This window comes from Streptomyces triticagri, from assembly GCF_003429565.1.
Classification (GTDB): Bacteria; Actinomycetota; Actinomycetes; order Streptomycetales; family Streptomycetaceae; genus Streptomyces; species Streptomyces triticagri.
This window is the reverse complement of the sequence record NZ_QUAK01000042.1, coordinates 1-49,698: the sequence shown is the minus strand read 5'-3', so window position 1 is coordinate 49,698 and position 49,698 is coordinate 1. Positions and strand designations below refer to the sequence as shown.

General features: G+C 71.3%; 35 protein-coding genes and 2 pseudogenes. 16 read left to right on the top strand and 21 right to left on the bottom strand.

The annotated features are described in order from the left end of the window. Window positions 1-13 precede the first annotated feature (13 nt). From DY218_RS08585 to DY218_RS08555, 7 genes are all read right to left on the bottom strand, one after another. A complete protein-coding gene (locus DY218_RS08585; protein WP_128555320.1) occupies window positions 14-910 on the bottom strand; it encodes an HpcH/HpaI aldolase/citrate lyase family protein in 897 nt (298 codons plus the stop codon). Next, window positions 907-2,133, bottom strand: a complete 1,227-nt coding sequence (locus DY218_RS08580; protein WP_128555319.1) for a CaiB/BaiF CoA transferase family protein — start codon at window positions 2,131-2,133, stop codon at window positions 907-909. Before DY218_RS08580 ends, DY218_RS08585 begins: the two co-directional genes overlap by 4 nt. Next, on the bottom strand, window positions 2,130-3,560 hold the full coding sequence (locus DY218_RS08575; RefSeq protein WP_128555318.1) for an ADP-ribosylglycohydrolase family protein: 1,431 nt from the start codon (window positions 3,558-3,560) through the stop codon (window positions 2,130-2,132). Before DY218_RS08575 ends, DY218_RS08580 begins: the two co-directional genes overlap by 4 nt. Continuing rightward, window positions 3,557-4,702 (bottom strand): ADP-ribosylglycohydrolase family protein, encoded by a 1,146-nt coding sequence (locus DY218_RS08570; RefSeq protein ID WP_128555317.1) that lies wholly within the window; start codon window positions 4,700-4,702, stop codon window positions 3,557-3,559. The genes DY218_RS08575 and DY218_RS08570 overlap by 4 nt, the downstream gene beginning before the upstream one ends. Window positions 4,703-4,727: 25 nt before the next feature. Then, window positions 4,728-6,071 carry an ADP-ribosylglycohydrolase family protein gene (locus DY218_RS08565; RefSeq protein ID WP_233521439.1) on the bottom strand — a complete coding sequence of 448 codons (1,344 nt, stop codon included), beginning with the start codon at window positions 6,069-6,071 and terminating at the stop codon, window positions 4,728-4,730. Between the two features lie 262 nt (window positions 6,072-6,333). Further along, window positions 6,334-6,564 (bottom strand): hypothetical protein, encoded by a 231-nt coding sequence (locus DY218_RS08560; RefSeq protein ID WP_128555316.1) that lies wholly within the window; start codon window positions 6,562-6,564, stop codon window positions 6,334-6,336. Window positions 6,565-6,765: 201 nt separating this feature from the next. Then, on the bottom strand, window positions 6,766-7,800 hold the full coding sequence (locus tag DY218_RS08555) for an ADP-ribosylglycohydrolase family protein (RefSeq protein WP_128555315.1): 1,035 nt from the start codon (window positions 7,798-7,800) through the stop codon (window positions 6,766-6,768). A gap of 335 nt (window positions 7,801-8,135) precedes the next feature. Between DY218_RS08555 and DY218_RS08550 the strand changes: the two genes are divergently transcribed. From DY218_RS08550 to DY218_RS08525, 7 genes and pseudogenes are all read left to right on the top strand, one after another. Beyond that, window positions 8,136-8,867, top strand: a complete 732-nt coding sequence (locus DY218_RS08550) for a VIT1/CCC1 transporter family protein (protein ID WP_128555314.1) — start codon at window positions 8,136-8,138, stop codon at window positions 8,865-8,867. 331 nt (window positions 8,868-9,198) lie between these two features. Continuing rightward, window positions 9,199-10,645: pseudogene (locus DY218_RS34950) on the top strand (glutamate synthase subunit alpha); the annotation flags it as partial. Window position 10,646: 1 nt separating this feature from the next. Beyond that, window positions 10,647-13,826: glutamate synthase large subunit (gltB, locus tag DY218_RS08545; RefSeq protein WP_233521438.1), on the top strand; the 3,180-nt coding region annotated here is incomplete at its 5' end. Beyond that, window positions 13,819-15,279, top strand: coding sequence for a glutamate synthase subunit beta (locus tag DY218_RS08540; protein WP_128555313.1), 1,461 nt, complete (start codon window positions 13,819-13,821; stop codon window positions 15,277-15,279). The genes gltB and DY218_RS08540, both read left to right, overlap by 8 nt. A gap of 343 nt (window positions 15,280-15,622) precedes the next feature. Further along, on the top strand, window positions 15,623-16,930 hold the full coding sequence (locus tag DY218_RS08535; RefSeq protein WP_128555312.1) for a sugar ABC transporter substrate-binding protein: 1,308 nt from the start codon (window positions 15,623-15,625) through the stop codon (window positions 16,928-16,930). A gap of 77 nt (window positions 16,931-17,007) precedes the next feature. Further along, window positions 17,008-17,943 carry a carbohydrate ABC transporter permease gene (locus tag DY218_RS08530; RefSeq protein WP_128555311.1) on the top strand — a complete coding sequence of 312 codons (936 nt, stop codon included), beginning with the start codon at window positions 17,008-17,010 and terminating at the stop codon, window positions 17,941-17,943. 11 nt (window positions 17,944-17,954) lie between these two features. After that, window positions 17,955-18,809, top strand: coding sequence for a carbohydrate ABC transporter permease (locus DY218_RS08525; protein WP_128555325.1), 855 nt, complete (start codon window positions 17,955-17,957; stop codon window positions 18,807-18,809). 38 nt (window positions 18,810-18,847) lie between these two features. Here DY218_RS08525 and DY218_RS08520 read toward each other — a convergent pair whose 3' ends face one another. After that, complete coding sequence (locus DY218_RS08520; protein WP_128555310.1) at window positions 18,848-19,756, bottom strand: chitosanase; 909 nt, start codon at window positions 19,754-19,756, stop codon at window positions 18,848-18,850. A 128-nt stretch (window positions 19,757-19,884) separates the two neighbouring features. Between DY218_RS08520 and DY218_RS08515 the strand changes: the two genes are divergently transcribed. The 3 genes from DY218_RS08515 (at window position 19,885) to DY218_RS08505 (ending at window position 22,680) form a co-directional block, all read left to right on the top strand. Further along, the gene (locus tag DY218_RS08515; protein WP_128555309.1) at window positions 19,885-20,499 is read left to right on the top strand and encodes a TetR/AcrR family transcriptional regulator; all 615 of its coding nucleotides are present in this window, start codon (window positions 19,885-19,887) and stop codon (window positions 20,497-20,499) included. Between the two features lie 195 nt (window positions 20,500-20,694). Beyond that, window positions 20,695-20,898, top strand: a complete 204-nt coding sequence (locus DY218_RS08510; protein ID WP_005318814.1) for a cold-shock protein — start codon at window positions 20,695-20,697, stop codon at window positions 20,896-20,898. A gap of 144 nt (window positions 20,899-21,042) precedes the next feature. Further along, on the top strand, window positions 21,043-22,680 hold the full coding sequence (locus DY218_RS08505; RefSeq protein ID WP_128555308.1) for a DEAD/DEAH box helicase: 1,638 nt from the start codon (window positions 21,043-21,045) through the stop codon (window positions 22,678-22,680). A gap of 510 nt (window positions 22,681-23,190) precedes the next feature. Here the strand turns inward: DY218_RS08505 and DY218_RS08500 are convergent. The 4 genes from DY218_RS08500 to DY218_RS08485 all read right to left on the bottom strand — a co-directional run bounded on the left by DY218_RS08500 (window position 23,191) and on the right by DY218_RS08485 (window position 28,429). Beyond that, window positions 23,191-24,174 (bottom strand): LacI family DNA-binding transcriptional regulator, encoded by a 984-nt coding sequence (locus DY218_RS08500; RefSeq protein WP_128555307.1) that lies wholly within the window; start codon window positions 24,172-24,174, stop codon window positions 23,191-23,193. A gap of 105 nt (window positions 24,175-24,279) precedes the next feature. Then, on the bottom strand, window positions 24,280-25,230 hold the full coding sequence (locus DY218_RS08495; RefSeq protein ID WP_233521436.1) for an ROK family protein: 951 nt from the start codon (window positions 25,228-25,230) through the stop codon (window positions 24,280-24,282). Then, the gene (locus DY218_RS08490) at window positions 25,230-26,945 is read right to left on the bottom strand and encodes a class I mannose-6-phosphate isomerase (protein ID WP_128555306.1); all 1,716 of its coding nucleotides are present in this window, start codon (window positions 26,943-26,945) and stop codon (window positions 25,230-25,232) included. The genes DY218_RS08495 and DY218_RS08490 overlap by 1 nt, the downstream gene beginning before the upstream one ends. 104 nt (window positions 26,946-27,049) lie before the next feature. Then, window positions 27,050-28,429 (bottom strand): sugar porter family MFS transporter, encoded by a 1,380-nt coding sequence (locus DY218_RS08485; RefSeq protein WP_128555305.1) that lies wholly within the window; start codon window positions 28,427-28,429, stop codon window positions 27,050-27,052. 430 nt (window positions 28,430-28,859) lie between these two features. Between DY218_RS08485 and DY218_RS08480 the strand changes: the two genes are divergently transcribed. The 3 genes from DY218_RS08480 to DY218_RS08470 all read left to right on the top strand — a co-directional run bounded on the left by DY218_RS08480 (window position 28,860) and on the right by DY218_RS08470 (window position 36,139). Continuing rightward, window positions 28,860-32,708 (top strand): glycoside hydrolase domain-containing protein, encoded by a 3,849-nt coding sequence (locus DY218_RS08480; protein ID WP_128555304.1) that lies wholly within the window; start codon window positions 28,860-28,862, stop codon window positions 32,706-32,708. A gap of 212 nt (window positions 32,709-32,920) precedes the next feature. Then, window positions 32,921-35,359 carry a polysaccharide lyase 8 family protein gene (locus tag DY218_RS08475; RefSeq protein ID WP_128555303.1) on the top strand — a complete coding sequence of 813 codons (2,439 nt, stop codon included), beginning with the start codon at window positions 32,921-32,923 and terminating at the stop codon, window positions 35,357-35,359. Window positions 35,360-35,431: 72 nt separating this feature from the next. Further along, a complete protein-coding gene (locus DY218_RS08470; protein WP_128555302.1) occupies window positions 35,432-36,139 on the top strand; it encodes a heparin lyase I family protein in 708 nt (235 codons plus the stop codon). A 54-nt stretch (window positions 36,140-36,193) separates the two neighbouring features. Here the strand turns inward: DY218_RS08470 and proP are convergent, their stop codons facing one another. After that, on the bottom strand, window positions 36,194-37,696 hold the full coding sequence (gene proP, locus DY218_RS08465) for a glycine betaine/L-proline transporter ProP (RefSeq protein ID WP_128555323.1): 1,503 nt from the start codon (window positions 37,694-37,696) through the stop codon (window positions 36,194-36,196). 292 nt (window positions 37,697-37,988) lie between these two features. On the opposite strand from proP, the gene DY218_RS08460 reads away from it, so the two are divergent. Then, the gene (locus DY218_RS08460; protein ID WP_128555301.1) at window positions 37,989-39,017 is read left to right on the top strand and encodes an aldo/keto reductase; all 1,029 of its coding nucleotides are present in this window, start codon (window positions 37,989-37,991) and stop codon (window positions 39,015-39,017) included. Window positions 39,018-39,041: 24 nt separating this feature from the next. Further along, window positions 39,042-39,638, top strand: coding sequence for a TetR family transcriptional regulator (locus DY218_RS08455; protein WP_128555300.1), 597 nt, complete (start codon window positions 39,042-39,044; stop codon window positions 39,636-39,638). An 81-nt stretch (window positions 39,639-39,719) separates the two neighbouring features. Here DY218_RS08455 and DY218_RS08450 read toward each other — a convergent pair. The 7 genes and pseudogenes from DY218_RS08450 to DY218_RS08420 form a co-directional block, all read right to left on the bottom strand. Then, window positions 39,720-40,577: pseudogene (locus tag DY218_RS08450) on the bottom strand (alkaline phosphatase family protein); the annotation flags it as partial. 19 nt (window positions 40,578-40,596) lie between these two features. Beyond that, a complete protein-coding gene (locus tag DY218_RS08445) occupies window positions 40,597-41,583 on the bottom strand; it encodes a hydroxyacid dehydrogenase (RefSeq protein ID WP_128555322.1) in 987 nt (328 codons plus the stop codon). Between the two features lie 47 nt (window positions 41,584-41,630). Beyond that, the gene (locus tag DY218_RS08440; RefSeq protein WP_128555298.1) at window positions 41,631-42,569 is read right to left on the bottom strand and encodes a carbohydrate ABC transporter permease; all 939 of its coding nucleotides are present in this window, start codon (window positions 42,567-42,569) and stop codon (window positions 41,631-41,633) included. Then, on the bottom strand, window positions 42,566-43,414 hold the full coding sequence (locus DY218_RS08435) for a carbohydrate ABC transporter permease (RefSeq protein WP_128555321.1): 849 nt from the start codon (window positions 43,412-43,414) through the stop codon (window positions 42,566-42,568). Before DY218_RS08435 ends, DY218_RS08440 begins: the two co-directional genes overlap by 4 nt. Before the next feature lie 196 nt (window positions 43,415-43,610). Continuing rightward, window positions 43,611-44,945 carry an ABC transporter substrate-binding protein gene (locus DY218_RS08430; protein WP_128555297.1) on the bottom strand — a complete coding sequence of 445 codons (1,335 nt, stop codon included), beginning with the start codon at window positions 44,943-44,945 and terminating at the stop codon, window positions 43,611-43,613. 212 nt (window positions 44,946-45,157) lie between these two features. Further along, window positions 45,158-46,264, bottom strand: coding sequence for a LacI family DNA-binding transcriptional regulator (locus DY218_RS08425; protein WP_128555296.1), 1,107 nt, complete (start codon window positions 46,262-46,264; stop codon window positions 45,158-45,160). 125 nt (window positions 46,265-46,389) lie between these two features. Further along, entirely contained in the window at window positions 46,390-46,890 is a 501-nt protein-coding gene (locus DY218_RS08420) for a MarR family winged helix-turn-helix transcriptional regulator (protein WP_128555295.1), read from the bottom strand. 169 nt (window positions 46,891-47,059) lie between these two features. Between DY218_RS08420 and DY218_RS08415 the strand changes: the two genes are divergently transcribed. Continuing rightward, on the top strand, window positions 47,060-48,508 hold the full coding sequence (locus DY218_RS08415) for an MFS transporter (protein ID WP_128555294.1): 1,449 nt from the start codon (window positions 47,060-47,062) through the stop codon (window positions 48,506-48,508). A 23-nt stretch (window positions 48,509-48,531) separates the two neighbouring features. On the opposite strand, the gene DY218_RS08410 is transcribed toward DY218_RS08415, so the two are convergent. Continuing rightward, window positions 48,532-49,698 (bottom strand): HEAT repeat domain-containing protein (locus tag DY218_RS08410; protein ID WP_128555293.1); only part of this gene is annotated, 1,167 nt, incomplete at its 5' end.

Below are 49,698 nucleotides of genomic sequence, written 5' to 3'. Positions count from 1 at the left end.
CGAACCCGTCTTCTCACTCCCGCGCCCGCCCCAGGACCCGCCGTGCCGCCGCGACCACCGCCGCGTCCACGAAGCGGCCGTCCGGCAGGGCCACCGCTCCGTGCCCCTCCGCCGCGAGGATCTCGCGGGCCGCGGCGAGCTGTGCGGGCGTCGGCCGGTAGGCGGCCTCGATCACCGGCAGCTGGCGCGGATGGATCGCGGCCCGGCCGAGGAAGCCGAGTGCCCGCCCCCGGGCGCAGGACGCGGCGAGCCCGTCGAGATCGCTGACATCCGGGTGCACGGACTGGGCAGGCGGCGCCAGGCCCGCCGCGCGTGCCGCACACACGGCCCGGCCCCGCGCCCAGTCCAGGCCCGTGTCGGCGGTGCCGGCGGGATCCGCTGCCGGATCGAGGCCGAGTTCGGCCCGTAGATCCGTCTCGCCGAGGGCGATGCCGCGCAGTGCCGGATGGGCGCTCGCGATCCGGTACGCCCGCTCGATGCCGAGCGCGGACTCGAGCAGGGCGAACAGCGGTGTGGCATCGGACAGTTCGGCGCCCCGCACCACCGTTGCCGCGGAGTCGACCTTGGGCAGGCGGAGACCACCGAGGCCGGGCAGACCCGCCAGCGCCCGGATGTCGGGTGCCGCGAGCGGTCCGTCCAGGGCGTTGACGCGGACGTGCACCGGGACCGGCGGGCGTTCGGTGAGCAGTTCGGCGGTGGCGGCGCGGGCGTACTCCTTGCGGTCAGGGCGTACCGCGTCCTCCAGGTCGACGATCACCACATCGGCCCCGGAGGCCAGGGCCTTGGCCACCGTGTCGGGGCGGTCGCCGGGAGCGTACAACCAGGTGAGCGGGGCGGGGGCGGACGGCGGCTCGGGCGGACGCGGGGCGGCCGGCGGCTCGGGGGCGGCGGGCGCGGGTGGTGTCGTCATACCGCGCCCTCCTCACGCAGGGCGGCGATCTGGTGTTCCGTCAGGCCGAGTTCGGTGAGGACGGTGTCGGTGTCGGCGCCGTGCGGGCGGCCGGACCAGCGGATGGATCCCGGGGTGGCGGACAGCCGGAAGAGGACGTTCTGCATGTGCAGCGGCCCGAGTTCGGGGTCGTCGACGGTGGTGAGGGTGTCCAGGGCCGCGTACTGCGGGTCGTGCATGACATCCCGTACGTCGTTGATCGGGGCGACCGCCGCCTCGGCGCGTTCGAAGGCGGTGACGACCTCGTCGCGGGAGCGGGCCGCGATCCAGGAGCCGACGGCCTGATCGAGCACGTCCGCGTGCGCGGCCCGCTCGGTGCCGGTGGCGAACCACGGCTCGGCGATCAGATCGGCGCGGCCGACCAGGCGCATCACCCGCTCCGCGACGGACTGGGCCGAGGTGGAGACGGCCACCCAACGGTCGTCGGCGGTCCGGTAGGTGTTGCGGGGCGCGTTGTTGGTGGAGCGGTTGCCGGTGCGCGGCTGTACGTAGCCGAGTTGGTCGTACCAGAGGGGCTGCGGGCCGAGGACCGTGAGGATGGGCTCGATGATCGCCAGGTCGACGATCTGGCCGTGGCCGGTGCGCTCGCGTCCGGCCAGCGCGGTCATCACGGCGTACGCGGTGGCGAGACCGGCGATCGAGTCGGCGAGCCCGAAGGGCGGCAGCGTGGGCGGCCCGTCCGGCTCCCCGGTGATCGCCGCGAATCCGCTCATCGCCTCGGCGAGCGTGCCGAATCCGGGCCGGCGCGCGTACGGGCCGAACTGGCCGAAACCGGTGACCCGGGCCAGCACCAGACGCGGGTTGGCGGCGCCGAGCTCCTCCCAGCCGAGGCCCCATTTCTCCAGGGTGCCGGGCCGGAAGTTCTCCACGACGACGTCGGCGGTGGCGGCCAGGGTGAGCAGCGTGGCGCGGCCGCCGGGGGTGGACAGATCGAGGGTCACGGTGCGCTTGTTGCGGCCGAGCAGCTTCCACCACAGGCCGATGCCGTCCTTGGCGGGGCCGTGGCCGCGGGACGGATCGGGGCGGTGCGGATGCTCGACCTTGATCACCTCGGCGCCGAAATCGCCGAGCATGGTGGCGGCCAGAGGGCCGGCGAAGAGGGTCGCGAGGTCCAGGACGCGCAGTCCCTGCAGGGGCGGTGCGGGCAGTGCGGGCGGTACGGGCGCCTGTGGTGCGGGGGTCATCGGGCGGTGGCTCTCCCTGGTCGGGTCCCCGGGCCGGGGCGGTGGGTCTGCTGGAACGTGAGGTGGGCGAGCCGGTCGAAGCCGATGCCGTCGAGGCCGCCCACCGAGGTGGCGAGGCGTCCGTGCAGCGGGTCGGTCCAGGCGGCACCGAGTGCGTCCGGGTGGCCGGCGAGCAGGCCCGCGATCGAGCCGGCGGTCGCCCCGTTCGAGTCGGTGTCGAGTCCGCAGGACACCGCGAGGCAGATCGTCGCGCCGAAGTCGCCGTCGCCGCGGGTGAGGGCGGCGGCCAGGAGTGCGCAGTTGGGGACTGCGTGCACCCAGTGGTAGTGGCCGTAGGTGTCGTGCAGCGTGTCGACGGCGGTGTCGAAGTCCGGTTCGTCGAGGGCGAGTTGGATGCCGTGGCGGATCGCCGTCGCAAGACGTGACTGCGGGGGTACGACACGGAGGCCGGACTGAAGGGCCGCGTGCACGTCCGAGGAGCCGTCGGCGGCACGTGCGACGGCGGCCGCGGCGAACATCGCTGCGTAGAGGCCGTTCCCGGTATGGGTCAACGCGGCGTCCCGCGCGGCCTGTTCGGCCGCCGCGCCGGGGGCGCCCGGGTGGGTCCAGCCGTGCAGATCGGCGCGGATCAGGGCGCCGATCCACTCCCGGAACGGATTGTGGTGGCGGGCGGTGTCCGGGGGTTCGAGCCCGCCGAGGAGATTGCGGTACGCGATGCGCTCCGCGGTGAAGGTGCGGCCCGCGGGCAGCTCGTCGAGCCAGACCCGTGCCACGTCCTGCGTGCTGAAGCCCGGCCCGTGACGCTGCATCAGGAGCAGGTTCAGGAGCGGGTAGTTGAGGTCGTCGTCCTCCGGCATTCCGGCGATGTTCTCGGCGAGCGAGGTGGCGGCGCTGCGGGTGTTCCAGGGGTACGCGGCGAGCAGCTCGGCGGGAACGCCGCGGGCGGTGAACCAGCCCTTCAGCGGCCAGTTGCCGGCGGCGCGGGCGAGCTGCCGGATCCCGGTCAGGGGCAGCTTCTCGACCGGCTTGCCGAGCAGACAGCCGGCGGCCCGGCCGAGCCAGGCGGCGTGCAGCCGGTCGAGGAGGTCCACGTCCGAGCCGGCCACGGGCCCGGGCGCCGGCCAGGCCGGGCAGGCGGCGCGGATCGCGTCCGGGCCGTCCGGCTCGAGGTCGGCGTCCTGACGGGGCAACAGGGCCAGTTCGTCGAGGAGTTGGACGGCGAGACGGCGCAGTCCGGGGGGCGCGGGAGGTGACGAGGCGCCGGCCCGTGCGGGCGCGGGCAGACCGCCCGCCGCCAGCCACCGTGCCTCGACGTCCCGGGCGTCCCGCCCGTCCTCGGCCGCCTGCCGCAGCTCGTGACCGACCAGGTCCTCGGGCTGCACCCAGGTCAGCCGCAGCGGAGCGTCCGGGCTGCCGGACGCGGTCATGTCCGGTCCGTGAGCGCCGCGAACGCCGCCGCGTGGTCGAGATGGCGCTCCCGGTCGCGTACGAAGACCTCCTCGGCGACGGCGGTGAGGCCACGGGCCGGCGCCGTCAGATCGAGCCGGCTCGCCTCGCCGACCCGCTTGGCCCAGTCGTCCGGCGCCGCCGAGCCGAGCGCCCCCGCCAGAGCGCCGCCCATCGTGGCGATGGAGTCGCAGTCCCGGCCGTAGTTGACGCTGCCGAGCACGGTGCGGCGGTAGTCGCCCGCGCCGGTCAGGAGCATGCCGAGAGCGATCGGCAGCTCCTCGATGGAGTGCAGCCGTGAGGGCCGGCGCGCGCCGAGCGAGGGCGCGCGGTAGTCGGGTCCGACGGTGTCGAAGGGGGCCACCGCCTCCCGCAACGGTCGCAGCGCAGGCTCGAAGTCCTCGTACCGTACGGCGACTTCGGTGACCGCCTCGATGGCCGAGCGGGTGCCGTCCTTGGCGAGCGCGAGGGCGGCGTCCACCACCGACGAGGCACTCGCGCCGGGCGTGCAGGCGGCCGCCACCGCCGCCGCGAACACCCCGGCCGCCTCCCGCCCGTACGACGACTGGTGGGCGCCCGCGATGTCGAGGGCCTCCGCGTACGCCGCCCGCGGGTTGCCGGCGTTCACCAGGCCGACCGGCGCCATGTACATCGCCGCACCGCAGTTGACGATGTTGCCGTTGCCCGCCTCGCGCGGGTCGACATGGCCGTAGTGCAGCCGGGCCACGATCCACTTCTCGGCGAGGAAGACCCGCTGCAGGGGGAGTGCCTCGGCCTCGAGTTCGGGGATCCAGCGCGGGGCGCCGATCAGTTCGGGCACCAGATGGTCGGCGACCGCGTATGCGTCCAGGTGGTCGCGGACCTTCTCGTACACCCGGATCAGGGCGTGCGTCATCAAGGTGTCGTCGGTGACGTGCCCGTCGCCCTTGTGGTACGGCGCGATGGGGCGTGCCGTGCGCCAGTCCTGGTGCCAGGGACCGACGATGCCGGTGATCCGGCCGCCGTGGCGTTCGGCGATCTGCTCGGGGGGCCGGCCCTCCACCGGGCCGCCGAGTGCGTCGCCGACGGCCGCTCCGACCAGGCTGCGGGTGATCCGGTCCTCGAGTGCGAGCGTCGCTGTCATGCCGGAATTGTCCACCTGTGGGCGGTCAGTTGGCAGTGCGCGCGCCCAGTTCGGCGAGTTCTTCGGCCAGTTCCGCGGCGATTCCGCACAGGTCGGTGCCCGCCAGGCGGGGCAGCGCGCAGCCGCAGAGGGTGCGGCAGGCGTCCCGCCAGGACTGCGGCAGCGTCGAGCCGAGAGCACCGGTGAGCGCCCCCGCCAGGGCGGGCGCGGAGTCCGCGACCCGGGACAGGCAGGCCGCTGCCGGCACCGCGCGGGCGAGATCGCCGCGCGCCGCGACGGCGAGGGCGAGGGCCACGGGTACGGTCTCGGCGGCCGCGATGCCGTAGCTGTAGACATGGTCGACGATGCGGTGCTCGAGCAGCGGCACCAGGCCGAACACATCGTCCGCGGCCTGTGCGAGCCGCACCGCGTGCCGGGCGTTGCGGCCGATCTCGGTGTCCTCGGGCAGCATGCCCAGCGCGGCCGCGACGGCGGTGTCCACGTCCGCGCCCGCGAGCGCCTCCGCGACGGCCGCCGCCATCGCGCGGGCGCCGTGCACCCCGTCGCCGTCCTGTGTGTAGCGGGCGTCGAACTCGGCGAGCCGGGCGGCCGCCGCCGGGTCGCCCGGGTGCACGGCGGCGAGCACACAGCTCCGTACGCAGGCGGCGTCGTCGAAGTAGTGCGGATTGTCGTGACCGGTGGCTGGCGGGCGCAGACCGGTCGCCAGATTGCCCAGGCCCGCCCGCACCGAGATCCGGGCCCGCAGCGGGATCACCGCGGACTCCACCTCCGGCGCGGCCTGCGAGGCGGCGGCGATCCGGGCGGCGAGGGCCTGCCAGGAACGGGCGACCGCGGACCGTACGGCCTGGTCCGCCGTCCCGCCGCCGTCCGCGGCGGCTGCGGCCCCCGCGATGACGGCGAGCGCGGTGTGCGCGGCCCATTCGGCGTCGTCCGAGGGGCCGAGGCGCAGCGGCTCGGGCGGTTGGTTGAGCGCGATCGGCACGGGCAGTGTGGTCGTCGCGTTCTGCTCGGCGAAGGTGTCGAGCTCCCGCGTGAGCCGCCGCGTCCACTCCGGCATCCGCGCGGCCCGGTGCCGCGCGGCGGGCCATCCGGCCGCGTCGCCGGCGGCGATGCCGAGCAGGAGCCCTTCGATGCGGGTGGGGGAGACGTCCGCGGGAGTGGACGGCGAGGTGCCGGTCCCGGGGGCCGGCCGCCCGCGACGCTCGCGGCCGTCGACGGTCGCACCGGACGACAGGGGTGGACCGACGGTCCCCGGTCCGGCGGCCTGCGCGAGCGCCGCCGGTGCGGCGGGCCCCGCGTCAGGCGCGGGCCCGACCCGGACGGCACCCACAGCGTCGGCACCGGTCGTGGAAGTGGCTCGGTCGTTCACGGCGTGACCTCCTTGCCCGCGGCGCGCGGGACGCGCCGGTCGGTCGTGGCTGCGACTCGATGGCTCACGGGGTGGCCTCCCGGTCCGGGGCGAGCGAGGACTCCTCGCCGGGTGTGAGCGGGCCGGCGATGCCCAGTACCTGGTGGCCTGCCCTGCTTCGCGGACCGGCACCTGGCCGGTCGCCCCTGCCCGCTCCGGCGGGGTCGTGTCCGCTGTGGGTGCAGGGGCGTCGTGCGGGTCGTCGCGGGGTCGGTTCGGTGTTTCACGGAGTGGCCCCCCGGTCCGCGGCGAGCATGGGCTCCTCGTCCGAGGTGAGGAGGTCTGCGACGTCCGGTACGTGGCCCTGCGGCGCGGGCCGGCCGGTGCCTCGTACTCGGGTGGTCTCCTGCGCCCGGTCCGGTGGGGTTGTGCCCGCTCGGTGCACCGTCCCGGCGCTGGATCTCGGGTCGCCCGTGCTGGGTGCGTCGAGCGTGGCGGAGGTGTGCTGGTTCACGGCGTGGCCCTCCGATCCGTGGCAGGTATGGGCTCCTCGTCGGGTGTGAGGAGGTGCGCGATGTCCGGTGCGTGGTGGCCCTGCGGTGCGGGCCGGCCGGTGCCCCGTATCCGGGTGGTCTCCTGCGCCCGCTCCGGCGGGGTCGTGCCCGCTGTGGGTGCAGGGGCGTCGTGCGGGTCGTCGCGGGGTCGGTTCGGTGTTTCACGGGGTCGTCTCCCGGTCCGAGCCGTGCGTGGTGTCCTCGTCCGGGGTGAGGAGGTCTGCGATGTCCAGGACGTGGTAGCCCTGCATCGCGGGCAGGCAGCTGCCCCGTACCTGGCCGATCGCCTCCGCCCAGTCCGGCGGGATCGCGCCCGCCCCGTGCACCGCCCCGGCCAGCGCGCCCGCCACGGCCGCGGTGGTGTCCGCGTCACGCCCCATGTTCACGGCCGTCAGTACGGAGTCACGGAAGTCGCCGCGCGCCGCGGCGAACGCGCCGAAGGCGAGCCCCACCGCCTCCGGGGCCAGATCGGACCAGGGATAGCCCGCGACCACCACCGCGGACCGCACCGCCCGCTCCCCGTCCGGCGCCGCCACCACCGCCCGCCGCATCGACCGCGCGGTCCAGGAGTCCATCGGTACGACGGAGAGCGCGGCACCGATCACCGACGCGGGGCCCGCCCCGGCCATCGCCGCCGCCACCCCCGCGGCCACCGCGCGACCGCCGTAGATGCCCTCGCCCTCATGGCTGACCGTGCCGTCGATCGCGACCAGGCGCGCCGCCTCCGTGGGCCGGCCCGCGGCGAACACCCCGAACGGCGCCGCCCGCATCGCGAGACCGTCGCTCCAGGCGTGCCGGTGCTGCGCCGTGACGGGCGCGGCGAGGCCCCGGCGCAGATTCTCCAGGGTGCCCCGTTCGCTGAACCCGGCGCCGCGGAACGGCCCTTCGTCCAGGTCGGCGATCCACCGATGCCAGGCCGTCTCGGCGCGGGCCACCGTGAGCGCCGACCCGTACCGGGCGAGCAGCAGCCCCGAGAAGATCGCGTACTCGGTGTCGTCGGTGCCGGCCGGATCGTCCGCCACGAAGCCCTCGATCCGGCCCCAGCGGCGGCGGATCTCGGACGGCCTGAGGTTCTCCGCGGGCGCGCCGAGCGCGTCACCGACGGCCAGGCCGAGCAGCGCACCGCGCGCCCGGTCGCGCAGCTCTTCGGCTCCACCCGGCACGGGCACCTGGTGATTGCATGCGATCGACGCCATGGCGGCCTCCTGCGCTCGCGCGACTCCGGCTCGGGCCCGACGGCTGCACCGCGCGCCCCTCGCCTTCCTCGATCTGTGCCACGCGAGCGCCCCCGCGGAGCGGTCCGGACGCCGACGTCACTCGTTGGACCGCATGCCTGCCACCGCCCGGACACCCGGCACTGCGACCCAGGTGAGCCTGCCCTTCCCGGTGGCGCTCCAACTCCGGTAAGTACGGCCTTCCTTGCTGGCGAGAGCCGTTTTTCGTGCGTACTTTCGAGGTGAAGGGGAGGGGCGCGCGGACCGATCGGGACCGCCGCCGCACGAAGGCACGAGGGAACGGAGACGCGCGAGCGATGTCCATCATCGACACCGAAGCGGCACTGCACGAGGGCCACCGCGACAACCACACGCACCGCGATGTGAACGGCGGCTGGCTGCGCCCCGCGGTCTTCGGAGCGATGGACGGCCTGGTCTCCAATCTGGCCCTGATGACCGGTGTCGCCGGCGGTTCGGTCGGCCAGCAGACGATCGTGATCACCGGGCTCGCCGGTCTCGCGGCCGGCGCCTTCTCGATGGCCGCCGGCGAGTACACCTCGGTCGCCTCGCAGCGCGAACTGGTCCAGGCCGAGCTGGCGGTCGAGCGCCGGGAACTGCGCAAGCACCCGAAGGACGAGGAGGCGGAGCTGGCGACCCTGTACGAGGCACGCGGCGTCGATCCCGCACTCGCCCGCGAGGTGGCCGGTCAGCTGTCGAAGGACCCGGAGCAGGCGCTCGAGATACATGCCCGCGAGGAGCTGGGCATCGACCCCGGCGATCTGCCCTCGCCGACCGTGGCGGCCGTCTCGTCGTTCGGATCCTTCGCCCTCGGCGCGCTGCTCCCGGTGCTGCCGTATCTGCTCGGGGCGGACGATCTGTGGCCCGCGGTGGCGCTCGCGCTGCTCGGCCTCTTCGGCTGCGGCGCGGTGGTGGCCAGGGTGACGGCCAGGACCTGGTGGTACAGCGGATTGCGGCAACTGGCACTCGGTGGCGCCGCGGCGGGTGTGACGTACGCCCTGGGCACGCTGTTCGGAACGGCCGTAGGATGAGCGACTGCCGAGTTATGCAATGGGACGCATACCTTGGTGACCTTGGCTGTTACTGAACGGTTTCGACTGTCAAACGGCAGGGCATGAGCCGTAAGCGCTGCGGGCAATGAGGCCCCCGGCCGCTCCGGGCCAGGATCGTCGAAAGCGCCGATCCGTCCGCTTTGGCCCACCTTCCACCGCCACCCGCGGTGTCCGCATGATGGAACGGCGTATCCGGTTCCCGAGATTCGAGCCATCATGTAATCTGCACGAAATTTTTTGCCAGACCTGAGGGCCAACGTCGTCCCTTGAAGTACCGCGCACCATTGCCTCGACGACGACGGGAGAGCCCATGCGTTCCGACGCCTGGTCGCCCATGGACGGTCGCCCTGCAGCGCAGGGAATGTACGACCCCCGTAACGAGCACGACGCCTGCGGCGTCGGCTTTGTGGCCACCTTGACCGGTAGGGCCAGCCATGAGCTGGTCGAGCAGGCGCTGACCGTACTGCGCAATCTCGAACACCGCGGCGCCACCGGATCCGAGCCGGATTCGGGTGACGGCGCGGGCATCCTGCTGCAGGTCCCGCACGCCTTCCTCAGCGAGGTCACCGACTTCCCGCTGCCGGAGGCCGGCGGATACGCGGTCGGCATCGCCTTCCTGCCCGAGGCGACCGCCGCCGACTCGGCCGCCCGGATCGAGGCCATCGCCGCCGAGGAGGGCCTCACCGTCCTCGGCTGGCGCGACGTGCCGGTCGCACCGCAGCTGCTCGGCGCCTCCGCCCGCTCCACGATGCCCCACTTCCGCCAGCTGTTCGTCGGCGACGCCGCCGAGACGCCCGCCACCGGCATCGCGCTGGACCGCAAGGCCTTCGTCCTGCGCAAGCGCGCCGAGCGCGAGGCCGCGACGTACTTCCCGTCGCTGTCGGCGCGGACGATCGTCTACAAGGGCATGCTGACCACCGGCCAGCTCGAGCCGTTCTTCCCGGACCTCTCGGACCGCCGCTTCGCGTCCGCGATCGCCCTGGTCCACTCGCGGTTCTCCACCAACACCTTCCCGAGCTGGCCGCTCGCCCACCCGTACCGGTTCGTCGCGCACAACGGCGAGATCAACACCGTCAAGGGCAACCGGAACTGGATGCGGGCCCGTGAGTCGCAGCTCGCCTCCAGCCTCTTCGGCGAGCAGCAGATCGAGCGGATCTTCCCCGTCTGCACCCCCGACGCCTCCGACTCGGCGTCCTTCGACGAGGTGCTCGAACTCCTGCACCTGGGCGGCCGTTCGCTGCCGCACTCGGTCCTGATGATGATCCCGGAGGCCTGGGAGAACCACGCCTCCATGGACCCGGCCCGGCGCGCCTTCTACCAGTACCACTCCACGATGATGGAGCCCTGGGACGGCCCGGCCTGCGTCACCTTCACCGACGGCACCCAGGTCGGCGCGGTCCTCGACCGCAACGGCCTGCGCCCGGGGCGCTACTGGGTCACCGACGACGGCCTCGTCGTGCTCGGCTCCGAGGTCGGCGTGCTCGACATCGACCCGGCCAAGGTGGTCCGCAAGGGCCGCCTGCAGCCCGGCCGGATGTTCCTGGTGGACACCGCCGAGCACCGCATCATCGAGGACGACGAGATCAAGTCCGCGCTCGCCGCCGAGCAGCCCTACGAGGAATGGCTCGAGGCCGGCGAGATCGAGCTCGAGGACCTGCCCGAGCGCGAGCACATCGTGCACACCCACGCCTCGGTCACCCGCCGCCAGCAGACCTTCGGCTACACCGAGGAGGAGCTGCGGGTCCTGCTCACGCCGANCGCCGCCAGCAGACCTTCGGCTACACCGAGGAGGAGCTGCGGGTCCTGCTCACGCCGATGGCCAAGGCCGGTGCGGAGCCGATCGGTTCGATGGGCACCGACAGCCCGATCGCGGCCCTGTCGGCCCGCCCGCGGCTGATCTTCGACTACTTCACCCAGCTGTTCGCGCAGGTCACCAACCCGCCGCTGGACGCGATCCGCGAGGAGCTCGTCACCTCGCTGCACTCCTCGCTCGGACCGCAGGGCAATCTGCTCGAGCCGACCGCCGCGTCCTGCCGCAGCGTCACGCTGCCGTTCCCGGTGATCGACAACGACGAGCTGGCCAAGCTCATCCACATCAACGCCGATGGCGACATGCCCGGCATGACGTCCGTGACGCTGTCCGGCCTCTACCGGGTCTCCGGCGGCGGTGACGCGCTCGGTGCCCGTATCGAGGAGATCTGCGCCGAGGCCGACGCCGCCATCGAGGCCGGCGCCCGCCTGATCGTGCTCTCCGACCGGCACTCCGACGCCGAGCACGCGCCGATCCCGTCGCTGCTGCTCACCGCGGCCGTGCACCACCATCTGATCCGCACCAAGCAGCGCACCCAGGTGGGCCTGCTCGTCGAGGCCGGCGATGTCCGCGAGGTCCACCACGTGGCCCTGCTCATCGGCTACGGCGCCGCGGCCGTCAACCCGTACCTGGCGATGGAGTCCGTGGAGGACCTGGTCAGGGCCGGAACGTTCCTGCCCGGCATCGAGGCCGAACAGGCCATCCGGAACCTGATCTACGCCCTCGGCAAGGGCGTCCTCAAGGTCATGTCCAAGATGGGCATCTCGACCGTCGCCTCCTACCGCGGCGCCCAGGTCTTCGAGGCCGTCGGGCTCGACGAGGCCTTCGTCGAGAGGTACTTCAACGGCACCACCACCAAGATCGGCGGCGTCGGCATCGACGTGATCGCCGAGGAGGTCGCCGCCCGGCACGCCAAGGCCTACCCGGCCTCCGGCGTCCCCTCCGCGCACCGCGCGCTCGAGATCGGCGGCGAGTACCAGTGGCGCCGCGAGGGCGAGCCGCACCTCTTCGACCCGGACACCGTCTTCCGTCTGCAGCACGCCACCCGCAACCGGCGCTACGACATCTTCAAGAAGTACACGGACCGGGTGAACGAGCAGTCCGAGCGCCTGATGACGCTGCGCGGACTCTTCGGCTTCAACAGCGGCCGCGAGCCGATCTCCATCGACGAGGTCGAGCCCGCGTCCGAGATCGTCAAGCGCTTCTCCACCGGCGCCATGTCGTACGGCTCGATCTCCCGCGAGGCGCACGAGACGCTCGCCATCGCCATGAACCAGCTGGGCGGCAAGTCCAACACCGGTGAGGGCGGCGAGGACCCGGAGCGCCTCTACGACCCGGCTCGCCGCTCGTCCATCAAGCAGGTCGCCTCCGGCCGCTTCGGCGTCACCAGCGAGTACCTGGTCAACTCCGACGACATCCAGATCAAGATGGCCCAGGGCGCCAAGCCCGGCGAGGGCGGCCAGCTGCCCGGCCACAAGGTGTACCCGTGGGTGGCCAAGACCCGGCACTCGACGCCGGGCGTGGGCCTCATCTCGCCGCCGCCGCACCACGACATCTACTCCATCGAGGATCTGGCCCAGCTGATCCACGACCTGAAGAACGCCAACCCGAAGGCCCGCATCCACGTGAAGCTGGTCTCCGAGGTCGGCGTCGGCACGGTCGCCGCCGGCGTCTCCAAGGCGCACGCGGACGTCGTCCTGATCTCCGGCCACGACGGCGGTACGGGCGCCTCCCCGCTGACCTCCCTCAAGCACGCGGGCGGTCCCTGGGAGTTGGGCCTCGCCGAGACCCAGCAGACGCTGCTGCTCAACGGCCTGCGCGACCGGATCGTGGTGCAGACCGACGGCCAGCTCAAGACCGGCCGCGACGTGGTCATCGCAGCCCTCCTCGGCGCCGAGGAGTTCGGCTTCGCCACCGCGCCGCTCGTGGTCTCCGGCTGCGTCATGATGCGCGTCTGCCACCTGGACACCTGCCCGGTCGGCATCGCCACCCAGAACCCGACGCTGCGCGAGCGGTTCTCCGGCAAGGCCGAATACGTGGTGAACTTCTTCGAGTTCATCGCCGAAGAGGTCCGCGAGCTGCTCGCCGAGCTCGGCTTCCGCTCCATCGAGGAGGCCGTCGGCCACGCCGAACTCCTCGACACCGAGCGGGCGGTGAACCACTGGAAGGCCCAGGGCCTCGACCTCGAGCCGCTCTTCCACGTGCCGGACCTGCCCGAGGGCGCCGTCCGCCACCAGCTCGTCGAGCAGGACCACGGCCTGGCCAAGGCGCTGGACAACGAGCTGATCAAGCTGGCGTCCGACGCGCTCGCCGCCGACACCGCCGAGGACGCACGCCCGGTCCGCGCGCAGATCGCGATCCGCAACATCAACCGGACCGTCGGCACCATGCTCGGCCACGAGGTGACCCGGAAGTTCGGCGGCGCGGGCCTGCCCGACGACACCGTCGACATCACCTTCACCGGCTCCGCGGGCCAGTCCTTCGGCGCCTTCGTGCCGCGCGGTGTCACGCTCCGCCTGGAGGGCGACGCCAACGACTACGTCGGCAAGGGCCTCTCCGGCGGCCGCGTCATCGTCCGCCCGGACCGGGGCGCCGACCACCTCGCCGAGTACTCGACGATCGCCGGCAACACCATCGCGTACGGCGCGACCGGCGGCGAGCTGTTCCTGCGCGGCCGTACCGGCGAACGCTTCTGCGTCCGCAACTCCGGTGCCACCGTGGTCTCCGAGGGCGTCGGCGACCACGGCTGCGAGTACATGACCGGCGGACACGCGGTCGTCCTCGGTGAGACCGGCCGGAACTTCGCGGCCGGCATGTCCGGCGGTATCGCGTACGTCATCGACCTCGATCAGGACAACGTCAACGCCGGCAACGCCGGTGCGGTCGAGCCCCTCGACGACACCGACAAGCAGTGGCTGCACGACGTGGTGCGCCGCCACCAGGAGGAGACCGGTTCGACGGTCGCCGCGAAGCTGCTCGCCGAGTGGGACACCGCGGTGACCCGCTTCAGCAGGATCATCCCCAGCACGTACAAGGCAGTGCTCGCCGCCAAGGACGCCGCCGAGCGAGCCGGACTCCCCGAGTCCGAGATCACCGAGAAGATGATGGAGGCGGCGACCCATGGCTGACCCGAAGGGCTTCTTGAACCACGGCCGCGAGGTCGCCACGTCGCGTCCCGTCGGCGAGCGGGTGCGGGACTGGAACGAGGTCTACGTCCCCGGCTCGCTGCTGCCGATCATCTCCAAGCAGGCCTCGCGCTGCATGGACTGCGGCATCCCGTTCTGCCACAACGGCTGCCCGCTCGGGAACCTGATCCCCGAGTGGAACGACTACGCCTACCGGGAGGACTGGGAGGCGGCCTCGGAGCGGCTGCACGCCACCAACAACTTCCCGGAGTTCACCGGGCGGCTGTGCCCGGCCCCGTGCGAGTCGGCGTGCGTGCTCGGAATCAACCAGCCGGCCGTCACCATCAAGAACGTCGAGGTCTCGATCATCGACAAGGCCTGGGACAACGGCGATGTCGCGCCGCAGGCCCCCGAGCGCCTCTCCGGCAAGACCGTCGCCGTCATCGGCTCGGGCCCGGCGGGTCTCGCCGCCGCCCAGCAGCTGACCCGGGCGGGACACACGGTCGCCGTGTACGAGCGCGCCGACCGCATCGGCGGCCTGCTCCGGTACGGCATCCCCGAGTTCAAGATGGAGAAGCGGCACATCAACCGCCGTATCGAGCAGATGCGCGCGGAGGGCACCAAGTTCCGTACCGAGGTCGAGATCGGCCGCGACATCACCGCCCGCGACCTGCGCAAGCGCTACGACGCAGTGGTGGTCGCCGCGGGCGCCACGGTCTCCCGCGACCTGCCGGTGCCGGGCCGCGAACTGAACGGCATCCACTTCGCGATGGAGTACCTGCCGCTCGCCAACAAGGTGCAGGAGGGCGACTACGTGCAGCCGCCCATCACCGCCGAGGGCAAGCACGTCGTCGTCATCGGCGGCGGCGACACCGGCGCCGACTGCGTCGGGACCGCGCACCGCCAGGGCGCGGCCTCCGTCACCCAGCTGGAGATCATGCCGAAGCCGGGCGACGAGCGGAGCCCGGGCCAGCCCTGGCCGACCTTCCCGATGCTCTACAAGGTCACCTCCGCGCACGAGGAGGGCGGCGAGCGGATCTACTCCGTCTCCACCACCCACTTCGAGGGCGACGAGGACGGGAACGTGCAGTCCCTGCACCTCATCGAGGTCGAGTTCGTGGACGGCAAGCTGACCCAGAAGCCCGGCACCGAGCGGGTCATCCCGGCCCAGCTGGTCACCCTCGCCATGGGCTTCACCGGCACCGACCAGGAGAACGGCCTCGTCGCCCAGTTCGGCCTCGACCTCGACGAGCGCGGCAACATCGCCCGCGACGCGGACTACCGGACCAATGTGCCCGGCGTGTACGTCGCCGGTGACGCCGGCCGCGGCCAGTCCCTGATCGTGTGGGCGATCGCGGAGGGCCGCTCGGCCGCCCGCGGCGTCGACCGCTTCCTGACCGGGGCCAGCGAGCTGCCCGCCCCGATACGGCCCACCGACCGTGCCCTGACGGTCTGAACCGACCGGCGTGCGCCGGGCGGCAGTTGCCGCCCGCGCGTCCGCCCGAAGACGTCCCGTACAACGGCGTACGGAACTGACCGCGGCGCCTGCCCCGACTGTCCCCGACCGGACGACCGGGCAGGCGCCGCGGTGCGTCCGGACCCGGGTGGCGCCGGAGGATCGCCCGCTTCCCCGGACAAGATCCGTGGCCTGTTGCGTCCAGCGCAGTACCGTCTGCACATGTTGCGGCTACCGCAATGCTGATTACGGTTCGGCCGCGTATGCAGAAGGGTCTAGACCTCGCCCGTTCGCGGTGACCACAATCGCGCAAGGAACGGATCGCCACTCAGGAGGCGCTGGTATGAAGCGACGTGTCATTGCGGCGGGAATCGCCATGACGCTCGGACTGACCGCAACCGCATGCGGCGGCGACGACGGGGGCGACAGCGCGAGCGACGGGTCCGCCACCGACGGCAAGGGCAAGACCCTCACCGTCTGGATCATGGAGGGCACCAACCCGGACGCGCGGCCGTTCTTCAAGGCGGCCGGCAAGGCCTTCGAGAAGAAGACCGGCGCCAAGATCAAGGTCGAGTACCAGCAGTGGGCCACCGCCCAGAAGAAGTTCACCACCGCCATCGAGGGCGGCGAGGACCAGGTGCCCGACGTCGCCGAGGTCGGCACCACCTGGGTGCCCCAGTTCGCCGACGCGGGCGCGCTCGTCGACGTCACGGACAAGGTCAAGGAGTCCGGGCTCAGCGACGACCTCGTCGAGGGCCTCAAGGACGCGGGCACGCTCGACGGCAAGCAGTACGGCATGCCGTGGTACGCGGGCGTCCGCTCGATCGTCTACCGCAAGGACGTCTTCGAGAAGCACAAGATCAAGGCTCCGACCAACTGGAAGGAGCTGCGCCAGGCCGCCCTGACACTCAAGGACAAGGAACCGGACATGATCCCGTTCCCGGTCGCGGGCGGCGCGGAGATGTTCGCCACCGCCTTCGTCTGGGGCTCCGGCGGTGAACTCGCCGTCCAGAAGGGCGACAAGTGGAAGTCCGAGATCAACTCCAAGAAGTCGGTCGAGGGCATTCAGTACTACACGGACCTGGCGAAGAAGGACAAGATCTCCCCGGCCAAGGTGAACACCTGGACCGAGAAGGAGGTCGGCGACGCCTGGAACAAGGGCCAGGTCGCCATGTCCGTCGGCGGCAACTGGACCCCCAAGGCCATCGTCGACGCCAACCCGGACCTCGAGGGCAAGCTCGCCGCGATCCCGATCCCCGGCCAGGACGGCGGCATGGGCCGCTCGTTCCTCGGCGGCTCCTACCTGTCCACCTTCAAGACGGACAAGCAGGACCTGGCCTGGGAGTTCGTCAAGATGATCACCACCGGCAAGTTCGCCACCCAGTGGGCCGAGGAGACCAACTACTTCCCCGGTCAGAACTCCGAGCTGGAGAAGATCGCGGCGAAGAAGGACCCGCTGGTCGAGCCGTTCGCCAAGCAGATGATCGAGGCCGGCGCCACCGTCCCGAAGTCCAAGGCGTACGCCGAGATCCAGGCCTCGCAGGTGGTCACCGGAATGATCCAGTCGATCCTGAACGGTAAGGCGAGCGTGCAGGAGGCCGCCGACAAGGCCGCCAAGGACATGGACGCCATCTTCGCCAAGGACGAGTAACTGCAGTGAAGGAAACGCTCGTTGACGGTGGATCCGAGGCTTCCGAGTCCCGGGTCCACCGCCCCCCGGACGCACCTGTGCCCTCCCCGGAGAACCAGGCGGCCCTGCGCCGCAAGCGCCTCGTCGGCCTCACCCGGCCGTGGCTGCTCCTCGCCCCCGCGCTGATCGTCCTGGCCGGCCTGCTGCTCTGGCCGCTGATCCAGGTCGGCAAGCTGTCGATGGAGGACTACGAGGTCAAGTTCGGCGGCGGCGTCGGCACGTTCACCGGGCTCGACCACTACACCGACCTCCTCAGCAGTTCGCTGCTGTGGAAGACGGTGCTGCCCAACACCCTGTTCTTCGCGGTGGCCTGCGTCGGTCTCACGGTCGCACTCGGCACGGCCGTCGCCCTGCTCCTGCAGCGGCTCGGCCCCGTCTGGCGGCTGATCTGCTCCATCTCGATCCTTTCCGCCTGGGCGATGCCGGCCGTCACCGGCACCTATGTCTGGATCTGGCTCTTCCAGCCGCAGGACGGCATGTTCAGCCAGCTCGCCGGCGCGCTCGGAATGATCGATCCGGCGACCACCAACTGGTTCACCGAGCGCATTCCGTTCTATGCGATCGCCACGCTCAACGTGGTCCACCACGGCTTCCCGTTCGTCGCCATCACCGTCTTCGCCGGACTCCTCACCATCCCCAAGGAGCTCTACGAGGCGGGCATGCTGGACGGCGCCAACGCCTGGCAGCGGTTCTGGAAGATCACCGTCCCGACCATCAAGCCGGTCTTCCTGGTCGTCACGATCCTTTCGACCATCTGGGACTTCAAGGTCTTCACCCAGATCTTCCTGATGCCGGGCGGCAGCGGCTCCAACCCGGACGTCTACAACCTGGGCGTCTACTCGTACATCCAGGCCTTCGCCAAGAACGACTACGGCACGGGCGCGGCCTCCGCGGTCCTGCTCACCCTGCTGCTGCTCGCGATCACCGTCGTATACATCCGCACGCTGTTCAAGCAGGGGGAGGAAGACCTGTGACCACCCCCGACATCACGGCACCCGCCGCCCGGGCGAAGGACCGCGGGCGCGGCACCCGAGGTCGCATCGGGATCGGCATCGCGGTCGCCGCGCTGCTCGTCTTCACCCTCTTCCCGGTGTACTGGATGGTGTCGACCGCCCTCGACCCGAAGGCCGTCACCCGGGGCTCCGACCTGCTGCCCAGCGGGCTCAGCCTCCAGCACTTCTCCACCGTCTTCGACAAGGGCAACTTCGGTACGTATCTGCTGAATTCGGTGATCGTCGGCTTCGGCACCATCCTCGCGGCCGCGGTGCTCTCGCTGTTCGCCGCGATCGCGGTGGCCCGCTTCAAGTTCCGCTTCCGCACCTCGGTGCTGATCATGGTCCTGATTGTGCAGATGGTCCCGCTGGAGGCCCTGGTCATCCCGCTGTTCCTGCAGATGCGGGACTACGAGCTGCTCAACTCGCTGCTCGGGCTCACCGTCGTCTACATCGCGCTGTCGCTGCCGTTCGCGATCTGGACCCTGCGCGGATTCGTGCAGACGGTGCCCAAGGAGGTCGAGGAGGCCGCCTACATCGACGGCGCCTCCTGGCCGCGGATGTTCTGGTCCGTACTGCTGCCCCTGGTGGCGCCCGGCCTGGTGGCCACCAGCATCTTCGCCTTCATCACCGCGTGGAACGAGTTCGTCTTCGCGTACACCTTCATGAAGGGCAGCGACAAGTACACGGCCGCGGTGGGCATCTACCAGTTCTTCGGGGAGAACTCGACGAGCTGGGGCCCGGTGATGGCCAGCTCCACCCTCATCACGGTGCCCGTGATGATCTTCTTCATCGTCGTCCACCGCCGCCTCGGCTCCGGCCTCGCCGCGGGAGCGGTCAAGGGCTGACGGAAGGGGGCGGTCGCGCGCGACCGCCCCCTTCCTGTTCAGCGCTGCGGCACCTTGAACGTCTCGCCGTACATCTTCCAGACCAGCGGCGGCTTCAGGGACAGGTTCCCCTCGCGCAGGAACACCCGCTGCGCGGTGTCGATGCGGCTGGTGTCGCGGTGCGCCTTCCTGGACTTCATCGCCGCGCGCCGGGCGTCCAGGAAGGCGTCCAGATACGCGGCCTCCTTGCCGCCCTCCGCCTTGGTCCTCGCCTGCTTCATGGCCGCCTCGCGAATGCCGTAGAAGGCCCGCTCACCCGTGCCGGGGCCGTGCAGCACCATCGCGTCGTAGTAGATGAACTGGCCGAGCGTGCCGAGGCCGTCCATCTTCGCCATCCGTACCGCGGGGTCGAAGTAGACGCGGTCGCGCTGGGTGATCTGCGCCTTGCGGAAGGCCGGCTGCTCGGCCTCCTTCGCCCACGCCGTGGTGAACGCCTCGCCGAGGCCCTCGTGCGAGTCGGTGCCGTCGACCTCGCGCAGGGCGGGCAGGAACTTCGCGAGGCCGTTGTCCGGGTGGTCCTTCGTGTAGCGCTCCACGAGCGTCAGCATGTCGTGGGTGCCGGAGCAGAAGCCGATGATGCCGGCCGTGTAGCCGTTCCCGTCGCCGATGTCCTCGATGTAGTCGTACTGGCCGCGCCAGTCGAGCGTGGAGTTCTCCGCGCTCGCGACGATCTGCTGGGCCAGCTCCTTCTGCCTGGGCGCGGCGAGCCCCGCCGGCATCTTGGCGATCCGCTCGTCGAGCTCGCGCTCCTCCTCGTCCGAGAGGTCGGCGGGGTGACTGCTCGAGGGCTTCCCGCCCAGCGCGTCCTGCGCCCCGGAACCGGCGTCGTCCTTGTCGGGACCGAGCAGGAAGACAAGGAGGGTGGCCACCGGGGCCACGGCGAAGAACAGACAACCGGCACGTTTCATGCGGCATAGCGTAAACGGCGGATGGCGGACGCCCGTCCTCCGTTCGGATACAGGTTCGTATCCGTGCCCCGTCGGTGACAGTGGCGGGCCGCGTACCCGGCGGGCCGGCGACGGCAGACAATGGTGCCGTGCCGAACAACAAGAAGACGCCCGCCACTCCCGCCCCCGAGCGCCGCCGCCAACTCCTGGCCACCGCGGCCGAGGTGTTCGCCGCCGAGGGGTACAACGCGACGACCGTGCGCCGCATCGCGGACGCGGCCGGGATGCTCGCGGGCAGCCTCTACTACCACTTCGACTCCAAGGAATCGATGCTCGACGAGATCCTCTCCGGGTTCCTCGACGAGCTGTGGGAGGGCTACGACGCCGTGCTCGCCGCCGCTCTCGGGCCGCGCGAGACCATCGAGGCGCTCGTCACCGAGTCCTTCCGGGAGATCGACCGGCACCGCGCCGCGGTCGCCATCTACCAGAAGGAGTCCAAGCACCTCGTCGCGCACGAGCGCTTCCGCTATCTCGCCGACTCCCAGGTCAAGTTCGAGAAGGCCTGGCTCGGCACCCTGGAACGCGGCGTCGCCGACGGGGTGTTCAGGGACGACCTGGACATCCGCCTCACCTACCGCTTCGTACGCGACACGGTGTGGGTGGCCGCCTCCTGGTACCGGCCCGGCGGACTGCACAGCCCCGAGGAGATCGCCCGCCAGTACCTGTCGATGGTCCTGGAGGGCATCGCGGTACGGGGCCGGTGACGCGGGGAACGAGCGTGCGGGAGGCCGGGACGATCGCCGGGGCGGGCGGCCGGCGATCGTTCGTGTTAGGGTTGCCGACGTTGCAGTTTTGGTACCCATGAACTTTATGTGCGCCTGACGGGAATGCTCCTCAGGCGCTTTTATTGTTTTTCCGGCGTTTCTCCGGGTGGGACCCTTACCTATCAGGAGAGAACAATGGCTACTGGAACCGTGAAGTGGTTCAACTCGGAAAAGGGCTTCGGCTTCATCGAGCAGGACGGCGGCGGCGCCGACGTCTTCGCCCACTACTCCAACATCGCCACCTCGGGCTTCCGTGAGCTCCAGGAGGGCCAGAAGGTGACGTTCGACGTCACGCAGGGCCAGAAGGGCCCGCAGGCGGAGAACATCCTCCCGGCCTGAATGCCCTTGGACGCGTAGGCCGCAGCCGGGGTCCGCACCGTGTGGTGCGGGCCCCGGCTGCTGCTGTCCCCAGATCGCTCCCCGTGCCACCCGGGCAGGGGATTTTTCCCTGGAATCCCCTCAGGGTCAGGAAGGCAATTCCGCATGACAAGGTCCGCACGTCCCGTCCGCTCCGGAAACTCCGCCAAGAATTCCGGCCGGAGGCAGGTCGGCGGTCAGGGCCGCCGTGCGCCGGGCGGTGGCCAGGCGGCCGGCCGCCGGGCGCCTGCCCGCCGGTCTGCGGCACCGCAGGCCGAATTCGCCGTGCCGGAGACCGTCACCCCGGCGCTGCCCGCCGTCGCCGCCTTCGCCGACCTCGACATGCCCGCGGAGCTCCTGACCACCCTGGGGGCGCAGGGCGTCACCGAGCCCTTCCCCATCCAGGCCGCGACCCTGCCCAACTCCCTTGCGGGACGCGACATCCTGGGCCGCGGACGCACCGGTTCCGGGAAGACTCTCGCCTTCGGCCTCGCCCTGCTCGCCCGTACCGCCGGACGCCGCGCGGCGCCCCGTGCCCCGCTGGCCCTCGTGCTGGTCCCCACCCGCGAGCTCGCCCAGCAGGTCACCGACGCCCTCACGCCGTACGCCGACGCTCTGCGGCTGCGCCTGACCACGGTCGTCGGCGGACTGTCCATCGGCCGGCAGGCAGGCGCGCTGCGCCGCGGCGCGGAGGTCGTCGTGGCGACCCCGGGACGCCTCAAGGACCTGATCGAACGCGGTGACTGCGAGCTCGGCCAGGTCGGCATCACCGTCCTCGACGAGGCCGACCAGATGGCCGACATGGGCTTCATGCCGCAGGTCACCGCGCTGCTCGAGCAGGTCGACGCGGACGGGCAGCGGATGCTGTTCTCGGCCACGCTCGACCGGAACATCGACCGGCTGGTGCGGATGTTCCTCGACGACCCGGTGGTGCACTCCGTCGACCCCTCGGCCGGCGCGGTCGTGACCATGGACCATCACATCCTGCACGTGGCCGACGACACCGACAAGAAGGCCGTCGCCACCCGGATCGCCGCCCGCGACGGCCGGGTGATCCTCTTCGTCGACACCAAGCGCGCCGCCGACCGCTTCGCCAAGAAGCTGCTCGCCCAGGGCGTGCGCGCGGCCGCCCTGCACGGCGGACGCTCCCAGCCGCAGCGCAACCGCACCCTCGACCAGTTCAAGAACGGCCAGGTCACCGCCCTCGTCGCGACGAACGTCGCGGCCCGCGGCATCCATGTCGACGACCTCGACCTGGTGGTGAACGTCGACCCGCCCGTCGACCACAAGGACTATCTGCACCGCGGCGGGCGCACGGCCCGTGCGGGCGAGTCCGGCAGCGTCGTGACCCTCGTCCTGCCCGAGCAGAAGCGCGAGATGAGCCGGCTGATGTCGCACGCCGGCATCAAGCCGCAGACGGCACAGGTCCGTTCGTCCGACGAGGAACTGAGCCGCATCACCGGCGCCCGCGAGCCCTCCGGCGTACCGGTGGTCCTCGAGGTGCCGGCTCAGTCGACCGGGCCCACCGGTTCGCCGGCGCGGCGCTCCGGATCGGGCCGGCGCGGTGGGGGCCGCAGCGGTGCCGCGCGAACGGGCGGCTCCCGCACGGGCGGCTCCCGCACGGGGACGTCGCGCTCCGGCGCCTCCCGCTCCGGCTCCCCGAACCCGTCCCGCTCGGGTCACACCGCCGAGACCCGCTCCGGCGCCTCACGCCGCGGCCGACGCGGCGACCGCGGTCAGGGCTCGGGGGCGGCAGCGGCCTGAGCCTCGCCCACGACCATCCCTGAGCTGGCGGCGCGCCGCCGCCGAGCAGGGCCCGGATCCCCGGACGCCCGTCCGGCGCCGGCTGCCGCAGGCGCACCACCGGACGCGGCGATCCTGACAGGACGTCCTCCCGCGGCGTGCTCCGCGTACCGCCAGGGATGCGCCAGGTACGCGTGTACGGAGCCACCCCGCTCCCGGCAGGCGGAGGCCTCCAACCCTGCTGAAGCGCGCGGATCGCCCCGCCACCGATCGTCCGGTGCGGCGAGCCGACCGGACGATGTCTCCGGTCACGCGGCGCCTGCGGTCAGCGAGGAGGCCCTCCGCCTGAGGGTCACGCCTGCACCCGGGGTTCACGGCGTAGCAGCAGGGGGCGCCGCGTAAGCGTGCGCGATGCCCCGCGCTCCGGATGAGCGAGGATCGCCTGCCTCCGTCTGTCCGTCCGTCCGGGCTGGGCGCCGCCGATCGGGTAGGACGCGGGTCGGCAGCCGACCCGCGCGGCGGCGGCCGCTGCTACGCCGTGAACTCCGCGAGGGACGTGGGGATGATCGTGCGTCGCGGCGGGCCCGTGGGACGCGCGCCAGGGTCGTCCGATACCCGGTCCATCAGGAGTCGGGCCGCGCGGCGGCCGATCTCCGCGGGGTCGTAGGACGCCAGGGTGAGCGGGACACCGAGCAGGTCGGCGGACTCCACCGCGTCGAAACCCCCCAGCGCCGCGGCGCTGCCGAGCCCGCGCACCGCGCGGCAAGCGCCCAGCGTCAGACGGTTGTTGGCGCAGAACACCGCGGTCGGCCCGTCCGCCCGGTCGAGCAGCTCGCGCGCCGCCGCCTCCGCCGTGACCACGTCGTACGGACCACGCCGTACCCATGTGTCGCGCGGCTGGATGCCGGCCTCCTCGAGCGCGGACCACCAGCCGCGGAACCGCTCGGCCCCCGTGAAGAGCGTCGGCGGATTGCCGAGGAAACCGACCCGCGTGTGGCCGTCCGCCACCAGGCGCGCCGTCGCGGCCCGCGCGCCCCCGAAGTCGTCGACGAGCACCGTGTCCGCCTCGATGCCCGCCGGCGGGCGCGCGGCGAGCACCAGTGGGGTGCTGTCGAGCGCCGCGGGGGAGAGGTGCTGCTGGTCGGAGCCGGAGGGGACGACGATCAGACCGTTCGCCCGCCGCGAGACGAGGTCCTGCACCAGGTCCTGCTCGCGGGCCAGCTGCTCCGCCGTGTTGCCGAGCACCAGGCGCAGGCCGTGCTCCTGGACCACCTCCTCGGCGCCCAGGGCCAGTTGGGCGTAGAAGGGGTTGGCCAGATTGGTGACGACGAGGCCGACGAGTCCGCTCTGCCGGCCGAGCCGCAGATTGCGCGCCGTCTCGTTGCGCCGGTAGCCGAGGTCGCTCACCGCGTCCAGGACGCGCTGCCGCGTCGAGTCGCCGACCCGCCCGCTGCCCTTCAGCACCCGCGAGACGGTCATGGCACTCACCCCGGCGCGCGCCGCGACATCGCGCATGGTGGGAGTGGGGCGGGGGAGCTCTCCGGCGGTTTCTGACCCGGGCACTGCGTGGCTGCTCCCCTCAAGCTCCGGCAGCCGCTGGCCGTCTGCGCGGACTGCCCATCATAGGCGGACGGCCGGATCCGGCTCCCGGCCCACCGAACCCAGCGCCGCCCACCGCGCGGCGCCGAGCAGCGGGGCCCGCTCCGGCTGCTCGGCGGGGGCGAGACGCACCTCCGGTGCCCCGGCGTCCGCAAGGCCCTCACGGAGCGGCCCTGCCACCCGGTCCCAGGACCCGGCTATCGATCCGCCGACCACCAGGACGCTCGCCGCGAACCGGTCGAGCCAGGGCGCGATGGCACCGCCGAGCGAGCGGAAGGCATGGTCGAGTACGTCCCCGGCGACGCGGTCGCCCTCGCGGGCGCGTGCGGCGATCGCCCGTACGTCGGGCACCTCGTCACCGCCGCAGCCCGCCGCGCGGGCATAGGCCGCGCGGATCGCCCGGCGCGACACCGTGTCCTCCAGCGGCCGCCCGTCCACGAAGAGCCGGTGCGTACTGCCCTCCGGCGGGACCGCCGGACCGTCGTTGACCGGCATGCCGTCGGACAGGAAGGCGGAGCCGACCCCGCTGCCCAGCGTCAGGCAGACGGCGCGCTGATGGCCGGCCGCGGCACCCGCGGCGTACTCGCCGAGCCCGAACGCGTCGGCGTCGTTGACGAATCGGAGCGCCGCAGGCTCCGGCCGGATGAGGGCGCGCAGCGCGGCACCCACATCCACGCCGTACAGCGCGTCGAACTTCCCGACGCCCTCGAACAGCGCCACACCCGTCTCGTACGCGAACGGGCCGGGCACGGCCACGCCCCAACGGGCGTCCCGCGGTGCCCCGATGCGGGAGGCCGCGCGGGCCAGGCCCCCGAGCACCTCGTCCGCCGAGCCCTGCGGGGACAAGGACTCCCGGGCCGGCTCCCCGTGCACCGTGCCCGCCGCCAGGTCGACCAGCGCGGCCGTGACGTGCGTGCCGCCCATCTCCAGTACGGGGTACGGCAGTCGGCCCTGGTTCGGCTCCGGCTGCATCAGCGCTCCCGGACGAGGGACGTGACGACGTGCACCGGGCGGTCGCCGAGCGGGCGCAGACGGTAGGCGCCCACGGAGGCGGGGACGGTGAGCGTCTCGGCGAAGGCCAGATCGTGCGTGCGCCCGTCGCCCCACTCGATCACGACACCGTCACCGGAGGAGACGTTGAGGATGTGGAAGCGGCCCGCGGTGTCCAACTCGGCGCCTTCCGAGGCCGGTTCGAGCACCACGCGGTGCACCTCGTAGAACATCTCGGGCAGCGCCCCGATGACCTCCTCGCGCCAGCCGGCGCCCTCGCGCAGCACCCGCGGCTCCTGCATCAGGTCGCGGCGCACCGCCTCGCCCTGCCGGGAGGTGTCCAGATTGGCGAAGGCGTGGTCGTACGGCAGCGGCCGCGGAGCGCCGGACGCGCCCTTGCGGAGCCAGTCGTAGAAGCGCAGCGAGTACAGGTACGGGGTGGCGCTGATCTCCAGGACCAGATTGCCGATGCCGGAGGCGTGCGGGGTGCCCGCGGGGATCAGGTAGAGCCGGCCCTCCTCGGACGGGTGGCTCTGGACGAAGCGCTCGACGTCCATCTCCTCGCCCTCGTCGATCGCGGCGATCACCTGCTTGCGCATCAGCTCGAGGTCCGCGTCCTGCTGCAGACCGAGGAGCACACGGGCGTCCGGGTCGCTCTTCGCTGTCAGGTAGTACGTCTCGTGCTGGGTGTACGGCCAGCCGAAGTGCTCGCGCATGTACTCCTCCTGCGGGTGCAGATGGAGCGAGAGGCTGCCGCCGTCCACGGTGTCGAGGTAGTCGAAGCGGATCGGGAAGGACGTGCCGAACTCCTCGTGCACCTCGGCGCCGAGGAATTCCTCGGGGTGGAGCACGCACAGGAGCTGGAAGGGGATCTCGACCTCGGCCTCGGGGCCGTCGCCGACCAGGACGCCGGCCTCGGGGGCGATCAGCTCGTAGCCGAGTGCGGTGTTGCCGTTCTGCGGGGTCACACCGAGTTCCCTGGAGGCCCAATGGCCGCCCCAGGGCGTGGAGTTGAACCAGGGGCGGGTACGGACCGGGCCGCGCGCAAGATCGGCGAGCGTGGCGCGCAGGGTGGCGCCGTCGACCGAGGCGGGGCGGGCGGTGTCCTGCAGGTCCAGCCACCGGTCGATCCGCGCGGCGTGCGCGTCGCGGTGCGCGTCCAGCATCGGCCAGTCCGCGTAGAAGAGGCGGCGCAGCTCGCCGGGTGCGCCGTGCCGGCCGAGGTTCACGCCGAGGGCCGGGTCGCCCGCGGCGACGGCCGCCTCGGCGTACCGCTTGGGCAGGTCCGCGTACCAGAGCAGATCGTGCGGGACCAGGGCGGCGCCCGGGCCGAGCACGACGAGCAGGCCCTCGTCGGTGGCCTCGACCGCCGGCAGCGACTCGTACACCTCGGCGAGCGAGGCGCGGGCCAGGGGGAGGTAGTGCGGGTCGGCCCCGTGACCGTCGCCGGTGCGGCGCAGGACCGTGTCCCAGTCGGCCTCGTGGTCCCTCAAGTCCAGGACACGGCAGGCGAGTTCACGCGCGGCGAGGGCATCGGACAGTGCGCTGCGCACGGCGCTCCAGTCGAGCGCGGCCGGGCCGTCCAGGGCCAGGACGGCCGGGCCGGCGGGCAGGGTCGCGACGGCGGTCTCCCACCCGCGTGCGACCGTCCCGCCGACGGCCTGATAGCGGGGATTGTGCTGGTAGGAGCGGGTCACGGCACTCTCCGGGGTCGTAACTGTGAATGTTATCGTTAACTCTACGGTGCGGGGGGCGCCCGCCGTCAAGGCGGTCCGTATGACGGCGGGGCGCCCCGCAAGGGTCAGCTCGCCCGGGCGCGCAGGTCGAGTTCGATGTCCTCGAGGCTGCGTCCCTTGGTCTCGACGACGAAGCGGCGGGTGAAGAAGTTGGCGTACGCGCAGATGGCGGCGAAGCCGAGGAAGAGCCAGCCGATGCCGACGGCGTCGAGCAGGACGGGGAAGCTCAGGGAGACGATGAAGTTGGCGGCCCAGAGCAGCATGGTGCAGAAGCCGACCGCGGCGCCGCGTACGTGCAGCGGGAAGACCTCGCTGATGACGACCCAGCAGACCGCTCCCCAGGAGGCGGAGAAGCTGATGATGAAGGCGGCGAGGCAGGCCAGGGTGATCAGGCCGACCAGGCCCATCCCGTCCGGTTCCGGCAGCAGGAGGGAGGTCGCGGCCAGGACGGTGAGGCTGGTGCACATGCACACAGCGCCGGTCAGGAGCAGTCGCTTGCGGCCGACCTTGTCGATCAGCCAGATCGCGACCAGGGTCATCAGCATGTTGATCGCGCCGATGCCGGTGTTGGCGTAGATCGCGGCGGAGTCGCTGAAGCCGACGTTGGTGAGTGTCGTGGGTGCGTAGTAGATGATCGTGTTGATGCCGACGACCTGGTTGAGTACGGCGAGGCCGATGCCGACCACGAGGGCCGGGCGCAGCCAGGGTGCGAACACCTCGCGCAGGCCGGCCTGTTCCTTCGAGGCGGCTTCCACCTGTTGGATCTCGGCCAGTTCGGCGTCGACGCGGTCTGCGCCGCGGGTGCGGGCGAGGACCTCGCGGGCTTCGGCCTCGCGGCCGTTGCGAAGGAGCCAGCGCGGTGTTTCGGGCATCACGATCAGGCCCGCGAGCATCACGATCGAGGGCACGATGGCGAGGCCCAGCATCCAGCGCCAGGCCTCGGCGCCGGCGAGCAGCGAGTTGGTGACGTAGGCGACGAAGATGCCGACGGTGATCATCAGCTGGTTGAGGGAGGACACGGCGCCGCGGATGTGGGTCGAGGCCATCTCGGAGAGGTAGAGCGGAACGACCACCGAGGCCGCGCCCACGCCGAGGCCGAGCAGTACGCGGGCGGCGACGAGCAGGATGACGTTCGGGGCGAGGCCGGCGGCGAGTGCGCCCACGCTGAAGGCGACGGCCGCGGCCATGCCGACGCGGCGGCGGCCGAGGGAGTCGGCGAGCCGGCCCGCGGCGGTCGCCCCGGCCATCGCGCCCACCAGGAGCGAGCTGACGACGAAGCCCTCGGCGAGCGGCGTGAGGCCCAGTTCGTCGCGGATGTAGAGCAGGGCGCCGGCGATGACTCCGGTGTCGTAGCCGAAGAGCAGGCCACCGAGGGCGCCGAAGAAGTAGATCCGTTTCGTGGACCTGCCCACGCTTCTCGCGTCGGGTATCGCTGCCTGGGACACGGCGGCCTCCGGGATGGGGTGGGGACGTGGGTGGGTTAACGTTCACACGGAAGTTAGCTGGGTGTTGCGGAGCCGTCAACGGGTGTGCGGCAGGGTTCTTCGAGGTCCCGGGCCGGTACGCGGGCGGGGCGGAGAGAGGTCGGGGGTGGCGGCGAGTGCGGCCTCGGCGGGAGTGCGCCGCTGGTGGGTGCTCGGCTCGTCCGTGCCGCTGGAGGCCAAGTGCTGCTGGAAAAACGGGGGTTGGGGTCGCGGCTGCGGTCTCGGCGTGAGGTCGGATCGAGGTCGCGCCACGCCACCTGTGCCCCCGCTGATGTGCCGGCCTGTTCGACCGCTCGTCATGTCGATGTCATTGACATGGCTCCGTCGAGCGCGGGAGGCTCCTGGTCGCGGAATTGATGGTAACGATAACTCCCAGTGTCAGGAGACTGCCATGCCAGGTCGCCCCAGAACCGGGCGAACCACTCGACCAGGGACCGCCGCCCGCCACCTGACCGTCCTGCTCAGCGTGCTGCTGCTCGTCCTGGGCGCGGCGACCGGCGCGAGTGCGTCCGCAGCCGCGGCGGCACCCGACGCCGCACCCGCAGAGGCCGCCGCCCGGGCCCAGGACGGCTCAGGCGACTATGTGGACAAGGTCAACCCGTGGGTGGAGTCCGACATCGCCCGCTACTTCTTCTTCCAGTCGGCGAGCAGACCGTTCGGGATGGTCAAGCTGCGCCCGGACACCAGCACCCACTCCTCCCGCGACACCGGCTACCGGCACAACGAGAACCAGGTCAAGGGCTTCAGCCACCTGCACGACTGGCGGCTCTCCGGCGTGCAGGCGATGCCCACCACCGGCAGTGACGTGCCCAAGCTCGAGGGGGACAAGGGCTGGCAGTCGCATGTCGACCACGACAACGGCGAGGTGGTGGAGCCCGGTTACCACAAGCTCCACCTGGACCGGTACGACGTGGACGCGGAACTCACCTCCACCGACCGCGTCGGCCTGCACCGGTACACGTACGCCGAGGGCGGCCGCAGCGACATCCTGGTCAACCTCGGCGGCCACCTCGGCGAGGCGATCATGGAGCGCGCGCATGTCACCCGCAGCAGCGACCGCGGGATCGCCGGCCATGTGCTCCAGTACGGCGAGGGCTTCCCGTCGGACGACCCCGACCACAAGGTCAAGCTGTACTTCGACATCCGCTTCGACAAGCCCTTCGACTCGATGCGCGGCTGGTCCGACGGCGAGCTCACCGATGACGGCAAGCCCGTCGAGGAGGTCGAGGGCAAGGACGCGGGCGCCTATGTCCGTTACGACGACCTCAAAAAGGGCGAGCAGGTGCAGATGAAGGTCGGCCTGTCCCTCACCGGCGCCGAAGGAGCGAAGAAGAACCTCGAATCCGAGCTGCCCGGCTGGGACTTCGACGCGGTCAAGGCCGACGCCCAGCAGCAGTGGAACGAGATGCTCGGCCGTATCGACGTCGGCGGCGGCTCCGCGAAGCAACAGGAGAAGTTCTACACCGACCTCTTCCACGTCCTGTGCGGCCGCAGCATGATCAGCGACGCCGACGGCGCATACCTGGACAACACCTGGGGCCGTGACCGCGTCGGCCGGATCCCCACCGGCCGGGACGGGAAACCCGAGTTCGCGATGTACAACTACGACGCGCTCTGGCTGACCCAGTGGAATCTCAACAGCGTGCTCGGACTCGCGTATCCGGAGATCTACAGCAGTCTGGTCAAGTCGCAGCTGCAGATGTACAAGGACGGCGGGCTGCTGCCCAGAGGCCCGGTCGCGGGCAACTACTCGATGGTGATGAGCGGTTCACCCATCACCTCGTTCATCACGGGCGCGTACAACAAGGGCATCCGCGACTTCGACACCGACCTGGCCTACGAGGCGATGATGGACGCACAGTCGATGGGCGGGCTCTACGACAAGGCCTGGTTCGACTACAAGAACTGGGGCACCGGCGGCAATCGCGAGTACCTCGACCTCGGCTATGTGCCCGACGGCACCACCGACCAGGGCGCCGGCCAGACCCTGGAGTACGCGAACCAGGACTTCTCGCTCGCCCGGTTCGCCGGCAGCCTCGGCAAGCGTGGCATCAACGCCACCCAGTACGCGAAGGCCGAGGCCTCATCGGAGCTGGACAAGCAGCACACCGCGGCCCGTGCGATCGACGGCCGGCCGCAGCGCGCGCCCACCGACGTCGAGTGGGCTTCGGACGGCGAGAAGACCCCCTCGATCGAGCTGACCTGGGACAAGCCGCGCACCCTGCACCAGGTGGTGCTCAGCGACCGGGCGGACAAGGACAGCAACGTCCGCTCCGGAACACTGGAGTTCAGTGACGGCTCCCGCGTGAGGGTCGACGACATCCCGGCCGACGGCTCGGACAAGAGGGTCCGCTTCGACCGGCGCAAGGTCACCTCGGTGAAGTTCACCGCCACCGGTGGCGAGGGCAAGGACGTGGGCCTCAACGAGTTCGAGGCCTGGGACGACACCGACACCGAGAAGTACCTGTCGGACCGCTCGCGGAACTGGCGCAACCTCTACGACGACGACACCGGCTTCATCCGCCCGCGCGACGCGGACGGTGAGTGGCGCACGCCCTTCGACCCGCTGGCCGAGGACGACTTCGTCGAAGCGAACTCCTGGCAGGCCACCTGGTTCACCACCCACGACGTGATGGGGCTCGCCAACCGGATGGGCGGCGAGACGGCCTACGCGGACAAGCTCAACTACGCGTTCACCGCGGCCGAGAAGGACGACTTCATCGCCGAGTACGGAGCCGGCCACGTCTCGTACGGCAATCAGCCCGGCCTCGAGATGGCCCATCTGTTCAACTACGTCGGCAAGCCCTGGCTGACCCAGCACTGGGTGCGGCAGGTCAAGGAGAAGACGTACGGCTCCACCGCCACCGACGACGGATACGGCCACTTCGACGAGGACCAGGGGCAGATGGGCGCGCTGAGCGCCCTGATGGGCATGGGGCTCTTCGAGGTCACCGGCGCCGGCCTGCAGAAGCCCGTCTACGACATCACCTCGCCGGTCTTCGACGAGATCACCATCAAGCTCGACCCCCGCTACAACAAGGGCAAGCAGTTCCGCATCGTCACGCACGGCAACTCGGCCGAGAACCAGTACATCCAGCGCGCGAAGCTGGACGGCAAGCGCCTGGACAAGGCCTGGTTCCGGCACGATCAGCTCGCCGACGGCGGCACGCTCGAGCTGTGGATGGGCGACGAGCCGAACAAGGAATGGGGCACCGAGCAGCTGCCGCCCTCCGAGTCGAAGTCCGAGGGACGCAAGTCGACCTTCGTGCAGGACATCTCGGTGAGTGGTCCCGAGAAGGTCGACGAGCCCTACGGGGACACGCAGTTCAAGGCGAAGGTCGCGCCCGAGGACGCCACCTTCAAGGAGGTGTTCTGGTCGGTCACGGAACCCGACGGTTCGCCGACGAAGAAGGCCGAGATCGGTCTCGACGGCACCCTGACCATCAATCACCGCGACGGCGAGGTACGGGTCACCGCGACCTCCGCGGACAGCGGCGACGCCACCGCTTCACAGCTGGTGGACATCGGCCTCGACCGGGACAAGTTGCGTGGCAACGCGGCCTGTCGGCCGGGTGTGAAGGCCACCGCCTCGTCCGAGTACGACGACGACTACCCGGCGAAGAACGTCCATGACAGCTGTGCCGGCAAGGGCCCGGAGGCCGGTGCGGACTGGGCGTCGAAGGGCGAACTGAACCCGTGGGTCCAGCTGGACTGGCCCGAGAAGGTCAAGGCGGACCGGATCGTCCTCACCGACCGCAAGACGCGGGACAACGCGGGCAGCGGCGTGCTCACCTTCTCCGACGGCAGCGAGGTGACCGTGGACGATCTGCCCGCCAAGGGCCCGAAGACGGTGAAGTTCCCGATGAAGTCCTTCGACTGGGTGCGCTTCCGGGCGACGGACGGCACGGGGCCCAATACCGGCCTTGGTGAGTTCCAGGTCGACGCGGTGCCATCGGTGCCCGAGGCGCCCACCGCGGTCGAGGCCACGGCCGGTCGGGGCAGCGCCACCGTCGAGTGGAAGGCGCCGGACTTCAACGGTGGGGCTCCTGTGACCGGTTACCTGGTCACGCCGTACCGGGACGGAGAGCCGCTCGACCCGGCACGGGTGGGCGGATCGGCCAGGAAGGCGGAGGTGAAGGGGCTCACCGCCGGCGCCTCGTACACCTTCACCGTCACCGCCGAGAGCCTGGCGGGGCGCGGGGCGCCGAGCGCCGAGAGCGATCCCGTGCGGCCCGAGTGACCGCGTGACCGGCGTCAGCGAGTGACCGGCGTTACCGAGTAGAGGAGTCGGAGCGGCGGGTTCGGGGCTGAAGTGCCCCGGGCCCGCCGCTTTCGTACGTTGCGATCGAAACGATCGATTCGGATGGAACTATTGAGCGTTTGAGCAGGCGCGTGCTAGAAACCGCTTGCCCCATCCGGCAGTTCTCGTCTTCCGCCCTCTCCGGAGCTCTTATGACGACCCCCTGCTCACGCCGCCTTTTCCTCGCGGCATCCGGCACCACCGCTCTCGCACTCGGCCTCACCGGCACTCTCGCGGCGGGCAGCTCGCGCGCCGCTGCGCCGGACGACGAGTTCGCCGAACTCCGGGCCAAATGGCGCACCTTGATACTCGGCGAAGGCTTCGGCCCCACCGCCGAACCCTTCAAGTCCAAGCTCGCCGCCCTCGGCACCCAGGCCGCCGACCTGCTCGCGACCATGGCGCCGAAGCCCGGCTCCCTCTGGCCCGACCTCGACTACGCGGACCCCGACCCGAACCAGGACACCGAGTCGTACGGCTACTCGGCCCGGATGCAGGACAGTTTCAACCAGCTGCGCACCATGGCCGAGGCCTACCACCAGCCGGGCACCGGGCTCACCGGAGACGAGAAGCTCAAGCAGGCCGTCCTCACCGGCCTCGACCACCTGCACGAGGACGTCTACCACGCCTCCAAGGAGCCCTTCGGCAACTGGTACAACTTCCAGATCGGCGCACCCCAGGCCCTCCTGGACATCGCCGTCCTGTTCCACGACGACCTCACCGCCGGGCAGATCGACGGCTACTGCGCCGCCGTCGACCACTTCCTGCCGGACTCCGCGGTCGAGGAGTACACCGGCACCAGCACCGGCGCGAACCGTGTGGACCTGTGCCGCGGCCTCGTCCTGCGCGGCATCGTCGGCGGCACTCCGGAGAAGATCGCCCTCGGCAGCAGCGCGCTCACCCCCGTCTTCCCGTATGTGACCGAGGGCGACGGCTTCTACGACGACGGCTCCTTCATCCAGCACACCAACGTGCCCTACATCGGCGGCTACGGATCGGTGCTGCACGACGGACTCGGCCGGCTCTTCACCCTGCTGCGCGACTCCAGCTGGCAGGTCGACACACCCGACCGTCAACTCTTCCTGGACACCGTGGAGTCGGCCGTCGCGCCGTTCATCCACAACGGCCTGATGATGGACAACGTCTCATCGCGCGGCATCAGCCGGGGCCTGATCGCGAGCGACCCGTATCGGCTCGCCCAAGACGATCACACGCGCGCACACAGCATCATGTCCTCGATCCTGCTGGTCGGACAGGGTGCGAGCGCCGAGGAGCAGGCGCGCTGGGCGGCCATGGTCAAGGGCTGGCTGCAGCGCGACACCTACGGGCCCGCCCTGGAGAACCCCAAGCTGAACCTGGTCGCCACGGCCCGTCTCAAGGCGCTGTACGACGACGATGCGGTCAAGGCCGCTCCGGAACCGGTCGAGCACCGGGTCTTCGCGCAGATGGACCGGGTCACCCACCGCCGCCGCGACTGGACCGGCTCGGTCAGCATGGCCTCGGAGCGCATCACCCACTACGAGTTCGGCAACCAGGAGCACGCCCGTGGCTGGCACACCGGCTCCGGCTGGCTCTCCTGGTGGGGTGACGACCACGGACTCGGCCAGTACTCGGACGCCTATTGGCCGACGGTGGACCCGTACCGGCTGCCCGGCATCACCGTGTCCCGCAAGGAACTCCCCGACGGCTTCGGCGGCGACTGGGGCAATCCCGTCCCCGACACCCGCTGGGTGGGCGGCACGGGCGACGGCGAGTTCGGCACCACCGGACAGCATCTGCAGGGCGTCGACTCGACGATGCACGCCCGCAAGTCCTGGTTCTGGCTGGACGACTGTGTGGTGTGCCTCGGCTCGGACATCACCTCGAGCGACGGCGCCGCTGTCGAGACGGTGATCGACAACCGCAACCTCGGCGAGTCCGGCGCCCCGTCCCTCACCCTCGACGGCCGCCCTCAGCCCACGACCCAGGGCTGGAAGGCCTCCGGCAAGAAGGTGCGCTGGGCCAGGATCGCCGGCCACGCGGGCTATGTCTTCCCGCGCGGGGCCAGGATCGATGCCGTGCGCGAGGAGCGCACCGGGGCCTGGCAGGACATCAACGCCGGCAGCTCGCCGGAGAAGTTCACCCGCCGCTATCTCACCCTGTGGCAGGACCACGGCACCGACCCCGAGGGCGCCGGATACGCGTACATCCTGATGCCCGGAGCCAGTGAACTGCGTACCGCCGCACGGGCGTTGGACCGCCGATGGCTGGAGATCCTGGCCGACGGCGCCGAGCAGCACGGCATCCGGGTGCCCTCGCTCGGCTTCACCGGGATCAACTTCTGGCGGGCCGGCAGCGTCGGCAAGGTCACCGCCACGGCGCCCGTCAGCGTGCAGATCCGCGAGCGGCGCGACGGCACCGCCGTGCTCTGCGTCAGCGATCCGAGCCGCACCGTCGACGGACTGACCCTGACCTGGAAGCAGCCGGTCAAGTCGGTCGTCTCGAAACCGACTTCGCTCACCGAGTTCACCACCGGCGACTCGCTCACCCTCACCTTCGGCAAGCTCAGCGACAGCAAGGGCGCAACCCACAAGGTCGTCGTCAGGCGTTCCTGACCCGGCGGCGCGGGCCCAGCCCCGCGCCGCGGACGGCCGTCCCTCCTTCACCGGACCCTACGGAGGCCGCTCATGCGCAAACCCCTGCTCGCCACCACGGCCGCCGTCTTCGCCTGGTGTCTCGTCGCAGCACAGCCCGCCCATGCGGCGCTGATCTGGGACGGCGACGCATCCGGCGGGACCGGCGTGTTCTCCTCGATCCTGTGCGAGTCGCCCGGCAGCGTCGTCGCGCAGGACAACAACGACGGCCGCGGCCAGGTCTTCAAGTTCAACAAGCCGCGCGGACTCGACCGTTGCGAGGCGCACGGCATCACCGTGGACGGCTCCCGCTACACCTTCCGCAACGACTCCACGTACTACCTCGGCTGGGACACCTCGACCAACACCACCGACGCCGCCACGATCTTCCAGTGGAAGTCCTACGGCACCGGCGATCAGCACCAGCAGAACTATCCGGTCCTGATGAAGGTCGAGGGCGGCGAGCTCAAGCTCTTCCACATCGAGGTCGGCGAGAAGTGGACGCTGAAGTGGAGCACTCCGGTGCAGACCAGCACGTACAAGCGGATCGTGCTCGGCATCCACACCTCGAGCAGCGCCTCGTCCGGCTGGGTGGAGGCGTACTACAACGGCACGAAGGTGGCCTCGTTCTCCGGGCGCACCTGGGACGACCTGGGCAATGACACCCGCTTCGGCACCTACGGCGCGGAGGTGAAGGACAAGGCGGGCATCAACTGGATCGACGGTCTGAAGGTGGGGACGACGTACGCGGACGTGGAGTGAACCGGCGCGCCGCGGGCCCGGCCGAGCATCGTGCTCCGCCGGGCCCGCCACCCGTCAGCCCTGCTGTCCCGCCCGCTGGGCCGCCACCAGCTCCCGCGCCTCCTCGTCGCTGGCCACCGACGGCGGGGAGCCCTCGAGCGGCCGGCGTGCGGTCTCCTTCATCGCCAGGGCGGCCACCAGGCCGACGAGTCCGGCGAGCATGGTGTAGAAGGCCGGCATCAGCTTGTTGCCGGTGGCGCTGATCAGCGCGGCGACCACCAGGGGTGTCGTACCGCCGAAGAGTGACACCGAGAGGTTGAAGCCGATCGACAGGGAGCCGTAGCGCACCCGGGTCGGGAACAGCGCCGGCAGCGACGCGGACATCGTGCCGAGGTAGCAGACGAGCGCAAGTCCGAGAATCAGCAGACCCGCGAACACCGGTACGGTGCCGCCCTGTTGGATCAGCAGGAAGCTCGGCACGGACAGCACGATGAAGCCGAGGGATCCGGCGGCGAGCACGGGCTTGCGCCCGATCCGGTCGGAGAGCCGGCCCACCGAGGTGACCAGGGCCATCAGGACCAGCATCACCACGACGATCGACATCAGCCCGCCGGTCTCGCCGAAGCCGAGCTCGGTGAGATACGTCGGCATGTACGAGAGCAGCATGTAGTCCGTGATGTTGAACGCCGCGACCAGCGCGATGCAGAGCAGCATCGCCGGCCACTGGCCCACGAAGGTCTCCTTGAGCGACGACTTCTCACGGCCGGCCGTCATCGCCTCCTCGTCCTCCGCCATCTTCTGGAAGGCGGGGGACTCGTCGAGCTTGATCCGCAGATAGAGGCCCACCAGACCGAGCGGCCCGGCGACGAGGAACGGTATGCGCCAGCCCCAGGCCAGCATCGCGTCGTCGCCGAGCGTCATGGTCAGGACGGTCACGAGCAGTGCGGCGGCGGTGAAGCCGATCAGGGTGCCGAACTCCAGGAAGGAGCCCCAGAATCCGCGGCGCCGGTCCGGTGCGTACTCGGCGATGAAGGTCGCGGCGCCGCCGTACTCGCCACCGGTGGAGAAGCCCTGCACCATGCGGCAGACGATCAGCAGGACCGGGGCCCAGATGCCGATCGTGCCGTAGCCGGGGATCAGGCCGATCGCCAGGGTCGCCGCCGCCATCATGATCATGGTGAGGGCGAGGATCTTCTTGCGGCCCACCCGGTCGCCGAGCGGTCCGAAGAACATCCCGCCGAGCGGGCGCACCAGGAAGGCCGCGGCGAAGGTGGCGAGCGCGGACAGGGTCTGCGCGGAGGCGTTGCCGGACGGGAAGAAGACCTGCCCGATGGTGACGGCGAGATAGGCGTAGACGCCGAAGTCGAACCACTCCATGGCGTTGCCGAGCGCCGTCGCCTTCACCGCGCGCCTGACCTGGACCTCTTCCGTGACCGTGATGTCCGACTGGCGCAGCCGCGGGTTCTTCCTGCGGTGCACCGTGCGGAAGAGCACACGATGCCGTGCCACGGCCTCCGGGTCGGGGGCGGTGGTGGGGACTTCGCGTGCGTCAGTCGCATGGGGTGCTTCGGGGGCGATGCTCACAGGCAGCTCTTCTCCGTCGGTCGGTGCGGGACACAGGCCGCTTCGGCAACGTTTCCAGCCGCGAGCCTCCGCGCCGGTCCGCGAACGACCCGGATCGCCCGGACCTGCGCCCTGCCTCCGCGGGCCCTTCGACCTGCCCGTTTCGGGACGTAGGGCGAATACGGGCAGCTGGGAGGGGCACAGCGGCCACGAAGCTGACGGATGACAGATATTGAAATCTGTCATCCGTCATGCCAAGGTGGACGCACACCGCCACCGAGCCACCCCACACCGCCGGAGGAATCGCATGACCCCCACCGTCCCGACCCGCAAGCTCGGCACCACCGGCCCCCGCGTCTCCGCGCTCGGCCTCGGCTGCATGGGCATGTCCGCCCTGTACGGCGCCGCCGACCGCACCGAATCCCTGGCCACCATCCACGCCGCACTCGACGCCGGCGTCACCCTGCTCGACACCGGCGACTTCTACGGCATGGGGCACAACGAGCTGCTGATCGGCGAAGCCCTCCGCAGCGCCCCCACCGCAGTCCGCGAAAACGCCCTGACCAGCGTCAAGTTCGGCGCCCTGCGCGACCCCGACGGCGGTTGGAGCGGCTCCGACGGCCGCCCGGAAGCCGTGCGGAACTTCGCCGCCTACAGCCTGCAGCGCCTCGGCGTCGACCACATCGACGTCTACCGCCTCGCCCGCCTCGACCCGGACGTCCCCGTCGAGGAGACCGTCGGCGCCATCGCCGACCTCGTCGAGAAGGGACACGTCCGGCACATCGGCCTCTCCGAGGTCGGCGCGGACACTGTGCGCCGCGCCGCCGCCACCGCTCCCATCAGCGACCTGCAGATCGAGTACTCACTGATGTCCCGCGGCATCGAGGCCGAGATCCTGCCCACCACCCGCGAGCTCGGCATCGGCATCACCGCGTACGGCGTCCTCTCCCGCGGTCTCATCTCCGGCCACTTCAGCCTCGACCGCGAGCTCTCGCCCGGCGACTTCCGCTCCGTGAGCCCCCGCTTCCAGGGCGACAACCTCCGGCACAACCTGGACCTCGTCGAGCGACTGCGCAAGATCGCCGAACAGAAGGGCGCGACCGTCGCCCAGATCGCGATCGCCTGGGTGCTCGGCGGCGGCGCACAGCCCGGCGACGACATCGTGCCGCTGGTCGGCGCCCGCACCCGGGAGCGTCTGGCCGAGTCGCTCGGCGCACTCGACGTCACCCTGGATGCCGCCGACCTCGCCGCCATCGAGGCGGCCGTCCCCGCGGACTCGGCAGCCGGCGACCGCTACCCCGCGGCCCAGATGGCACACCTGGACAGCGAGCACTGATCTGCGCCCGGTACGGTCACTGCCATGCCACCGCCCAGCGAACCCCTGACCCCCGAGCGCATCCTCGCCGCGACCGAGGAGGTGCTGCGCCGGCACGGCGCCGCGAAGGCCAACGTGGTCGACGTGGCGCGGGCGCTCGGGGTCAGCCACGGCTCGGTGTACCGGCACTTCGCCACCAAGGCCGAGCTGCGCGGGGCGGTCACCAAGCGCTGGCTGGACCGGACGACCGCGCTGCTCGCCGACGTCGTCGCCGGCTCCGAGGCACCCACCGCCAAACTGCGGCACTGGCTCTCGGCGCTCTTCGACGCCAAACGGCACAAGGCGGGCGACGACCCCGAGCTGTTCGCCACGTACACCGTGCTCACCACCGAGCAGGGCGGAGTGGTCGACGCACACATCGATGAGCTGATCGGTCAGCTGACCGTCATTCTCCAGGAGGGCGTGGCGCAGGGCGAGTTCGCGATCGAGGATCTGCCGGTGACAGCCCGCGCCCTCTTCGAGGCGACCGCCCATTTCCACGACCCGGTGCACGCTCCCGAGTGGTCACGACCCGACGCGCAGGGAGCCTTCGAGGCCGTGGTCGCCCTGGTCACCCGCGGTATCGCGGCCCGCCCCGCCTGATCGGTCCACCGGCTCGCACACGGCCGCATCCCGCACGGCCGCCTCCCGCACGGCCGGCTCCGTGAACGACGCGGTGAACGGGCGGCCGTCGAGCGTCCAGTGCGAGTCCGCGGTCCTGCCGAGCGAGGCGAACACCTGGGCCGCCACGTCCTCGTGCCGTATGCCGTCGACCCGCACGCCCGCCGGGACGTCCGGCCCCGCGCAGGCCACCCAGGCCGTGGTCTCCAGCGCGGTACGCCCGCCGTGCCCGCCCTCGTCGCGGTGGCCGTGGTCGGTCACCACGATCACCGTCCAGGCCTCTTCGGCGTACGAGGGCCGGGAGCGCACCGCTTCCAGGAGCCGGCCGAGACGTGCGTCGGCCCGGGCCACCGACCGGTGGTACTCCGCACCGCAGCCGAGCACATGGCCGGTCTCGTCCACCGCGCCGAGATAGACGAACGACGCCACCGGATCGCCGCCGGCCAGCACCTGCACCGCATCGGCGGTGACCTGCTCGTCCGCCGCCTCCCAGGCCTCGACGGTGTCCGCGGCGGCCGCGCAGTGGCTGATCCGGGACGGCTCGCGGAACAGCGGACCGCCGTTCGCGACGGTGAGCAGCGGCTGCCAGCCGGCCGCCACATAGGTGGACCGGCCGTCCTGCAGATTCAACCGGGTGGTGAAGTCGGGGAAGACGGCGAGACGGTTCCCCGTCAGGTCGTTGCCCCAGACCGCGTGCTTGTCCACCCGGACGCCGGTCACGATCGTCGCCCAGCAGGGACCCGACATCGTGGGCGTGCCCGGCGCGATGTCGACCGGGGCGAGGAAGCCCGCCGTCACCACCGAGTCCAGCTGCGGTGTGGGCACCCCGGCCAGCGTGTCCAGGCGGACCCCGTCGATCCCGACGACGAGGACGCGGCGCTCCCGGGCGGGCACGTCCGGGCGGTCGTGGGCAGTGGACATGTCGGATCCTCCAGGGGTGTCAGGCCGAGTGCTGCAGTGCTTGTGGGTCCACACGGTGACGGAACGTCAACCCCTGTGCGTACCGCCCCAGTTCATCCGCCGTCGCATCGGCGAGACGGTGCAGTTCACCGCCGATCGACCCGGCCAGATGCGGGGTCAGCAGGACGTTCGGCAGGTCGAAGAGCGGTGAGTCGGCGGGCAGTACCTCCGGCTCGGTGTGGTCGAGGACGGCGTGCAGCCGCCCCGTCCTGACCTCCTTGGTCAGCGCCTCGGTGTCGACGAGGGAACCCCGCGCGGTATTGATCAGCGTGGCGCCGTCGGGCATCAGGGACAGCCGCGCCGCATCGAACATCCGCCGGGTGGCCGGGAGTTCGGGTGCGTGCAGCGACACCACGTCGCTGCGTGAGACGAGCGCGTCGAGGCCGGCCTGCTCCACCCCGAGCTCCCGTGCCTCCCGTTCACTCAGATACGGATCGTGCACCAGGACCCGTACGTCGAAGGGCCGCAGGAGCTCCACCACCCGGCGCCCGATCCGGGACGCACCGACCAGGCCCACCGTACGGCGGTAGTTGCCGACCGAGGGGAAGCGCTCGAGGAGGTTCACCCGCTGTCGGGACTGCCGGTAGGCGTACGCGCCGTCGAGCACCCGCTTGTTGGCGAACAGGATCGCCGCCACCGTGTACTCGGCGACCGGCAGGGCGTTCGCGGCCGCGGCCGTGCTGACCTGGACACCCCGCTCCCAACAGGCGTCCGTGATGTGGTGCTTGACGCTGCCGGCCGAGTGCACGACGGCCCGCAGCCGCGGCATCCGGCTGAGCGCGGCCCGGTCGATCCGCGGACACCCCCAGCCGGTGACGAGCACCTCGGTCTCGGCGAGCATCCTGCCGAGCACCGGATCGGGCGCAACGAAGTCGGTGACGAGCACCTCGGTGTCGATCCGAGCGAGCCGGGCGATCCGCGCCAGGGCCTCCCCGCCGAAGATCGCGTCCCGGGTCTCCCGGCTCATCGCCAGCACCGCGCGGGGCCGGGCGGCGGTGGCATGCGGCGTCTGGGTCACTTGACGGCTCCCGCGGTGAGTCCGGAGCGCCAGAAGCGCTGCAGGCAGAGGAAGGCCACGATCAGCGGGACGACGGAGACGAGCGAGCCGACGATGACCAGGGTGTAGTACTCGGGCTGCTGCTGGACGCTCTGGTACCAGGTGTACAGACCGAGGGTGACCGGATACAGCTTCTCGTCATTGAGCATCATCAGAGAGCTGTAGAAGCTGTTCCAGGCGGCGGTGAAGGTGAACAGGAAGATCGTCACGAAGCCGGGCGCCAGCATCGGCAGCGAGACCCGCGCGAAGATCCGCACCTCGCCCGCACCGTCCATCCGGGCGGCCTCCAGGGCCTCGCCCGGTACGTACCCCTCCGAGAACACCCGGGCCAGATAGACCGCGAACGGATTGACCAGACTCGGGATCAGGACGGCCCAGTACGTGTTGACCAGGCCGAGCTCGGACGCCATCAGATACAGCGGCAGCGCGAGCACCGTGGACGGCACCAGGATGCCCACCAGGACGACCCCGAACAGCTTCTCCTTGCCCGGGAAGTCGTACTTGTCGAAGGCGTATCCGCAGGCCACCGAGATCAGGGTGGTGAGGAACGCGCCGGCCACCGTGTAGAGCAGGGTGTTCGCCATCCAGCGCAGGAAGATGCCGTCGTTGCGGGTGAAGAGGTCGCCGAGGTTGGTGAAGAAGTGGAAGGCGCCGAGGCCGAACGGGTCGGTGGCGAACAGGTCTTCCTGGTTCTTCGTCGACGCGATGAGCAGCCAGGTCAGCGGCATCAGGGTGTAGAGGGCGAAGACCACGAGCACGGCGTTGACCACCGGCTTCGCGGTCGGTCTCGGGCGGGGGCGGCGGGCGTTCGGCGGCTTCGGCGCGGGATGCGCGGCCCGCGGCGGCGGTACGGCCCCCTCGACGGGCGCGGGGAGCGGGGTGGTCCGGGTGCTCATGACTGCCTCCACCGGTTGCCGAGCTTGGTGACGACGAAGGAGAGGGCTCCCGCGACGAGGGCGAGCAGCAGGGAGGCCGCGGCCGCGAGGCCGTAGTCGTACCCCTTGAACGCGGCGTTGTAGATGAACATCGTCGGCGACCACTCCTCCGACATCCCGTCCGCCCGCAGCTGCACGATCTTCGGCGAGTCGAAGAGCTGGACGGCACCGACGCAGGTGAACAGCAGGGTCAGGACGACCGTCGAGCTGATCATCGGGATCTTGATACGCAGGGCCGTGCGCAGTTCACCGGCGCCGTCGACCCGGGCGGCCTCCAGGGTCTCGCGCGGGACGGCCTGCAGCGCGGCATAGAAAATGATCATGTTGTAGCCGATCCACTGCCAGGCCGAGATGTTGACGATCGAGAGGAGCGTCTCGTCGGAGCCGAGGAAGTCCCAGTGCAGACCGAGCCCTTGGAGGGCGTCGGTGACCGGGCTCAGGCCCGGGGTGTACAGATAGAGCCAGATCAGCGAGGCGATGATCGCGGGCACCGCGTGCGGCAGGAAGTAGGCGATCTGGAAGAACCGCTTCGCCCGGGCGAGCGCGGAGTCCACACAGAGCGCAAGGGCCAGCGCACCGCCGATCATCACGGGGATGTAGATCGCGCAGTAGACCGCGATGTTCCCGAAGGAATGCAGGAACGCCGGGTCGGTGAGCGCCTTGGTGTAGTTGCCGATTCCGGCGAACGCCCGCTCCGCGCCGCCGAATCCGAGCCCCGAGGCCCGCTTCTCGTACAGGCTCATACAGCCGGCGTACGCGACCGGCGCGACGGTGGCCGCGGCGAACAGGACGAAGAACGGCACCATGAACAAGGCCGCGGCGCCGTGCTGTTGGCGCCGGGCCCCGGAGAGGGTCCTGGCACCCGTGGACTTCCGGGACCGGAGTGAGGGTGAGACCACGCGCGGACTCCTTCGGGTCGGGCGGTACGGGGGAGCGTCGGGCGACGAGCAGGAAGCCGGGCCGGGGCGGGGCGCGGTGTCCGCAGCCCGGCCCCGGCTCGGATCAGTCCGCCAGCTTCAGGCCGCGGTCCCGCACGGCCTTCTCCGCCCTGGACTGGCCCGCGGTCAGCGCCTTGGACTGGGCGGCGCCGGTGGTCATCTGGGCGCTGGTGACCTGCTGGTGGACCGGGCCCCAGGTCCAGCCGGGGACGATGGTGTCGGCGGCCGCACCGGACAGCTCGTACACGTCCTGGCCGTCCCAGTACGAGCCGTCGAACTCCCTGGCCGCCACCTTGCGCATGTTCTCGTTCGCCGGGAGCGCGCTGCTCGGGTCCTTCTGTGCGCCGAGCCGTGCCTTCATCGACGCGGGGTCGGTGGTGGCCCAGCGGATGAACTCCGCCGCCGCCCCTGCCCTGGCGTCCGACTCCTGCTTGGGGGCGATGAACGCGGTGCCGCCGTACATGCCGGTGGCGGGCTTTCCGTCCCAGCTGGGCAGCGGGGCGATGCCCCACTTGCCCTTCAGCTTGGGATAGCTGGGGCCGAAGGCGGCCGCGCTCCAGGAGGCGCCGATCACGGTGGCGACCTTGCCCGTGGCGCGCTCCTTGTTCTCGCCCTCGCCCCACAGCGGGGTCTTCGAGGCGAGGCCGTCGGCGAGCAGTCCGTCCCAGTACTTCGCGACCTTCCGGGACGCGGCGCTGTCGATGTCGACCTTCCAGGCGTCGCCCTTCGTGCCGTACCAGCGGGCGCCGGCCTGCCAGGCGAGTCCGGCGAGCAGGGCCGGGTCGCCCCCGCCGAAGTTGGTGATACGGACGTCCGGGTCGGCCTTGGTGATCTTCTCGGCCGCCTTGCGGTAGTCGTCCCAGGTCTTCGGGACCTCGACGTCGAACTTCTTGAACAGGTCCTTGCGGTAGAAGAGTTGAATGGGCGTCACGTCGAAGGGGACGGCCCAGGTGCGGCCTCCCAGGTTGACGAGCGAGCCGATCGACGAGGGGAAGTCCTTCTGCACGCTGTCGCCCGCGACCTCGGTCAGATCGGTGAGGTTCCCGTCGCTGGCGAACTCGGGCAGCTGCGAGTAGTCCATGGTGGCCACGTCCGGGGCGTTGTTGCCCTTGACCGCGTTGGTCAGCTTGGCGACGCCGTCCGGTCCGGCCGGGACCAGGGAGAACTTCACCTTGATGTTCGTATGGGTCTTGTTGAACGCCTCGACCGTCTCCTTGGCCCCGGCGGTCGCCGACCAGTAGGTGAGAGTGACCGGCTCGCCCTCGGAGCCCGCCGCCGCGGGATCGTCGCCGCCGCCTCCGCAGGCCGTGGCCAGCACGGCCAGGGCGGCGACGGATGCGGTGAGGGCGAGGGTGCGGGAGGTACGGGCAGTACGGGAGGTGCGGGAAGTACGCGGCATGGCACGGCTCCTACGGGACCTCGGTCTGCGCGGGGCAGGTCGGGAGAGGTGGATGAACGCGGCCATCCTTTGCGCCAAATCGATCGCGGTCAAGAGCGAACGACCAACTCAATCAAAACGATCGCTCGGCAAGGTGCTGATCCGCCGCATCCCGGATGCGGTCCTCCATCACCGAAGGCCCTCGGCTCAGCGCCTCGGTCCAGTGCCTCGACTCAGCGCTCCGACTGCTCCGACTGCTCCGCGCCGCACGATGCGCGGACCCTCAACTCCGGGAGCAGATCGGTGTGTTGACGCGCCCCGGCGCGCTCCTCGACCAGCCCGGCCAGCAGGATCTCGGCCGCCTTCGCGCCCACCGCCCGGGTCGCCGGCGCCACCGCCGTGAGCGGCAGGTCCGACAGCGAGGCGACCTCGTCCAGGTACGCCACCACCGCCAGGTCCTCCGGTACGCGCACACCGCGCGCCTGCAGCCTGGGCACCAGCACGATCGCGTCGGCGTCGCTGTGCACCAACACCGCCGTGACGCCGTCCTGTTCGACCACCTCGCAGAGATAGTCCAGGGTGCGGTCGAAGCGGTCCGCCTCGCCCGCGGACGGCTCCGAGTCCAGCGGCGACGCCGGCGCGCGGTCCAGGCCGAGCGTCGCCACCGCCGACTCGAACCCGAGCCGCAGATCGCGACCGGTCGGCGACTCCTGGATGGCCAGGGCGACCTTCCGGTGTCCAAGGGAGGCGAGATGGCGTACCGCGTCCGCAGCCCCGTGGCCGTGGTCGGAACGCACCCGGTCCAGGGCGTCCGCCGGATGGCCGGGCGGTGCCCAGCGCTCCACGAGGACCGTCGGCACCGGGACGTCCGCCACCCAGCCCCCCTCGTCGTCGAGCGCCGCGCCCGTCTCCCAGTTCGGCGTGAGGAGCAGCCCGTCGATGCCCGCCGAGACCAGTCGCTCGACCTGCGCCGCGTCCTCGTCCGGCAGGTACTGCGAGATGCCGATGGCCAGGCGGGCCCCCTGCGCCTCGACGGCCTCCCGGGCGCCGCGCACCACATCGGCGTAGTAGTAGTGCGTGGTCGGTACGACCATCCCGACCACCAGGCCGTCGGCGGACCGCGGTGCCCGGCCGGCCGCCGGTGCGGGCCGGTCGCCCGGCCAGATCACGGCTCCGTGCATGCGGCGCACCCGGCCCTGGGAGGCGAGCGCCTCCACGTCGCGGCGGAGTGTGACCGCGGAGACGCCGAGGGCCTCCGCCAGCTCGGCGACGCGCACACTGCCGCGCTGCCGGACGAGTTCGAGCAACTGCTCGTGCCTCTGGTCCACATGGACTCGCATGCCGCTCCCGGTTCCGTCGTGCGTCGTCGAGTCCGGCACGCAGCGGGGGCGCGACCGGGTCAGGACACTGTCCCGATCACCCTATCGATCGCATACGATCAAAACGATCCCCTCGGCCGGAATCGTCAGCCCCGTCCGGTCTCCGCGCCGCCCTCCGCCGCCTCCGAGAGGCGTGCCGCGGCCTCCCGCTGACGAGCGGTCGAACCACGCAGAAAGCGCGTGATCGTCTCCAGCTCCTCCGTGCTGAACTCCTCGTACAGGGCGTGCACTTCACGTGCCCAGTCGTCGAAGAGCGGGGCGACCTCGGCGAGCTTCTCCGGCCGGAACTCGATCAGCACCCGCCGCTTGTCCGTCGGGTGCTTCACCCGGCGGACGTACCCCTTGGCCTCCAGGCGGTCGACCAGGCCGGTCACCGACGCGGGCCGCAGCCCGGTGCGCTCGGCCAGCTCCTTCGCGGTGAGCGCCCCGAGCCGTTCAAGGAGTTCGAGGGTCTTCGTCTCGGAGGCGCCGAGGCCCTGCAGGGATGCGACGGCGGTATGGAACATCACGGACACCGTGCTGCTCTCCCGGCCCGCCGCGGTCAGCTCCTCGATGGCCTTCTCGCGTCGTCCGCTGTCACTGGTCATGGGCCGAGGCTAGCAAGAATTTCGTTTGCTCGAACTAAGTACTTGTGATCATGCCGGACCGCGTGCAATTGTTTCGTTAGATCGAACGAAATAAATTGCAGCGACAGCGCGATCGACAGCACCAGCACCAGCACCAGCGACCGCATCGACAACAGCCACGGGAGACGAGATGTCCGCGACCACCACCACCCCACCGCCGGGCGGCACCGCAGCCGCCGCCCCGTATCCACGCCGCTGGGCGGCGGCAGCCGTGATGATGGTCGCGGCCCTCATGGACCTGCTCGACGTCACCATCGTCAATGTCGCGATCCCGTCCATCGGCCGCGACCTCGGCGCCTCCGAAACCGCCCTGCAATGGCTGGTGTCGGCCTATCTCCTCGGCTTCGCCGCCACGCTCATCGTGGCCGGACACCTCGGCGACCGGTACGGACGCAAGGTGCTCTTCCTGATCGGCACCGCCGGCTTCGGCCTCGCCAGCCTGGCCTGCGGCGTCGCCCAGAGCCCCGGCCAGCTGATCGCCGCCCGCGCCGTGCAGGGCGTCGCCGCGGCCCTGCTCATGCCACAGGTGCTCGGCTCCTTCCGCACGCTCTTCCACGGCAAGGAGCGCGGCGCGGCCTTCGGGATGTACGGCGCCGTGGCCGGCTTCGCCTCCGCGATCGGGCTGCTGCTCGGCGGAGTGCTCACCGACGCGGACCTCTTCGGCCTCGGCTGGCGCTCGGTCTTCCTGGTCAATGTGCCGGTCGCGATGGCCACCTTCGCGGCGGCCCTGGTCGTCGTACCGGCCACGCGGGAGCGCGGCGCGGGACGGCCGGACGTGATCGGCAGCCTGGTGCTCGCCGGTTCGCTCGTCGCGATCGTGCTGCCGCTGGTCCAGGGCCACGCGAACGGCTGGCCGGTGTGGGGTTGGCTCTGCCTCGCCGCCGGAGTGCTCGGACTCGCGGGGCTCGGGCTGTTCGAGGCGCACCGGCGCGGCGCCCGCACCGTGCCGCTGCTCCCGGCCAGGGCCTTCCGGCTGCCGGCCTTCTCGGTGGGAGTGCTCGTCCAACTCCTGTTCTCCGTCGGCATGCAGGGCTTCTTCCTGGTCTTCGCGATCTGGCTGCAGGGCGGGCAGGGGTACACGCCGATGCAGGCCGGCGTGCTCACCGTCGCCTTCTCCGTCGGAGGGTTCCTCACCGCGCCAATCGCCGATGTGCTCGCCGTGCGGTTCGGCCGGCTGGTCCTGGTGGCCGGATCGCTGATGATGGCGGGCGGTTTCGGCTGGGTGTGGTCGGCCGTGGACGCCGCGGCCGAGGTGCACACCGGCGCCTGGTCACTGGCCCCCGGACTGCTGATCGCCGGCGCCGGCCTCGGCTTCCTGGTGGTCCCGCTGGTCAATGTCGTCCTGTCCGCCGTGCCGGCCGACATCGCCGGGGGAGCGTCCGGGATCTTCTCCACGGCGCAGCAGTTCGGCGGCGCGCTCGGGGCAGCGGTGATCGGCACGGTCTTCTTCGAGCACGCCCCGGACGGCCTGACCGATGCACTCGGCGCCGCGATGCCCTGGGTGATCGCCGGATTCGCCGTCTGCGCGCTGCTCTGCCTCGCGCTGCCGCGTACCGCGATCGCCGCGCACGAGGAGTGACGGCGGGCGAGCGGGCACGGCGGTCAGCCCCGGTGCCGGGACACCGTGTGCAGCAGGCGGCGGCGGAGCGGTTCGTCAGGGAGCTGCTCCGCCGCCGCGCGCGCCGTCGCATGCGCATGGCCGCCCGGGTCCTCGATGCTCAGCAGCCGCAACACCGCGTCCGCCGCCCGTGGATCCCCGCGCAGCGCCAGCCCGTGGGCCGCCTCCGCGGCGGTCGCCGGATCGGCATCGGCCCGCCGGGCGGCCAGCGCGGCCCGTACGCCGGGACCGTCGCCGCCGAGCCGGCCGAGCGCGGTGACCGACCACTCCCGTACCTCGGAGTCCGGGTCGGCGGACAGCCGTACCAGCGCGGCGATCGCCGGCTCCTCGGCGCCGCCCGGCAGTTGCTCGTGCAGCGCGAAGGCCACCGCCCGCCGGACCGCGGCATCCGGATGGCCCGCGTGCCGCAGTACGTCGTGGACCGCGGCGGGCCCGCCCCGACCGGCGAGGGCGAGCACCAGGGAGCGCACCAGTTCCGTACGGGCGTCCCGTCCGGGGCCCGTCAGGGGGACCACACCGGTATGGGGGACCACACCGGCATGGACGCCCGCCTCCTGGTCCTCGTCGCCGCCGCCCGTACCGCCGTCCGAGCCCGGCTCCTGCGCGAGTTCACGCAGCAGAGGCAGCACGCGAGGGCCGAAGGAGTCGTCGAGGCCGCCGAGCACCTCCACCGCGAACACCCGCCGCCACGGGTCGGGGGAGCGGCTCAGCGCGGCGGCCGCACGGTAAGTGATCTCGTCGTTCCTGCCGCGCAGCGCGGCCACCGACTCCGTCCAGTTCTCGTTCTCCGGATCCAGGAACGGCAGTGCGCGGTCGAGGAGTTCACCGAAGGGCGAGCGGATGCCGAGCTCCCGCTCGAGCAGCGTCGCGATCGCCCCGTGCCCGGTCTCGAGCTCCGCGCCGCCGGCCGGCCCGTCCGCGCGCACCGTCTCCGCCACCACGACCACGCCCGAACCCTCCGGCAGGACGTACGACACCACCGGCCCGCCCAGCGCACCGACCTGCTCCCGCAGACGCTCCGCCACTTCGGCGGCCGGCCACCGCCGCGCCTCGTCCAGCGCCTCCCGCTGCCCGGACGCCCCGTGTCGCAGCAGGGCGCGCACCGTCGCCACCGAGCCGCGCCGGGCCGCGGCGACCAGCGGCAGCACGCC

Coding starts and splice junctions, on each gene's coding strand:
- DY218_RS08585 (WP_128555320.1), bottom strand. CDS start 910: ATGACGACACCACCCGCGCCCGCCGCCCCCGAGCCGCCGGCCGCCCCG.
- DY218_RS08580 (WP_128555319.1), bottom strand. CDS start 2,133: ATGACCCCCGCACCACAGGCGCCCGTACCGCCCGCACTGCCCGCACCG.
- DY218_RS08575 (WP_128555318.1), bottom strand. CDS start 3,560: ATGACCGCGTCCGGCAGCCCGGACGCTCCGCTGCGGCTGACCTGGGTG.
- DY218_RS08570 (WP_128555317.1), bottom strand. CDS start 4,702: ATGACAGCGACGCTCGCACTCGAGGACCGGATCACCCGCAGCCTGGTC.
- DY218_RS08555 (WP_128555315.1), bottom strand. CDS start 7,800: ATGGCGTCGATCGCATGCAATCACCAGGTGCCCGTGCCGGGTGGAGCC.
- DY218_RS08550 (WP_128555314.1), top strand. CDS start 8,136: ATGTCCATCATCGACACCGAAGCGGCACTGCACGAGGGCCACCGCGAC.
- DY218_RS08540 (WP_128555313.1), top strand. CDS start 13,819: ATGGCTGACCCGAAGGGCTTCTTGAACCACGGCCGCGAGGTCGCCACG.
- DY218_RS08535 (WP_128555312.1), top strand. CDS start 15,623: ATGAAGCGACGTGTCATTGCGGCGGGAATCGCCATGACGCTCGGACTG.
- DY218_RS08520 (WP_128555310.1), bottom strand. CDS start 19,756: ATGAAACGTGCCGGTTGTCTGTTCTTCGCCGTGGCCCCGGTGGCCACC.
- DY218_RS08510 (WP_005318814.1), top strand. CDS start 20,695: ATGGCTACTGGAACCGTGAAGTGGTTCAACTCGGAAAAGGGCTTCGGC.
- DY218_RS08505 (WP_128555308.1), top strand. CDS start 21,043: ATGACAAGGTCCGCACGTCCCGTCCGCTCCGGAAACTCCGCCAAGAAT.
- DY218_RS08500 (WP_128555307.1), bottom strand. CDS start 24,174: ATGCGCGATGTCGCGGCGCGCGCCGGGGTGAGTGCCATGACCGTCTCG.
- DY218_RS08495 (WP_233521436.1), bottom strand. CDS start 25,230: ATGCAGCCGGAGCCGAACCAGGGCCGACTGCCGTACCCCGTACTGGAG.
- DY218_RS08480 (WP_128555304.1), top strand. CDS start 28,860: ATGCCAGGTCGCCCCAGAACCGGGCGAACCACTCGACCAGGGACCGCC.
- DY218_RS08475 (WP_128555303.1), top strand. CDS start 32,921: ATGACGACCCCCTGCTCACGCCGCCTTTTCCTCGCGGCATCCGGCACC.
- DY218_RS08470 (WP_128555302.1), top strand. CDS start 35,432: ATGCGCAAACCCCTGCTCGCCACCACGGCCGCCGTCTTCGCCTGGTGT.
- DY218_RS08460 (WP_128555301.1), top strand. CDS start 37,989: ATGACCCCCACCGTCCCGACCCGCAAGCTCGGCACCACCGGCCCCCGC.
- DY218_RS08455 (WP_128555300.1), top strand. CDS start 39,042: ATGCCACCGCCCAGCGAACCCCTGACCCCCGAGCGCATCCTCGCCGCG.
- DY218_RS08445 (WP_128555322.1), bottom strand. CDS start 41,583: ATGAGCCGGGAGACCCGGGACGCGATCTTCGGCGGGGAGGCCCTGGCG.
- DY218_RS08440 (WP_128555298.1), bottom strand. CDS start 42,569: ATGAGCACCCGGACCACCCCGCTCCCCGCGCCCGTCGAGGGGGCCGTA.
- DY218_RS08435 (WP_128555321.1), bottom strand. CDS start 43,414: ATGGTGCCGTTCTTCGTCCTGTTCGCCGCGGCCACCGTCGCGCCGGTC.
- DY218_RS08430 (WP_128555297.1), bottom strand. CDS start 44,945: ATGCCGCGTACTTCCCGCACCTCCCGTACTGCCCGTACCTCCCGCACC.
- DY218_RS08425 (WP_128555296.1), bottom strand. CDS start 46,264: ATGCGAGTCCATGTGGACCAGAGGCACGAGCAGTTGCTCGAACTCGTC.
- DY218_RS08420 (WP_128555295.1), bottom strand. CDS start 46,890: ATGACCAGTGACAGCGGACGACGCGAGAAGGCCATCGAGGAGCTGACC.
- DY218_RS08415 (WP_128555294.1), top strand. CDS start 47,060: ATGTCCGCGACCACCACCACCCCACCGCCGGGCGGCACCGCAGCCGCC.